Here is a 57671-nt window from a genome sequence, read left to right on the forward strand (position 1 = left end):
GATTGTTAACAGGAATGGAGTTTCCTGCTTTGGATTGACACGCCTGTCGGTTTTATAGAAAACTATTTTTTCAATATTTACGGCTTCTTCATTTAAGCGAGCTCGGTTATATTCATTTAAAACCTTTTCAGGCATATGCTCCATCATGGGACTAGTACCTCGTTAACTTTAAAATTGACATGAACTATACTTCCCTCCAGTAATAAACAGACTTCTCGTTTCCCGGCAAAAGCTCCAGGTACAAATCACCCGTTGGAGCTAAGATGATGACCGTATTGGATTTTGTAGCGGACACATCCGGTAATCTCAGCCATTGATGTTTACCGTTAGCGGAAATGACGTCCAGGCGTCCCTTGCTTTTGATCATGACCTGATTCGTATTGCTGATTTTTGTTTCTGTCTCCGCATACGGAATCTCCCCTTGCCAGACCACGGTTTCCGTCATCGCCGGGCCGGATGGCTGTACTTGATAAACGGTCACCTCCTGAAGAATGTTCCCGCTGATTTTGCCAACATAGATTTTGTCGTCACGACAGCCAAGCAGCGTATCTTCAGGATCAACTGAAATATGATTCTTACGGCCGACCTGATAAACATCAATCGTCTTGTTCATCCCCATTCTGCTCTCTGCATAGATGCTGCCGAATTTATTGGAAACCGCAATGTTTAGAATTTCTTCTCCCTGCTGATTCACCCTGTTCAGGGTCTTCATAATATCCATTGTAATCAGCTGGTGAGTCTGATTGTCATCCTTAAACAAGATAAATAGCTTGTTCGTATACGTCGACATTTCAATTTGCAGCACCTGATCGACCGCAAGACTTAATTCCCTGTCCAGCATCGGTTTAAAGCTGTTCAATTCAGAAGAGCCGGTGCTGAAATCCACTGAATATAAGCTTGTTACGGCGTTCTTGTTCTGCTCCCTTATCAGATAGACCATACCGTTGCGGTCCGGAAGCCAAGCGAAGCCAACAATCTTTGCCGTGTCCTTTTCCGGACTCTCCGCAAAAATTTTCGTGTTGGTCGTCAAGTCAATGACTTCAAGATAACGTCCAGTTTGATAAGCCAAAAACTTTTTATTGTATGACAGCATGAAACTATCAGCCTGACTGAGATCCGTCTTCAAAACATAAACCTGATTAATGTGCAAAGAAGGGTTTAACAGCTGATCTGCTTTCCAGTTCAGAAGCGCATAAACAGCAAGCTGTAAGACCAGGGAAAACATTATCAGCCAGATCATCCATCGTCTTTTCAATTCTGCCCCACCCCACTCTGATTCTTTCCTGGCATGACCACAAAAGCTGTAGGCATATAACGTTCACCGTAGATGTTCCACAGTTGATTGATAATCCGACCTTGATAGAACAATTCCGTTGAAGAACCGCCGTCAAGATTCACTGCATTTTCAGCCCCGTATTCTATAAATACATTCATCAGATCCCGCAGTGTGGCTCCCATACTCCATTCAGGCTGTCTGCCGTCGATCACAACAAAAACAACCGTACCATCAGCTTTTTGCCCGATTCCTGTTCTGGGAGCAAGGCCCTGACCTCCGTCACCTTTGATCTGAGGCTCTCCGTTCAGGATAAGGTTTGGCTCGAAGCTGACAGCCTGCTGAATCTCTAAGTTCCCGATCAGTCCGGACGAGAGTTCCTGGGCAGATACTGTCCGGAGGATCAGCTTGCCTTCCTTATTAAAACCGATCAGATTCGCACTACTTTCTGCGTTCAGGTTTTCATGAATGAGCTGCCCATCCCTGACGGTGATCCCATCCGGATAAGCGCCGTTCCCCTGAGAATTCGGATCATAAAAGCCTCCGCCATTTATACCGGCTACCGCACCCTCCGCAGTGACCAGTTCTGATAAGCGTTGTCCGGCTACGCCAATCTCTTTGGTAGCCGCTACTTCAATCTGAAGAGGATTACGTACGAGCATGACAATGCCTTTAAAATATTTACCTTGAATATTCTCTAGCCTGATCCCGTTTTCTTCATCCACAATTTGATGGTCAATATGCTGGATGACAGGTTCCACGGTAACTGATGTATTTCCATATTTCTGAGTGATCTCAGCAATTTTCTGATCCGCTAAAAAAAAATCCGCGACTTGAGGATGGCGGGACGACAGAATCGTACTGACTGTAACATAAGTCAACGAATGAAAAGGACCGTAAAAAACAATGAAAGGTCCTAAGAGGATGAACAACAACATATTCCCAACGATGAACCGGATCAGAAATTGTTTTTTTGTTATCAAGGTCTCCACGTTCCTTTTACGACTTCGGCAGCGATTGCCCGAATTGTTTTTCTTGAGGTCATCGCTTCTGTTCGAATCGAGGCATAGGCTGTTTCTTCATCCGTCCCGGCTGCAATCAGGATTAAAATTGCCTGATACACCAGTTTTCTTGTTTTAAGTTCATCATTTAATTTATTCATTTCTTTGCGCAGTTCTATTTCTCTGTTAAACCGGTGTTCAGCCTGGGCAATCCCGGAGACGACATCTATCGCTCTGAGCGGAGCCGTCATGATATGGTGGACATTGGTTTTCAGCGCAAAATCCAGGTTCACATAATCCTTTTGATCAAGCACGAAAATAACCGGACAAATATTGGCGTGTACGAGATTCTGAACAAGATCAAGCGGCGAAATCCCATGGATATCCCCTCCGCAAATGATCAGGTCAGGCTCAACCCGCTGCGCCATGCGCAGAGCCTCTATACCGCTGTCGGTCCTTGCAATCGCCTGATAATTGGCTAAAGGCAGGATGGCATTCAATTCATTAATTTGTTTTTCCTGGCTAATCAGTATGGCTCTTTTCATTTAGTCTCTTTACTCCATCAAGAAATCGGTCAACAGTTCTATTATACTATTTGGCAAGGCAAAAAAAAATAAGTGCTTTGTACCAAGAATTTTTTGGATAACAAGGTACCAGGCACTTAATGATACTATATTTATAAGCTTCTAAGCAATGATTTTTCCTTACACTTTGTTTTACTGCGGTTACATGGTTCGATAAAGTCAGGACTTTATTGACGAATCGACATTGAAAACCACCCTGGCTTCCGTATTTTGAGACGCACCGCCTTCAAGATTGGCTTTGATCGCCAGTACCATCTCATGCTGGCCTGCCGTCGCACTCTTACCGGTTGCATCACCTAAGGCATCAATATTTTCAAAGGCAATTTTAGCTGTTGCTCCGGGTTCCAGTGTCGGTATAATCCCTTCCTTGCTGATCTGTTTGTTTTTATCTTCCAGGGACTGAATGGTCAGGATAACCGGCACATTGGTCATCGTGTTCTCGGTCATGTTTTGAATGATCGCAGAGACTTTAAAATGACTTGCCGGTAGGATCTGAACTCCCTTAAACATTTCCTCCCCATAAGTGATGTCCCGGATGACAATTTGAGGATCAAAATCAATACTTACAATTTTAATCTCAGGTTCTGTTTGTTCCGGAGTGGAAACGATCTCCGTATTTCCGATCAAGCTGCCCATAAGGCCAATAAGAGCAACCAATATGACCAGTCCTCCGACAAACAAATACCTTCTTTTAATAATGAAGAATTTAGCCAAGTGTCTGCACCTCCATAAAACCATTTCTAATAGAAAACCTATGCATGCTTTTCATGGACATGCATAGGTTTATACCCGAAAAATCCTTATGGTTTGAGGAAATTCACCTTAAGCAGACAGCTTAGGAAAATATCTTAGCGTTTTTCTGATTGTACTCTTATTTTTTATCCTTTTTTAATCCTTCCCGTTTTAAATAATTCTGCATCCGGATGTCCTGCGGTGCAGACAAGCGGAAAATCCTGCACATCTGAAGAAGCCGGGAGCAGGTCCGTTCTCCCAAATAATGATCGATCTCATCAAAATCAAGATTGGTCGTAATGACAGTCGGCAGCTGCTCGTTCATACGGTAATTCAAGATAGAGTAGATCCGGTTGCGGGACCATTCGGTATAATTATGCGCCCCCAGGTCATCGAGAATCAAAATTGGTACGGTTCTGGCAATATCCAGCAAGTCGTATTCCGTATTTTCACTTTTATTGCTGAATGTAGCGCGCAGTTCATCCAAAAGGTCCGGGACAATCAAAAAGAGCAGCTTGTGATTATTTTCCAGAATCTCATTCGCGATGGAAGCTGCCAAAAACGTTTTGCCACTTCCGACGGAGCCCGTGAAGAGTAGCCCGACTTCATGGGGATTTGCCCGGACATTTTTTACAAATTCCCTGGCGGCCTTCAGTGCTTTTTGGGCATTCAGGTAATCTTCCTGATCCTGCTGTGTGTTTGTGTTCCTATAGTATTCGAGGCTGAATTTTTCAAAACGGCAGTTCATCAGTTCCCTGGACAAACGTGCATATTTAAAGCTGTTTTCAATCCTCTTTTTCTCCATACACGAACAGGGTGCCGCCGTATCTCCATTCAGGACGATTCCCCTGTCTCCGCAGAGCGGGCATACGGCACCAGACTCGGTATTCATTTCAGGCTGAATATTTAACTGAACCTTTGACTCCGTTTTCTGCTGATTGACTGGATTTAGATCCGTTGTAGTCTGGATTCCAGTCCGATCTTCAATGTTCGCGTTTCCCTGATTCGGCAGCACTCTCTCCATGATACGATCCGTTCTTTCCAGATCAAATCCCTCCTCTGACAACAATCTCGTTACCTTTCAATGATCTCTATCTACTTATGTTTCAAATACCATTTTAACATGCTTGTTATTAGTCTGCGTGCCACAGTTCCAGCGTCAAGCGGAGCATGGAGTGCGTAGCGCGGCCTTTTGACGGCCACGGATGGCCTAATGTCGCGATGCCATGGATGGCAAGGAGCGACGCGTCACGGAGGACGCAACGGCCGAAAGCGGAATTGTGGCACGCAGACAAGCCTTAAGAAATTATGTTAGTCTGTGGCCTACAGACTAACCCTAACATAATGGATAATGGACAATATACAAAAGGTTAATTCAATAATTTGTGCATGTAATTTAAGAACACAGTACTAAAGATAAATATTATCATATTTACTTTTCGTTTTTGGTAAGCCTTTCAACGGCTTGACATTTTTCCTGTTTTGTCTGGACTGGAAATTCTGATCCTCAGCCTCGACTTCCAGACGCGTTTTGATCCCCTTCTTCTCCCACTCTCTTAAAATAGAATCGAGATAGCGGAAACTCCGAATCCCGGCGCCAACGCCTCTTCGTAAAGCCTCAATTATCAGTTCTTCGGAATACGAGGCCATCAGCCATTTTTCAATATGTTCACACTCCAGACCGGTTAACGGCCTCCCTAATTCCTGTTCAAACAGTGAAGTCAGCTTAGCCTGAGAAGGGTCCGGCATATTCTCTGTGTTCGTTTTGCCATTACGTTCACTGCCTGAGGACATCTGCTTAAACTCATTGATTCCCCATAATTCCAATAACTGATCGATCAGCCCGCTGAAATCATATTCACGGTTCGTGCCGTTTTTCGCTTTGCGGCTATTGACAGAAAGCAGTCCCCTGGTCTGAAGATTCTGGATCATAATATTGTATTCTTCAAGCGAGAGTCCCATTTTCTTGGTGATCTGTTCCTCAATACGATCACTGTTCGTACTTGACTCAGTCATCATATGAATTATCAGCATCATTTCCTTGTGACCGATTCCAAGTTCCGTATAATGATTAAGAATAAAATCAGGAATTGAAACAGAACCGGAAAATAAAAGAGCTTGACAAAAGCCCCCATATACCTTGTTTTTTGACAATGCTACCACCTCATACCATTCATTGATGTTAGAAAAAAATTATTGGCATTATTGCTACTATTCTATATATTACACTATTACTGTCCTAAAATCCTAAAGATTTTAGGAGGAAAAACAATTTTTTTGACGACATCTTTTCCATGTATTGGAAGGACTTTTGCGTTTTTTTGCCGTAATACTTAACAGAAAGGTGGTGCAGGATATGGATATCTCCAAAGAACTATTTCAAATTATCAACCAATCCGGTGCTCATCCGGCTCTTGGCTGGAAACACTGTCAGCGGGTCTATCATTTATCCAAAGAATTATCTCAGCATCTCAACCTGAATGATGAAGTACTTTATATTTCTGCAATGCTTCACGATACGGGAAAGTACCCGATGTACGCGCTTTCCAACGTCGATCATACCCTCAGATCAAAAGGCGTCGCGATGAACCTGTTGAAGAGCTATCACTTTGAGCAGGAAAAACTGGCAAAAATTCTGGACGCCATTGAATGCCACATGTATTATTCCGAGCCGGGCAACAGTGACGAGGCTATTTATTTAAGGGACGCCAATATCCTTGATAATCTCGGAAACATCGGATTAATGAAACTACTGAGCCTTGTCGGACAGGACGAGCTGATCCCGAGTCCCGATGAGGCTTTAATGCGGGCGCAGACCTTTGCTGAAGCACTGCCCAAAAAAGTGTACTCCAAGACCGGCAGGAGAATCGCTGTCAAACGGCGCGAAGAGATCATGCGTTTTCTGTCAGGGATTAAGCGTCAGACCTCGGAGTATGCCTGGATCTGATTCGTTTTACCGTTTCATTCTTGTTTTTAATAGATCAGAAATGCTCTCAAAGGTATCAATCAGGTTTTCATAGTCTTTGCGCTCATTGCTCCTATCAATGAATAGTTTCAGGTCTTTGCGTAGTTTTGTATAGGCTCTGTTTGCTTCGGAAAGCAGAACTTTTCTCCGGCGTTTGAAGGTTCTTCCCCCTGGTCCTTCTTCTGAAGATCTTTGCTTAACAGATTTGGACGGGTGTGACTGCCATTCCTGAGGCGCAGGATAACCCATCCTATCTTCAATTTCCTTTAGCCAGGGCTTGGAAGGCTTCAGACGCTTGATTTCACCGTCCGCTATCTCCAGGCATTCACCCAGTTCCGGAATGATTGATGCAATCCCGAATTTTTGCTGGACCAGAGATGAAAACGCCTGAATCGCATCATCTTCGCCATGGACCAGGATGAGATGCTCTGCGTTGCCGCCGGCGGCTTTAAGCCAGGCCAGCAATTCATTCTGGTCCGCATGCGCTGAAAAACCTTGGAACGCAACGATTTCGGCGTTGACCGCCACTTTCTCCCCATGGATGGTCACTTCTTTGGCACCGTCAGTTAAAAAGCGGCCAAGTGTCCCTTGAGCCTGATAACCGACAAAGATGACCGTGGCATCGTACCGCCACAGATTATGTTTCAAATGATGTTTGATTCTTCCGGCATCAGCCATCCCGCTAGCCGAAATAATAATCGCGCCGCCCTGTATCGCATTCAGCCGGATCGAATCCTCCGCGGTTTCACTCAAATGAAGATTCTTCATGGCAAACGGGCTTTGTCCTGCCTCCAGCAGCTGCTTTGTTTCCTGATCAAAATTCCGGGGATTCCGCCCAAATATTCTCGTCGCTGCAACAGCCAGCGGACTATCGATGTAAATCGGCATTACCGGAATTTTTTTGTCATCTTGAAGTTTGCGCAGGTAGTACAAAAGGTCCTGTGTCCGATTTATGGCAAAAGCCGGAATGATAATATTGCCGCCTTTTTGGTGGGCATTATTAATGACCCTGGCCAGGTTTTCCATTCGATTGGTTTTATCCGGATGAATCCGGTTGCCGTAGGTTGTTTCCATCACAATCATACAGGCATCTCGTATACCATCAGGATCCTTAAGCATACACGCTTCTTTAATCCCTTCAGGATCTTCGACATAAGGCTGACCGGAAGTCCCGATATCCCCGGAAAATGCAATGGTTTTCATCGTGTTGTTTTCTTTGACGCTGACAATGACATGGGCCGAGCCCAAGATATGCCCGGCATCGGCAAACTGAAAGGACAGCGATTGCGAGATCGCGGTCTTTTGATTATAGGCTACCTCGACAAAGTGCTTTTGAGCATTCACCGCATCTTCAACCGTATAAATCGGTTCGATTAATGGAACATCCGTCCTGCTGTGCTTGCGGTTTTTTCTGGTGACCTCCATTTCCTGGATGTGCCCGCTGTCCGGCAGCATCACAGAACATAGTTCTATGGTTTCCGTCGTCGCATAGATCGGCCCGCTGAAACCTTTTTTGATGAGCTTCGGAATAAGCCCGGAATGGTCAATATGGGCGTGCGTTAAAATCACAGCGTCAAGAAGGTTTGGATCAAACGGAAACACGCCATAATTCAGTTCTTTCATGATCTTAGAACCCTGAAACATTCCACAGTCAATCAGGATTCTGGTATCTGCTGATTCCAGCAAATAACAGGACCCCGTCACAGTCTGACTGGCACCATAAAAACAAAGCTTCATTCGTATTCCCTTCTGCAGCCTTGTGAAGCCACAAAAAAATTTATTCCAGAGTAATAAGTTTCGTCTTCACTGCTTTCAAAGCAGCCTGGGTGCGGTCTTCAACCTCTAGTTTTCTAAAAATACTGGAAAGATGATTTTTGACTGTTTTTTCACTTATAAACAGAGTTAAGCCAATATCTTTGTTTGACGAGCCTTTGACCACATAGGTAAGTATCTCCATTTCCCTGTTGCTTAATCCGAAATGATCTTTTGGACTGTTCGGGTTGGAAAGCTGGCCAAGTAGTTTGCCGGTTACCGACGGGGACAGAATGGGTTCTCCAGCATATACTTTGCGGATGGAATCAACCAGGGCTTTCGGAATAACGTCTTTCAGCAGGTATCCAGCCACCCCGAGCTGTAATACCTGGAACACCTTTTCATCCGAGTCATCAACGGTGAGAATTAAAATCCCAATGTTCGGGAATTCCCTTCTGATGACTTTACAGGCTTCAAGACCATTTACCCCAGGCATATTCAAATCCATCAGCAGAACATCAAACGGCGTCTTCCTCGCCATATTAATTGCCCCTTGACCATCTCCAACTTCGGATACAACCTGAATGCCTTCTTCAAATTCCAGAATTCTTCGTAATCCTTCCCTGAGAAGCGGGTGATCATCGGCAATTACAACCCTTATCATCTTGATCCTTTCCTCCTTTATTCAGAATATGGAATGTTAAACGTAACAACAGTGCCTTTGCCCAGTTCTGATTGAATCGATAATTGTCCGGAGTAAGCCTGAATTCGCTCATTAATTCCAATCAAGCCGAAATGGGAACCGGAATTATCCAAGCCATTGCTTATATCAAATCCTTTACCATCATCAATAATCTGACCGACAATTCTGTCATCCTGAAAATTCAAATGAACCCTGCACTTCGGGGATTCCGCATGTTTGGCCACATTGGTCATCCCTTCTTGAACCAGTCGGAAAAGGGCCACTTCTACGGAAGAATCAAGCTCCCTTTCTTGTCCTTCCACGATAAGTTCACAGGTCAGCCCATACGTTTTTTCAAAATTTTTCATATAATGATTGATGGTATCAACAATTCCCGCTCCATTTAAAGGAATTGGCCTGAGTCCGAAAATGATTCTGCGGATATCCTTCAGATTATCCCTGACCAGCATATTCAGTTCTTTCAATTCTTTTTTCACCTGGCGGTGATCAAGTTCCAGAAGCTTCTCGGCTATTTCCAGACGCAGAACAATGTTGGCCAGACTCTGGGCGGGACCGTCGTGGACTTCACGGGCGACCCTCAGGCGTTCTTCTTCCTGGGCCTTGATGATCTGAAAAGCGGTTTCTTTTCTCTGGTCACTGCTATAGAACTGACTGATCTCACTGATTCCTTCTTTTAAAAGCCGCAGGGCAAGACTGACCTGGCTCATCAGGTCCTCAGCCTTAATCACTGTGATATCCAAATTTTTTAACGTTCTTTCGATTTCATCCCTGCGGGAACGCAGCTGAAGCTCTTTCGCCTGGAGCAGTTGCAGTTCTACCTGTGCATCCTTTGTTTCTGAATACGCTTCGAGCATCTGCTTCTCATTGAACTTATCGAAGTTCTTGTTGACTTCCATCAGCTTCCGACGGAAGCGTTTTTCTTTCATAAACTGGGTATCCACCATTTTGATGGTGTCTTCGATTTCCCTGCGCATAAATTCCAGTTCTTTTTTTAACCGCTGTATTTCGTTGCGGGTCATCTCATAGATGTTAAATATTTCTTCTTTACCGTTCTCGATTGCGTTGAGCGTTGATTCAAAGACAACAGTTAATTTATCCATAGCGTGACTCCTCAATAATCATTTAATGAGTCAATTAATATCTCATTCGACATTTTCTTAATATTTCCTACTTAAGGCGGACAAAAATAAAACTATCCACGGTATTCCGCTAATAACAAGCGAGTACCTCTTGAATCGTACTCGCTTTCAATCACAGAAACTATTATATTGAAATCAACAGCATCATTTTTTCTACCTCGCAGTTTCTAAAAGCTTTACAATTTCCTTAGGTTTTAGAACTTTTCCAAAGGATACCACCTTTTCGTCAATAACCAAGGCTGGCGTGGACATCACACCATAGGCTATGATGTCTTGAATATTGGTAACTTTGATTACTTCGGCAGCAACGCCCGTCTCTTCCAAAGCAACTTTGGTATTTTCAGCAAGGGTAACGCAATTTTTGCAGCCAGATCCTAAAATTTTGATAATCATATTCAATGTCTCCTTTTACTTGAAAATTTAAAGATTATAACCCCTTACATGAGTAAATATCCCAAGGCATTAAATGTATAGCCGATGATAAGAATACCAATGGTTACAATCCCTGCAAATATGACGAGTAGTTTCATTTTTACGACTTTCTTGAGCATGATCAAAGACGGCAGAGAAAGTGCAGTTACAGCCATCATGAAGGATAAAGCAGTTCCCAGACCAACGCCCTTGGCCACCAACGCTTCCGCAATCGGCAGTGTCCCAAAAATATCTGCATACATCGGGACCCCTACCAAAGTAGCCAGCAATACCGAATACCATTTGTCCTGACCCAGAAGTAAGGCAATGATATTTTCAGGAATGAAGTTGTGAATCGCAGCGCCTATACCGACACCTATTAGAATATAGACCCACACTCTTCTCACAATATCACGAACCTGATCTTTAGCCAAATCCAGTCTTTCCCGAGTTGTTAACCGCTCCGGTTCTATTTTCGGCATTTTATTGCTGAATACAAACGGTTCTACATACTTTTCCAGCTTTGCTTTGCTAATCACGGTTCCGCCGATCACTGCCAGAATCAAACCAACGACAACGTAGGCAATGGCAATGGTCCAATTAAAGATACTTGCCAGCAAAAGCACCGAAGCCAAATCCACAAGGGGGGATGATATTAAGAAGGAGAAAGTAACACCAATGGGAAGCCCTGCGCTGGTAAAGCCAATAAAAAGCGGAATGGAAGAACAGGAGCAAAAAGGCGTCACCGTACCGAGTAAAGCGCCTAAAATATTTCCTGAAATACCGTTAAACTTGCCGAGTATTTTTTTGGTTCTTTCCGGCGGGAAAAAGCTTTGGACATAAGAAATGACAAAAATCAGGGCGGCTAGCAAAATAAATATTTTAAGAACGTCATAGATAAAAAAATGGAGACCGCCTCCCCAGCGATCCTGGATACTAAGCCCTAATACATTCTCAACCAAGCGCTTTACCAAATTTGAAAGCCATTCCATCCTGAGCAATTGGTTGTTTAGCCATTCAAATACCATCTAAGTCACCTTCTTGCTGTTTATTTGTTTAATTCAATAGTTATTTTTTTTACTTTTTGTTACATATGATTTTTGTAACCTTATTAAAAAGCCGGCAATGACTTCAAGTTTACTTTCATTGATAGAATACCGCATCCAGATGCCATCCCGCCTGCCATTCACCAGACCGCTTTCACATAAGATCTTCATGTGATAAGAAAGCGTGGATTGGGTTATGTTGAACGCTTCGAGTATCTTACAAGCACATAGTTCCCCATTGCCCAACATGTCAAATATTTTCAATCTTGTTTCATCAGATAATGCTCTCATCGCTAAGGCATAAGCTTGATAATCTTGTTCCAATTCAATTCAACCGCCCCTGTTGTAGGTTTATATATTGATAAACATCAATATGTTTATATATTAGTCAAGACATTGATACTTGTCAATGTCTATGGCATATAAATATCCGGCAAATCGCAGAAAACCTAAGTAAACCTAAAGCACTGGTGAACTGGAAACTTGTAGCGAGTAGATGAAAAGGTCGATTAAGCGATGATCAATAACCAGATAAAAACAAATTAGTCTTAGGCTTTTAGCTGATTAGTTTTTTTCTTCTTTCAGCTTCGGATGGATATGTGCCAGATTGGTGAGCACTGTCGTCAATTTGAAGAAGGTGACCTTACCCCAAACTCAGTGCAAATTCTATTTAGAGGTTAATCCACTTTATGCGACGGAATCTCGTTGGTTTTCAGTTGCTTGAGCAAATTCTCTAGGACTCCTCATTCCGAGGGAGGAATGAGGACGGCGCTCGTTATATTCTTCACGCCAGGCTTCAATCTTTACCCGAGCGTCATTGAGACTGGTGAACCATTGTTCATTGAGACACTCGTCCCGGAACTTTCCGTTAAAGCTTTCAATAAATCCATTTTCCATTGGTTTACCTGGTCGGATAAAGGCTATGTTGACGTTATTGGCCCCAGTCCAGATGCTCATGGCCTTGCTGGTAAATTCACTTCCATTGTCGGTAATGATCGTCTCCGGTAATCCACGCAGCTCTTTTAACATATCCAGGGTTTTAGCAACTCTAGCTCCATTTATGGATGAATCAACGACTATCCTTATGCATTCCCGGGTGTACAGATCAATAATGTTTAAACAGCGGAATCTCCTGCCGCTGGCAAGGGATTCTGAGACAAAGTCCATGGCCCAGATTTGATTGCTTCTGCTGGGCGTAGGAAGAGACAATCTTAGTGCACCGGATAGTTTTTTCCTTTTCTTTATCCTTAAGGATAAACCGGCTTTTCGATATAACCGTTCCGTCTTCTTATGATTGACGACTAATCCTTCCCGGCGTAAAATCTCATGAAGTCTTCGGCAGCCATATCGACGTTTTTTCTGTGCAAGTTCAGTAAGCTTTTCTATTATGGGACCATCATCTGTACGTCTGCTTATATACCTATAGCTTGTCCGGCTTATTCTGCAGAGCTTGCATGAGCGATTTATGGAAAGCCCAAAGCTTTTCCGCATGTCATTCACGATTCTTCTCTTGACCTCGGGCTTTAATACTTTTTTTCAATCACATATTTTAATGCTTGAATATCCAATGCCTGGTCAGCAACAATCCTTTTCAGTTTGTTGTTCTCCTCTTCCAGAGCCCGTAAGCGTTTGAGTTCAGATAATTCAAGATCAGCATACTTCGTTTTCCAGTTGTAATAGGTGGCATCGCTGATCCCATATTTACGACAGGTTTCAGCGACCTTGGCTCCGGCTTCTACTTCTTTCAGAATGGCTATGATTTTTTCTTCCGGATATTTTTTCATTTTCTCATCCCCCATGTGCTTATTTTATTCGATTTCTCTAAATAAAGCTTGCACATTTTTTGGGGGACAGGTCAAAGGTGTCAGCAAGCGTCACATTGTACTTTCATCGTAAGCGCTTAAAAAAGCGCTTACCTTTCATCCTTCACATACTTTATAAATAAAAAACTCTAGAATATTTCTAGAGTTCCATTTTAATCAATTTCTATAGTATTTTTTACTACTTTGACAGCGTGTGTATTTCCCTTTGTTCAACCCTTTTACTCCGTTAGAAGCGGCCTGATATTGTTTCGGATAATTAGTCTTATAACAAGGTTAATTAATTCAATTAAATGTAGACGAAAGCCAATGTTAAACCTACAGCGGCAATTAAAATAAATAACCCCCAATAAAGTTTATTGAATCGGTTCTTTGTGAGTTGGATCATCACCCAAAAGAGTGCGAAACCTCCAATGCTCTTGATTAACAATGGAAGGCTAAAATCAACAAGTGTCCAAACATAGCATCCTGTTAATACTGCGAAGCCAAAGACAACATACATGATTTTACGGAGTTTTGTTTTTAGGTTTTGGTCATCACTAAAAGTAGCGATAAAAAATAAGACCAGGAGCACAGATGCAGCCAGAAAATGCCAGGGAGTATGATTCATTATTTCTATAGGACCTAAAGCTATCAAAAAAAATCCCTCCTAGAATATAATTATGATTTATTATAAGGTGATTAATGTTTCTGAAACTGTTAAGTATTTAACAATTAATAAAAAAAATTTGGAAAGTTGAATTTCCATACCTAAAAATCAGAGAAGTAGCTGCTTGACCCTATTATTTAAATATGTGCGTACTAAGACAAGGGTCATCTTTTAAAATGTAATATCTGTTAGTATGATCGACTATTTTGGCTTCTTTTAACTCATTAAGAGCCTGAATGACCATTACCCGTGAAGAACCAATCATATCAGCTAATTCCTGTTGAGTAATTATTAAATCAATCATTGTCGCGTCTGGCAGCTTTTTCCCATATTGGTTGGCAAGGTTATAAAATAGACGTAATAATCTTTCTTTTACAGTTCGTCTAGTTTCCTTATCTGAATTCATAATGGCATAACGCTTTTGCCCAAGGTAATTAATTATCCTTAAGGCAAAAGAAGGATCTTTCTTAATTAACATTACAAATTGCATTTTACTAAAGCAGCAGATGCAAGCCTCTTCCATGGCTAACGCACTAGAACATTCCTTTTGTTCTTGATATAACGACAACTCACCTAGTACCTCACCGGGACCACAGATATCCAGAATTGTTTCATGTCCATCTTCAGCACTTTGAACAAGTTTAAGTTTTCCTGATTTTACAAGAAATATAGTACCTGTAATATCCCCTTGATAAAAAAGATAGTGTCCTTTGGACAGCCGTTTTTTATTTGTACATTGACACAAGTTTGTAAACTGTTCTTTTTCCAGACCCCGAAACATATCCAATTCTTCTAGGCAAATGAGGCAACGTTTCATGATATTCCCCCTATGTTTATAAAGAAAATATATCAAAATAGATTCAACTTTTCAACAAAGTAAAAATAATCCCGCTTTACTAGCCAGATTATTATTTGGAATTATCATACACAAAACCTGATCAATCTTTTATTGTCCTCGAAAGTGTCCCCTCTTTTAAGAAAAGTTATTGTCAAACAAAGGTTAGCTATCGCTCAATAACAAATATTCAAAGCATTTTATCCTTGACATGAATTCAGCCTTTTGTTATGATTTTATTTGTTCTTCAAAAGAGACATCGGGGCGTGGCGCAGTTTGGTAGCGTGCTTGGTTCGGGACCAAGAGGCCGCAGGTTCGAATCCTGTCGCCCCGACCATTGAAAATCAAAAAGAAACTCCGGGTTTTTACCCGGAGCTTATTTTTTATATTTGATCCACTTTTGAACCTGTTTATTAGTTGTCATATTTAAGCTAAATGTTAAAAACTTACTGAACTAAAATAAACTACCTGTGTATTTAATTCCTATATGCAGATACTACAGATAGATAGATAAATAAATAATAAATAAAAAGGAGGGATATTGAATGGCTAAGTATAAACTGCCGGTTAACAAACAAAGTGTTGCCAGCGAGCTTAATGTTAACCTAGGCCCAGACACCTCCGCAAGACAGAATGGCTCTGTTGGGGGTAGTATGGTTAAGAAAACTTTTGAATATATTAACAGTAGAATCTAGTCATCAAGCCAATAAAAATAATTTACTCCGGGCTTTTACCCGGAGTAAATTTATCTATGACTTAAAACTCTTCCGCAGTACAGACACCATTTTTGATGCTTTCTTTTTTCAGTTCCTGATAGAAATTTGTAAACGTAATTTGCATGTAAGGCATCAGCCAGATATAGCCAAGACAGAACGGGATCGTGGCCAGGATCGCCCAGCCAATGAAGCTGAGGGTAAGCAGGAATAGCTTGCCGCGATAGCCATAGCTGATTTTTTTGCTGAGATCAAAGGCCTTTTTGATACCCATATCAGGATTATCAGCATAAATATAAAAGCTCATCATATAGCCGTACGCTTTAACGATCCCCGGAATAATCAGAAGCAGTGACCATAAAAGTGTCCACAGCACATACCAGAGATACAGCCCGGCGCAATTAATGGCATTTTTAAATCCAGAAAGGACCACTTCAACATTCGGGTCTTCCGCACGACAGAACTTTAAGGCAAAGGTCACCAGACCAATCATGAGCGGGCCCGCAATTAAAATCGTAATAATCGGACCAACACACGGGATCCAAGACAGGATGAACACGATTACAGCATAAATCAGACAGGCCAGGATTGGTCTCAGCCATTGCCCTTTTAACTGGGTGCGGGCCATGGCCCTTAATTCTTTGTTTTCAAGCATTGTAAGCGCTTAAAAAAGCGCTTACCTTTCATCCTTCACATACTTTATAAATAAAAAACTCTAGAATATTTCTAGAGTTCCATTTTAATCAATTTCTATAGTATTTTTTACTACTTTGACAGCGTGTGTATTTCCCTTTGTTCAACCCTTTTACTCCGTTAGAAGCGGCCTGATATTGTTTCGGATAATTAGTCTTATAACAAGGTTAATTAATTCAATTAAATGTAGACGAAAGCCAATGTTAAACCTACAGCGGCAATTAAAATAAATAACCCCCAATAAAGTTTATTGAATCGGTTCTTTGTGAGTTGGATCATCACCCAAAAGAGTGCGAAACCTCCAATGCTCTTGATTAACAATGGAAGGCTAAAATCAACAAGTGTCCAAACATAGCATCCTGTTAATACTGCGAAGCCAAAGACAACATACATGATTTTACGGAGTTTTGTTTTTAGGTTTTGGTCATCACTAAAAGTAGCGATAAAAAATAAGACCAGGAGCACAGATGCAGCCAGAAAATGCCAGGGAGTATGATTCATTATTTCTATAGGACCTAAAGCTATCAAAAAAAATCCCTCCTAGAATATAATTATGATTTATTATAAGGTGATTAATGTTTCTGAAACTGTTAAGTATTTAACAATTAATAAAAAAAATTTGGAAAGTTGAATTTCCATACCTAAAAATCAGAGAAGTAGCTGCTTGACCCTATTATTTAAATATGTGCGTACTAAGACAAGGGTCATCTTTTAAAATGTAATATCTGTTAGTATGATCGACTATTTTGGCTTCTTTTAACTCATTAAGAGCCTGAATGACCATTACCCGTGAAGAACCAATCATATCAGCTAATTCCTGTTGAGTAATTATTAAATCAATCATTGTCGCGTCTGGCAGCTTTTTCCCATATTGGTTGGCAAGGTTATAAAATAGACGTAATAATCTTTCTTTTACAGTTCGTCTAGTTTCCTTATCTGAATTCATAATGGCATAACGCTTTTGCCCAAGGTAATTAATTATCCTTAAGGCAAAAGAAGGATCTTTCTTAATTAACATTACAAATTGCATTTTACTAAAGCAGCAGATGCAAGCCTCTTCCATGGCTAACGCACTAGAACATTCCTTTTGTTCTTGATATAACGACAACTCACCTAGTACCTCACCGGGACCACAGATATCCAGAATTGTTTCATGTCCATCTTCAGCACTTTGAACAAGTTTAAGTTTTCCTGATTTTACAAGAAATATAGTACCTGTAATATCCCCTTGATAAAAAAGATAGTGTCCTTTGGACAGCCGTTTTTTATTTGTACATTGACACAAGTTTGTAAACTGTTCTTTTTCCAGACCCCGAAACATATCCAATTCTTCTAGGCAAATGAGGCAACGTTTCATGATATTCCCCCTATGTTTATAAAGAAAATATATCAAAATAGATTCAACTTTTCAACAAAGTAAAAATAATCCCGCTTTACTAGCCAGATTATTATTTGGAATTATCATACACAAAACCTGATCAATCTTTTATTGTCCTCGAAAGTGTCCCCTCTTTTAAGAAAAGTTATTGTCAAACAAAGGTTAGCTATCGCTCAATAACAAATATTCAAAGCATTTTATCCTTGACATGAATTCAGCCTTTTGTTATGATTTTATTTGTTCTTCAAAAGAGACATCGGGGCGTGGCGCAGTTTGGTAGCGTGCTTGGTTCGGGACCAAGAGGCCGCAGGTTCGAATCCTGTCGCCCCGACCATTGAAAATCAAAAAGAAACTCCGGGTTTTTACCCGGAGCTTATTTTTTATATTTGATCCACTTTTGAACCTGTTTATTAGTTGTCATATTTAAGCTAAATGTTAAAAACTTACTGAACTAAAATAAACTACCTGTGTATTTAATTCCTATATGCAGATACTACAGATAGATAGATAAATAAATAATAAATAAAAAGGAGGGATATTGAATGGCTAAGTATAAACTGCCGGTTAACAAACAAAGTGTTGCCAGCGAGCTTAATGTTAACCTAGGCCCAGACACCTCCGCAAGACAGAATGGCTCTGTTGGGGGTAGTATGGTTAAGAAAACTTTTGAATATATTAACAGTAGAATCTAGTCATCAAGCCAATAAAAATAATTTACTCCGGGCTTTTACCCGGAGTAAATTTATCTATGACTTAAAACTCTTCCGCAGTACAGACACCATTTTTGATGCTTTCTTTTTTCAGTTCCTGATAGAAATTTGTAAACGTAATTTGCATGTAAGGCATCAGCCAGATATAGCCAAGACAGAACGGGATCGTGGCCAGGATCGCCCAGCCAATGAAGCTGAGGGTAAGCAGGAATAGCTTGCCGCGATAGCCATAGCTGATTTTTTTGCTGAGATCAAAGGCCTTTTTGATACCCATATCAGGATTATCAGCATAAATATAAAAGCTCATCATATAGCCGTACGCTTTAACGATCCCCGGAATAATCAGAAGCAGTGACCATAAAAGTGTCCACAGCACATACCAGAGATACAGCCCGGCGCAATTAATGGCATTTTTAAATCCAGAAAGGACCACTTCAACATTCGGGTCTTCCGCACGACAGAACTTTAAGGCAAAGGTCACCAGACCAATCATGAGCGGGCCCGCAATTAAAATCGTAATAATCGGACCAACACACGGGATCCAAGACAGGATGAACACGATTACAGCATAAATCAGACAGGCCAGGATTGGTCTCAGCCATTGCCCTTTTAACTGGGTGCGGGCCATGGCCCTTAATTCTTTGTTTTCAAGCATTGTAAGCGCTTAAAAAAGCGCTTACCTTTCATCCTTCACATACTTTATAAATAAAAAACTCTAGAATATTTCTAGAGTTCCATTTTAATCAATTTCTATAGTATTTTTTACTACTTTGACAGCGTGTGTATTTCCCTTTGTTCAACCCTTTTACTCCGTTAGAAGCGGCCTGATATTGTTTCGGATAATTAGTCTTATAACAAGGTTAATTAATTCAATTAAATGTAGACGAAAGCCAATGTTAAACCTACAGCGGCAATTAAAATAAATAACCCCCAATAAAGTTTATTGAATCGGTTCTTTGTGAGTTGGATCATCACCCAAAAGAGTGCGAAACCTCCAATGCTCTTGATTAACAATGGAAGGCTAAAATCAACAAGTGTCCAAACATAGCATCCTGTTAATACTGCGAAGCCAAAGACAACATACATGATTTTACGGAGTTTTGTTTTTAGGTTTTGGTCATCACTAAAAGTAGCGATAAAAAATAAGACCAGGAGCACAGATGCAGCCAGAAAATGCCAGGGAGTATGATTCATTATTTCTATAGGACCTAAAGCTATCAAAAAAAATCCCTCCTAGAATATAATTATGATTTATTATAAGGTGATTAATGTTTCTGAAACTGTTAAGTATTTAACAATTAATAAAAAAAATTTGGAAAGTTGAATTTCCATACCTAAAAATCAGAGAAGTAGCTGCTTGACCCTATTATTTAAATATGTGCGTACTAAGACAAGGGTCATCTTTTAAAATGTAATATCTGTTAGTATGATCGACTATTTTGGCTTCTTTTAACTCATTAAGAGCCTGAATGACCATTACCCGTGAAGAACCAATCATATCAGCTAATTCCTGTTGAGTAATTATTAAATCAATCATTGTCGCGTCTGGCAGCTTTTTCCCATATTGGTTGGCAAGGTTATAAAATAGACGTAATAATCTTTCTTTTACAGTTCGTCTAGTTTCCTTATCTGAATTCATAATGGCATAACGCTTTTGCCCAAGGTAATTAATTATCCTTAAGGCAAAAGAAGGATCTTTCTTAATTAACATTACAAATTGCATTTTACTAAAGCAGCAGATGCAAGCCTCTTCCATGGCTAACGCACTAGAACATTCCTTTTGTTCTTGATATAACGACAACTCACCTAGTACCTCACCGGGACCACAGATATCCAGAATTGTTTCATGTCCATCTTCAGCACTTTGAACAAGTTTAAGTTTTCCTGATTTTACAAGAAATATAGTACCTGTAATATCCCCTTGATAAAAAAGATAGTGTCCTTTGGACAGCCGTTTTTTATTTGTACATTGACACAAGTTTGTAAACTGTTCTTTTTCCAGACCCCGAAACATATCCAATTCTTCTAGGCAAATGAGGCAACGTTTCATGATATTCCCCCTATGTTTATAAAGAAAATATATCAAAATAGATTCAACTTTTCAACAAAGTAAAAATAATCCCGCTTTACTAGCCAGATTATTATTTGGAATTATCATACACAAAACCTGATCAATCTTTTATTGTCCTCGAAAGTGTCCCCTCTTTTAAGAAAAGTTATTGTCAAACAAAGGTTAGCTATCGCTCAATAACAAATATTCAAAGCATTTTATCCTTGACATGAATTCAGCCTTTTGTTATGATTTTATTTGTTCTTCAAAAGAGACATCGGGGCGTGGCGCAGTTTGGTAGCGTGCTTGGTTCGGGACCAAGAGGCCGCAGGTTCGAATCCTGTCGCCCCGACCATTGAAAATCAAAAAGAAACTCCGGGTTTTTACCCGGAGCTTATTTTTTATATTTGATCCACTTTTGAACCTGTTTATTAGTTGTCATATTTAAGCTAAATGTTAAAAACTTACTGAACTAAAATAAACTACCTGTGTATTTAATTCCTATATGCAGATACTACAGATAGATAGATAAATAAATAATAAATAAAAAGGAGGGATATTGAATGGCTAAGTATAAACTGCCGGTTAACAAACAAAGTGTTGCCAGCGAGCTTAATGTTAACCTAGGCCCAGACACCTCCGCAAGACAGAATGGCTCTGTTGGGGGTAGTATGGTTAAGAAAACTTTTGAATATATTAACAGTAGAATCTAGTCATCAAGCCAATAAAAATAATTTACTCCGGGCTTTTACCCGGAGTAAATTTATCTATGACTTAAAACTCTTCCGCAGTACAGACACCATTTTTGATGCTTTCTTTTTTCAGTTCCTGATAGAAATTTGTAAACGTAATTTGCATGTAAGGCATCAGCCAGATATAGCCAAGACAGAACGGGATCGTGGCCAGGATCGCCCAGCCAATGAAGCTGAGGGTAAGCAGGAATAGCTTGCCGCGATAGCCATAGCTGATTTTTTTGCTGAGATCAAAGGCCTTTTTGATACCCATATCAGGATTATCAGCATAAATATAAAAGCTCATCATATAGCCGTACGCTTTAACGATCCCCGGAATAATCAGAAGCAGTGACCATAAAAGTGTCCACAGCACATACCAGAGATACAGCCCGGCGCAATTAATGGCATTTTTAAATCCAGAAAGGACCACTTCAACATTCGGGTCTTCCGCACGACAGAACTTTAAGGCAAAGGTCACCAGGCCAATCATGAGCGGCCCCGCAATTAAAATCGTAATAATCGGACCAACACACGGGATCCAAGACAGGATGAACACGATTACAGCATAAATCAGACAGGCCAGGATTGGTCTCAGCCATTGCCCTTTTAACTGGGTGCGGGCCATGGCCCTTAATTCTTTGTTTTCAAGCATTTTCTAGTCCCCTTTCAAAATTATTAATGATGACTCCAGATGAATAATTTCATCTTAACGAAAGAAGCAACAAAATTCAAGCATTTTTGCTATATTTTACCTTATTTTGCATTTGCTTCTCCTTCTACTTGATCTTATTTCTCTACATGCTAAACTATGATTACTTAAACGCATTTTTGTTTGGAAGGTGACTGCCATGTTAAACGGCAAATTAACCCGAATACGTCCGCTCGAGATTGATGATCTGGACACCTTGTATGAATGGTATAATGATCACGACTTCTCTTACTGGATCAGCGGCAATTGGCCGCTTGCAACCCTGCTGCGCCGGGAAGATCTGGAGAGCAAACTTTTTGAAGAGGATGCCAACCGCTATGCGATTACGGATTTACAAGGCAGCCTTATCGGTACAATTGGTTTCGATCAGGTCAATATTCCGGCCAGATCGGCCCGCATCTATATCGGAATTGGTCTCCAAGATTACTGGGGAAAGGGTTATGGGACCGATGCGCTGACTGCTTTTATCCGCTACCTGTTTGGCCAGTGGAATTTCCGAAGACTGACCGCCGAAACCTGGGTCAATAACACCCGGGCGCTCTCCTGCTATGAAAAGCTGGGCTTCATTGCCGAAGGCAGGCTGCGTGAAGCCTATTATGTGGAAGGGCAATATTTTGACGCAATCATCTTAGGTTTATTAAAAAAAGATTATGCCGAGGTCGTCCGCCTTTAGACTCTCTTGATCTCTGTGTAAAATAGTTGCATTCTTGACAGGATTGCAGTATGATGATTGCAAGTTTGACTGATCTATACAGCAAAACTGAATACGTTCTTTACTCTGGGGATAGGTGTAATTCCTTACCGGCGGTACAGCCCGCGAGCCTTATGGCAGATTCGTTGAAATTACGAAGCCGACAGTTAAAGTCTGGATGGAAAGAGCAAAACATGGTGTGATCGTGCACGTGCTTATCGTATATGTCGCGTAGCCTCTCACCTGCTTGTTTTGAATGACTGTTGATCTGAATGATGACGCCCGGAGTATTTCCGGGCATTTTTTATTATCTTTCTAGTATTTTTTCTATGATTTATCAATGATTTATATTTTTATTTGCAACTTGTTAATGACTGGAGGGTACATCCATTGCCTGATCGTTTTACCACAGAAGATAAAAACTACATGGAACGCGCGCTGAACCTTGCCGTACTGGCAGTAGGCAGAACCAGTCCAAATCCGCTTGTGGGCTGTGTCATTGTCCGGGATGGGCAGATTGTCGGGGAAGGCTACCATAGGAAAGCCGGTACGCCGCATGCGGAAGTCCATGCCTTAAATGCTGCAGGATCAAGCGCAGAAGGTGCCAATGTCTATGTCACACTGGAACCCTGCTCCCATTACGGCCGTACACCTCCCTGCACCGATGCGCTGATTGCAGCAGGCGTAAAGAAAGTGATTGTCGCGATGACGGACCCGAATCCGCTGGTCAGCGGTCAGGGTGTGAAAAAGTTGCAGGATGCCGGTATTCTTGTCGAAACCGGTCTGCTGGCTGAAAAAGCGCGAAAAATTAATGAGCCTTTTCTGAAAGCGATTATCACAAAAATGCCCTTTGTACTGTATAAAGCTGCAATGACGCTCGATGGCCGAACTGCCGTAGAATCAGGAGACTCCAAATGGATCACTTCGGAAGAGGCCAGACATTTCGTTCATGGGTTAAGAAATACTTTTGACGTCATTATGGTCGGCAGTCAAACAGTCCTTCAGGATAACCCGCTCTTAACCTGCCGCAATATTGAGAATGGCCGGGACCCGGTACGGCTGATCGTCGATGGTTCCCTGTCTGTTCCTTTGAACGCTCAGGTCCTCCGGAACGAATCTGCCAGCCGCTGCATCATCGCGACAACAAAGGCTGCTGACGAGAATAAGCTGCTGCGGTTGCGCGAAACATTTGCTGCCGACAAGGTTGAGATCTGGCAGTATGATACGTCGAGACAGGTTCCCTTGCCGGACCTGCTGAGAGATATCGCGGCCGGAGGCTTAAACAGCATCTTATTGGAAGGTGGCGGCACGCTCGCCGGTAAAATGCTGGAATCCAGGCTGATTGATCAAATCATGTTTATGTTGGCCCCGAAACTGGCCGGATCCGGTTTCTCCCCGCTCTCAGGCCTGCACCTCGCCAGCATGTCCGAGGCAGTAACTGTCAGTCAACTGGCGGTCTGCAAACTGGGAGGAAATTATAGTTTTACCGGGACAGTTGACTATAACCATACCAATAAAATGGGAAGTGACAAATAATGTTTACCGGAATCATTGAAGAACTGGGCACAATAAAAAACATAGACCTGCTGAAAGACTCCGCCAGATTAACCATTGATGCTTCACTTGTGCTGAAGGGATCCCAAATCGGAGACAGCATTGCCGTCAACGGGGTCTGTCTTACAGTGACCGCCATTGGTTCGGGAAGTTTTTCTGTCGATGTTATGTACGAGACCCTGCAGCGAACAAACCTTCAAGAATTAAAGCCGCAGACAAAAGTTAACCTGGAAAGAGCGCTGCAGCTGCAAAGCCGTTTGGGCGGCCATCTGGTGAGCGGCCATGTCGATGGCACCGGAAAAATTACTGCCATCAGTCCGGTCGGCATTGCTCAAATCTATCGAATTCAAACGTCCCCGGAGACAACCTCCTTCCTGCTGCCGAAAGGATCTGTGGCCATCGACGGAATCTCATTAACGGTCATTGATGCCGGGAATGACTTTTTTACCGTCTCCCTGATCCCCCACACCTTTCAGCATACGACATTCGGCTTTAAACGCGTTGGTTCTACGGTGAATCTTGAAACCGATCTCATCGGAAAATATGTAGCAAAATTCTTACAAAAGGACCACAGCCCACCCCAAACCAAAACGGAAATTTCCCTCGCATTTCTAACTGAAAATGGTTTTATCTAACGTTTAGCAAACGTTTTATCTGACGAAAGGAGCTTAAACAGATGACACAACAAGAAAATATTTTTGCAAGCATTCCGGAGGCTATCGAAGATATCCGTCAGGGCAAAATGATTATCGTCGTCGATGATGAAGACAGGGAAAATGAAGGCGATATTATCATGGCTGCTTCCAAGGTGACTCCTGACGCGATCAATTTTATGGCTACCTACGGCCGGGGTTTGATCTGTACTTCTCTGACTGCCGCAAGGCTTAAAGAACTGGATTTGGATCTGATGGTCCGGAACAACACAGATCCCCACGGCACAGCTTTTACGGTCAGCGTTGATGCCGCAACCAGCACCACAGGAATTTCCGCGTTTGAGCGGGCTGCTACGATTCAAGTGCTGATTAATAAAGATAGTAAGGCGGAGGATTTGCGCAGACCGGGTCATATTTTCCCGCTGCAGGCCCGGGAAGGCGGTGTCCTTGTCAGAGCCGGCCATACCGAAGGATCGGTCGATCTGGCCCGGCTGGCCGGTCTTGAACCGGCCGGGGTCCTTTGTGAAATCATGAATGAAGACGGGACAATGGCCAGAGTGAACGACCTGCTGAAATTTAAGGAAAAACACAATCTGAAAATGGTGACGATCAAAGATTTGATCAGTTACCGCCGCCTGAACGAGAGACTTATCGAAAGAGCCGAAAGTATTGATTTCCCAACAGAATTTGGGACATTTAAGGCAGTCGGCTTTAAAAGTAAAATTGACGGCAAGGAACATCTGGCCCTGGTCAAAGGCAATGTCGGCGACGGGGAACCCGTTTTGGTCAGAGTCCACTCCGAATGTCTGACGGGAGATGTTTTTTATTCGCGAAGATGCGACTGCCGGGACCAGTTAACGGCAGCCATTCAGCAAATCGAACGCGAAGGGCGCGGACTGCTTCTCTATATGCGCCAGGAAGGCCGGGGAATCGGACTTCTGAATAAATTGAAGGCGTATAAACTTCAGGAAGAAGGCAAAGACACTGTCGAAGCAAATCTGGCGCTGGGTTTCCCGCCTGATCTGCGTGATTATGGCGTCGGCGCTCAAATATTAGCTGATCTCGGTATCACCAAAGTCCGTCTGATGACGAATAATCCCAAGAAAATCGTAGGTCTGGAAGGCTACGGCATTCAAGTTACCGAACGCGTCCCGATCGAAATGCCCGCGAAACCTGAAAATGAATACTACCTGTCAACTAAAAAAGAAAAAATGGGCCATTTTTTGACCAATATTCGCTGATCGGTAATAACCGGCAATCCTTAATTGACGAATGACAAAGACATTAAGGAGTATAGAGAACTAAAGACCAAATATCATAACCAAATAGCCTAAAAGAAATATGACCGAACAGGCTGCAAAAGAAAGGATGGATATCATTTGAAAACCATTGAAGGAAAACTGTTAGCTGAGAATTTAAAGTTTGCGATTGTTGCCGGAAGATTTAATGAGTTTATTACAAATAAGCTTATTGGCGGCGCTTTGGATGCGCTGAAAAGACATGGCGCTGATGAGGACAATATCGAACTCGTCTGGGTCCCCGGTGCTTTTGAAATTCCGTTGGCCGCCAAAAAGATCGCTGAACAAAAACGCTTTGATGCGGTCATCTGCCTTGGCGCGGTGATCAGAGGGGCTACACCGCATTTTGACTATGTCAGCAGCGAAGTCAGCAAAGGTGTCGCTAATGTCGGTCTGGAAACAGGCGTTCCTGTGATCTTCGGCGTTCTGACCACCGACACGATTGAGCAGGCCATTGAACGGGCAGGCACGAAATCCGGCAATAAAGGTTTTGATGCTGCCGTAACCGCGATTGAAACCGCGAATCTGTTTAAGCAGCTTGCGTAGTTAGATCGATTCTTAAAACAAGGCAAATAAAAGACGGGAAGGATATACCGCTGTATAACCTTACCCGTCTTTTTTACTCATGGATCTCCACTTGCTAACAAATAATCTTAGATCGATCCTCCGGATTTTTCAATAAGTTTCCCAAGACGTTCATAGACTTTGCTTGCTTCATTCGCCAGCTGAAGATAGCGGTGCCGGATTTCATCATTCGAGGCTTTGGTGGCAAATGTCATATACCCGGAAGCCGCTGCCGAGACATCTTTTTCGTAGTCATACATCATATCTAGATCCGAAAAATTACTCATAAACTTAATAATCCCCTTCCTACATGATTTGAGCAAGTTTACTTTTAAGGAATCCGGTTAATCCCTCGAGCGCGCTTGCCTGATCCTTAAAAAATGCTTTTACTTCCCTGTCGTGAGCCATCTCACTGAACATTTCACATTTCCTCATTGATACTTCGCTTTCAACTAAAGATCTTGTTATCATTCCCTGATCGAGAATTTTCTTGATTTCACTTTGACTATGCTGCATGATATCCCACCTTCCAAAATTCTTAAGTATTTTAGAATTAAGTATTTTCAGGATATACAAAAACAGCTGAATTTATGCATTATTCCCTGTCATAATAATAAAAACAACATGGGTTTAACAGATAAAACCCATGTTGTTTTTATTATATTAATGTTTCAGACTCGTTCGATCGTTTTTTTTGTTAAATCTTCTTAAACTGATAGTCCTGGTCATAATCCACGAGTATTTTGGTGCCTTCTGGAAATTCACCCTGCAGAATCTGTTTAGCCAGCAGATTCTGGATCCGCTGCTGAATCACTCTCTTCAGCGGTCTGGCTCCGAATACGGGATCATAGCCTTCTTCTGTAAGCATGTGCAAAGCCTTGTCGGCTAAAGTCAGGGTAAGTCCTCTTTCTTTGAGGCGGTTCCGAAGCAGGTCAAGCTGAATTTCCACGATCCGGATAAGATCTTCTTTCTTTAACGGATCAAAGATGATGATCTCATCAAGTCTGTTGATAAATTCCGGCCGGAAATACTGGCTTAACTCGGCTTCGATCGTTTTGCGGATCAATTCCGGACTGCTGTGGTTTTCATTCATTTCCCGGATCTCCTGTCCGGCAATATTGCTGGTCAGGATCACAACCGTATTCTTGAAATTGACAATCCTGCCCTGGCCGTCTGTGAGTCTGCCGTCATCAAGTAGCTGCAGCAGAACATTAAAGACATCACCATGCGCTTTTTCAACCTCGTCAAGTAAAATGACGGCGTACGGTTTTCTGCGGACTGCTTCCGTCAGTTGTCCGCCTTCATCATAGCCGACATAGCCGGGAGGGGCCCCAATCAGCCGGGCCACGGAATGCTTCTCCATATATTCCGACATGTCAATCCGGATCAGGGCTTGTTCATTATCAAACAGAAATTCTGCCAGGGCTTTGGCCAGCTCTGTCTTCCCTACTCCGGTAGGGCCGAGAAACAGGAATGAACCCAGCGGACGGTTCGGGTCCTGCAAACCGGTACGAGCTCTCCGGACCGCATCAGCTACCGCTTGGACAGCTTTGTCCTGACCGATGACCCGTTGATGCAGGTTTTCCTCCATCGTAATCAGTTTCTCGGCTTCACTTTCCAGAAGCTTGGAGACTGGGATATGCGTCCATTTGGCAACGATCTCAGCAATATCGCTTTCCGAGACTTCCTGCTTCAACAGCGTATTCTCCCGGCCCGATACGAGCTGTTCAAGTTCGGCCAGCTCTTTCTCAAGCTTGGGCAGTACGCCGTACTGAAGTTCGGCAGCCTTATTGTAGTCGTATTTTTGCTGGGCATTTTCAATCTCCACCCTCGTCCGGTCAATATCTTCCTTCAGCTTGTGAATATTGCCCAATTTTTCGCGTTCTTCCTGAAGCTGGGCCTCTAGGGCGCTTCTTTTTTCCTTCAGGTCCCCAAGTTCCTTTTCAATATTGGCCAGTCTTTCCTGACTCGCTTTGTCTTTTTCTTTTTTCAGCGCTTCCCTTTCAATCTCGAGCTGCATGACTCTGCGTTTGATATCGTCGAGTTCCTGCGGCTCACTGGTGATTTCCATCCGCAATCTGGCCGCTGCCTCATCGATCAAGTCAATCGCCTTGTCAGGCAGGAACCGTTCACTGATATAGCGGTCGGAAAGTATACTCGCTGCGATGATCGCACTGTCGGTAATCGTGACGCCATGATGCGTCTCATAACGTTCTTTCAAGCCCCTCAGGATCGAGATCGTATCCTCGACTGTCGGCGGTGCAACGATCACCGTCTGAAAACGTCTTTCCAGCGCCGCATCCTTTTCGATGTGCTTACGGTATTCGTCCAAGGTCGTGGCTCCGACCATCCTGAGCTCCCCGCGGGCCAGCATCGGTTTCAGCATATTGCCGGCGTCCATCGCGCCTTCGGCAGCTCCTGCCCCGACGACAGTGTGCAGTTCATCAATAAATAAAATAATATTTTCGCGGCTTTCAACTTCCTTTAAAACAGCCTTCAGCCGCTCTTCAAACTCCCCGCGGTATTTGGCCCCGGCAATCAGTGCGCCCATATCAAGGGAGATTACTTCTTTATTCTTAATCGCTTCAGGAACATCACCGCGCACGATTCTTTCGGCCAGCCCTTCGACAATGGCCGTCTTTCCTACGCCTGGTTCGCCAATCAGAACCGGGTTGTTTTTTGTCCGGCGGGACAGAATCTGCAGTACTCTGCGGATTTCCTCATCCCTGCCGATAACCGGATCAAGTTTTCCTCTTCTGGCCAGTGTCACGAGGTTTCGGCCGTACTGTTCCAAGGCAGCATAGGTCCCTTCCGGATTTTGACCGGTAACCCGCTGAGATCCGCGGATTTCCTTTAGAACTTTCAGCAGGGCTTCCCGGGTAACTCCGGCTTCTTTCAGGGTCTTTCCGGCCTCTCCGCCGGCCTGATCAACAATGGCCAGCAAAAGATGTTCCGTGCTGACATAATCATCCCCAAACGGTTCCATCTGGTCATGGGCGTTCACCAGTACTGTTCTCATTCTCGGAGAAATGCTCAACTGAGAAGCCGCTCCCATCATTCTGGGCAGTCTCGCGATGCTGGATTTGGTCTTCTCGCTGACGCTAGCTAGCGAAATATTTAATTTATTCAGAATCTGAGGCACAACGCCTTCATTTTGTTCCAATAAGGCCAGTAGCAGATGTTCGGGTTCCACCTGACTGTTATGGTTACTTTCTGCGTTGTTTTGCGCAGCGATGATTGCCTCCTGGGATTTCTGGGTAAAACGGTTGGTATCAAAAGCCATGCGTATCACTCCTTTGAGTTAACATACCGGTATTTGTGGTAGGTCAACGGAATATATAAATAGGTAAGCATATTTGGGTCTGGTCTGCATGCCACAATACCGCTTTCGGCAGATTGCGCCCTCCATGCTCCGCTTGACGCCGGTAATTGCGGCATGCAGACCTAACTCTGGAGTAATCAGGTGTTTCTTTCCTGGCTTAATTCCTGAAGCGTACTCATTTCTTTCTCAGACATCTCTTCGGGCAGGACAAGCGTAATCTTTGCGTAAAAATCGCCGAAATGGCCCGGTTTGTTGAGAATAGGCATTCCTTTCCCTCTCAGACGGAAACTTTTTCCGGTTTGGGTGCGCGGAGGAATCTTGATGGATATATCTTCGCCTAAGGTTTTGACTCGGGCTTCTCCGCCAAGTACGGCCTTGAAGAAATCGATTTCGATGTTGGCGGACAAATCATCTCCGTCCCGGGTATAGACAGGATGTGGAATGATTTTTACCGTTAACAGAAGGTCTCCTTTGTTTCCGTTTTTCGCTCCTGCTTGTCCCTGTCCGCTGAGCCTAATTTTATTGTTATGCTTAATACCTTTCGGAACAGTGGCTTCAATTCTCCGGCCGCCGACTTCAATCATCCGTTTGGTTCCATGATAGGCTTCTTCAAGCGTAATACTGATTTCACCTTCAATGTCCCTGCCGGCCTGCGGTCTTCTGATCCTATCCGAATAATAATCATCGGAATCATCAGCATAGCCTGCTCCCATGCCAAAGATCGAGGAAAAGAAATCAGAAAATCCCCCCATGCCCCTGCCGGCATCAGAGCCAAAACCTCTGTCCCCAAATGTTTCCGCGAACTCTTCCGGCGTCATTGTACGGGTATAGCGGTTGCTCCCCGGTGATTCCTGCCAGGCCGACCAGTCAAAAGAATTCCCTCTGCCGCCGTGCGACTGCCATTGCTGGTAGTTTGCCCTTAAATCATCATATTTTTGTCTTTTGGCAGGATCGGATATCGCCTGATAGGCTTCATTAATTTCCTTAAATTTCTCTTCTGAGGCTTTATCACCCTGGTTTAAATCAGGATGATACTTTTTGGCCAGTGCCTGGTATGCTTTTTTGATGGCCTTATTGTCTGCATCCGGAGAAACGCCTAAGATTTGATAATAATCTTTAAAATCCACTGTCTTCACCACCTCAAAACTGCTTTCCTTACCCATTAATTGTATTATATGCAAAATTCCTTTAAAGGTCAATATTGGTCAGACATATATTTGTCTTTAGCTGACCTTGCAGAATCTTCGTCTATATGCGTATTCATCCGTATGGTTTTAATGTTAACGGAAACTTATACCCATAGTTTCAAACACTTAGGGATTACCCGGTATGCCTTCGGACATACCCCCGGGATCTCCCCGTCGGTTTCAAAAAGTATGGAATCCGGCATATGCAGTGCAATTTCCTTACAGCGGAACACTTGGACTTCAGGAAGATGGATATGTTGACCTTTATAAAGCAGCGGAAAGCGTGAAAAGAGCCTAGACAGCTTCATTTCTTTTATCACAACCAGATCGAACAAACCATCATCCAGGCGGGCATCAGGCGCAATACGCATTCCGCCGCCAATATATTGACCGTTGCAGACCATAAGCCCCCAGATATTCCCTTCCCAGAATGTATCCTGGTCCATTTTCAGAGAAACGCAGACGCTCTTGTACGATAGAACAGCTTCTAAAGTACTGGTCAGATAAGAGAGCTTGCTGCCCATCGCTTTACTCCGGCAATTGGTCCTGTGGACCGCTTCCGCGCCGACTCCGACATTGGATGCATTCAGAAAATAACGTGTCCGTTCTTCCCCTTCAAAATTCAGAAAGTCAACTCGGCCAAGATCAGAAAGAATGATATTGGGCTCCTTCAGCATCCTGATCAAGGCTTTCAGACCTTTTTCTTTGCCTGTTTTTATTGTCCTTACAAAATCGCCGCCTGTTCCCTGTTCAAAAACAGCCAGTTCGATATCGTCCGCAACAAGCCGGTCCTTCTCAATAAGACCATTAAGCACCTCATTGACAGTTCCGTCTCCGCCGACCGCAATTATCCTCCGATACCCTTCGTCTAGAGCCATACGTGTTATTTCTGTTCCTCCCCCGGAGCGGGAGGTCAGTGCATAATCCACCTGTATTCCTGCCTGACGAAGCCGCTGATAATACCCTGGCCAAAGTCCTTGCGTTCTTCCATTTGCTGACCGGGGATTCACAACAGCAAACCATGATTTTTGCTGGCTCATTTTCATCTTCCTATCATCTTAGTCTTTCTCGGTCTTTTTCTCGATCATTTTTCTCTGTTCATCTGCTGACGTGATTTAGTTTTCAAACATATTGTTTCGCTAATACCGAGAAATTCCCTTTATGCGCAAGAAATTATTTTTCTAACAATTCAGAATCAAAATCCTGAATTTTCTTTGGCTTTCCTTCAGTCACTATCCTTGCCAAAAAACTGCAGCATATTCATACATTCCATTTCCTTCCCCGGATCTGCGGCTATTCATAAATCAGGCCCAAATGGTACAAAATATTGATTACAATGGTTTCATCAAATAAAATAGAATCTCAAAACCAGGCATTCATTTTTTTAATGCCATAGGAAGAATCTAGAAAATATAATAAGGAGGTAACTAAAAAATGATGCGAGGCTGGTATGGACCAGATGGAGGCTGGATGATGGGAGGAAATTATTCCTGGATGGGATTTGTTGCCATGATCATCCAATTGCTTTTCTGGCTAGGAATTATTTATCTTGCAGTTAGGCTTATTAGAAGTTATTTGGACAGAAAGAACACCTCCGGTAAACCGGAAGACCGCGCTATGACCATCTTACGAGAACGATATGCCAAAGGGGAAATCGATCTGGAAGAATACAATACCCGAAAAGGTGAGTTAGAGAAATAAAAGCACATCATAATTATAAAATATCAAGGGAAAATCCTTGATATTTTACATTACCTTTGCGCATTTTTAATTATCGAAGCCTAAAAATATAACGATTAATTCGGGGTAATTTTAGATGTTAATAATTATGAATAGATTTAATACGTTAGTTCCTCATCCGCAATAAGGTTACATAATTTATTAAGATCGTAAATCTTTATGACTTTTTTATTCTTTTTTATGATGCCTTCTCTACTAAGATAAGTAAACAATTTACAAACGGTCACAGGATGGGTACCTGTTATTTTGGCAATCATTTTTTGTGATATATTCTCAACCGCCAACTCATAATGGTCATTCACCCGTTTTCCTTTTGTGAGACATAGATCATATAGAAAAGAGAATACCCTAGACGAAGAACGGCATTGATATAAGTCCCTTGCTTGATGCTCGAAGTAATGAACTTTTTGTACGATATTCAAGATGAATTTTTTTAATAAATTAGCATCCTGCGACAATATTTCAACCATCATATCTAAAGTAAAAAAATACACAATGCAATCTTTTACTGCAGTAATTTGAAATTCATGATCATCATTTGGGTTTATGGCCACCCCAATACAGTTCTTACAAATTTCAAAAAGATACTTCTCCTCACCAGTCCGCGATACTATACTCGCTTCAAGTTGTCCTGAAATCAGATAAATGATACTATAAAAAGGTATACCGGGCGAGATGATCTTGCTTCCCTTTATAAAAGTATGCAGGCTTCCAAGGGAAGTATACATATTTAGCTCTTCAATGGGATCAAATACTGGAATAATAGGTATCTTTATTTTATTATCTGGTATTTTCCTGTTTTCCAAAGTATTCCCACCTTTTTAAGAGAAAATATAAACTATTAGGCTTAATACTGATTATTTTTTAAATACCGCTTCAAATAGTTATGCCAGATTATAGAAGTTTATCAAAGTGCATATTATCAATGGTAGCCACAGGCTACCCTCAGCGTCAGGATGAGAATGCAGTAATCTAATCTGATATAATACTTGTCATAGCAAACCTCCAAAGTACTAGTTATTGGGTTTGTAATTTATTTTCATTATACCAGTTATGGTAATTTTCTTGTTGTTTTAAGCCTAGTTTTCTAATATTTAATTATAATAGGTTGTGCGTAGTCTATTTGCTGAAAACAAAAAAGTCATTATAAAAAGAAGGAGGATTTTCTCAAATGACGCTTGGATCTCCATAATATTTTTAATGTAATGAACATCTGTTTTCATATATCTTTAAGCGGCAAGATGAAGCTCCAGCCGCTTAAAGATATACCTAATAAGGAAACTGAACTTATTATTGCTTAGCAGCTAATACCTCTCGGGCCATTCCAGCCACCATTTGAATTTCTCAATTTGTTCCGTTCCATAGCCAAACATATCATCAATCTGTTTGAGTAATCTGGATGAGGTCTCACCTTTACTGCCGATCCATGTACCTGCATCATGGAACCAGGAGTTTTCTTTAGAGTCCCAGGGGCATACCTTCATACACATGCCGCAGGAAGAGCCTTCTTTATTCGTTGACCGGAATTCTGTACATTTTTTCCAGTCACTGTTCCAACGCAGGTAACCATTATGCTCAACTGGATCTTTATCAAAAGTGATTGCACCTCCAGGGCAATTTTCGGCACATTTGCCACATACCCGGCAAAAGTCTAGCAAGCCAAAATCAATAGGGTTATCAGGAACGAGCGGCAAATCCGTGGTTACAGCTCCGCCCTTATGGCGAAATCCCAGCCGGGGATGAATCGTACAGTCACCTGTTCTGGATAGTTCACCCAATCCCGATGCTATGAGGCAGGGGCCCAAGACTAATTCGAAGTTGCCAGCATGCTGTGCTCTGGCATTATAACCCAGGTTACGAATATAACTCGCTAAGATGACAGCAATAACAGCAGATGCATGGTATGAGCGAAAGGATTGGCCAGCACTGATACCATCATATCCAGTCGAACCTAACATCGTTTCCAAATGCTGGTCAACTACAAAAGTAATCACATAGGGTAGACTCTCCGTGACGGGAATTGACTTAGATAAATCATCCTTAAACAAATCATCCTGACTAGGGTTCCTATAACTATAATACGCATAAGGGGGCATCTTACCGATCCCAACTTCGTCAGCCCGCAAAAAATACGCACAATCCTTAATGTGTTGGGACATTTGTGCAGGATCAGGAATCGACAGCTTTTCAGGAGACGGCTTACCGCTAACCAGTGTGTCTGGACTGATAGCACCCAGAAAACCCACAATTGCGGCATTGAAAGGATGCTTAGTAACGAAATGAAAACCACTGGATTCTATACGAGCCTGGGGTGAAAGTTTGCCGCGCATCGCATAACTGAATCCTGTGTCCGCTTCATGGGTCTTTTTAATAGGTCCAACGATCTTTGAAGTTCCGAGCCATTGATCGTTATTCTCAACAAATCGGACACTAGCGCCACCATAATCTACATTGGGGTGCAGCTTGGATTTGGCTCCGTTTTGAGAACCTGTCTGGCTTGCCATAGCTTCTACCGGCAAAACTCCGATTGCGCCAACAATCCCTGCCGCCAGTGCAGAAGCAGCCCCTGCCTTCAAAAATTTACGTCGGTTCATTTGGGATCCTTGTTCCTGCTGTTTTTTTTCTTGTTCCAAAGATTTTAACATTACTTTTCACCTCTTAACTCGTCAAATTTGGACTTTTCTGTTTCTTACCTTGACCTATCAATCCCACTAATCTTGCTAATACGATTCCGATGATGACAGATAACCCAAAGAAGAGAAAGATTCCGGTACTTGTAGCTTTGACATGACCAATCCGAGCATTAAGGACAATGAAAGATAACCCGATACAAGTAATTAGAAACCATATCAAATACAGAGACCAATTAAGCACAGTTTTCTTTTTGTCCGCCTTATTTGCGTAAGGTCTCAAGGCTAAAATACCTGCTAAAAAAAGCATTCCAACAATAAAAATGAGAACTACATTCAACACTTTAACACCCCCTTTCCATACTTTTTCACATCGAGTCTATAAAACAATCTCGAATCACTAGTATTATATCTCTGTAATACATGATTTCTCTTAGTGGCCACTAATTGCTGATTATTTTTCAAATACAGGAACTTTTTTTTAAAATAAATAAAGCTAGGATGTAGCGTCATACAGCGACATCCTAGCTTTCCCATCGATCGTTAAGTTCAAATATAAGTCATGGCAACTCATAATTGATGCTTATGGGAAATAAAAACTGATAGATATCTAAATTACTGATATTTTATATTACCCCTGCCCAACAGAATTAATATGTTAATTCCTCATTTGCAATAAGGTTACATAATTTATTGAGATCGTAAACCTTTATGACTTTTCTATTCTTTTTTATAATGCCTTCTTTACTAAGATAAGTAAATAATTTACAAACGGTCACAGGATGGGTTCCTGTTATTTTGGCAATCGTCTTTTGTGACACATTCTCAACCGCTAACTCATAATAGTCATTCACCCGATTTCCTTTTGTCAGACAGAGGTTATATAGAAAAGAGAATACCCTAGCGGAAGGACGGCTTTGATAGAAGTCCCTTGATTGATACATAAAGTATTGCGTTTTTTGTATAAGATTCAAGATAAAATTTTTTAATAAACGCGTATTCTGCGATAATATTGCAACCATCATGTCCAAAGGAAAAAAACAGACAGTGCAATCTTTTACTGCAGTAATTTGAAATTCATGATCATCATTTTGGTTTAAAGCCACCGCTATGCCGTTCTTAAAAACTTCAAGCAGATACTTCTCCTCACCATTCCGCGATACCATGCTCACGTCAAGTTGTCCTGAAATCAAGAAAATAACATTACTAAAAGGTATGCCGGGCGAAACGATCTTGCTTCCTCTTGCAAATGTATGCAGGCTTCCAAGAGAAGTATACATGTTTAGCTCTTCAATGGGATCAAATGTTGGAATAATAGGCATCTTTATTATACAATCCGGTAGTTTCCCGTTTTCCAAAGTTATCCCCACCTTTAAAAGAAAATATCCTATGGTTACTCTCATTATACCCGTTATGGTGGTTTTCTTGTTGTTTTAAGCCTAGTCTTCTAAAATTTAATAGGTATTAGTCCCTTGAAAGGGATGGGAAAGTTGAGGTACATTACGATGGGTTGAGCGAAGGCTATTTGCTGAAACCAAAAAAGTCATTAGAAAAAAGAAGGATGATTCTTTTCAAATGACGATTAAATCTCTGCAATATTTTTTGATGAAGACCCATTGCAAGTAATAAACATCTGTTTTCGTATATCTTTAAGCGGCAAGATAAAGCCCCGGCCGCTTAAAGATATACCTAATGAGAAAACTGAACCGATTATTGTTTGGCGGCTAATACCTCTCGGGCCATTCCAGCCACCATTTGTATTTTTCGATCTGTTCCGTACCATAGCCGAACATATCATCGATTGTCTTAAGCAATCTGGATGAGTTCTCACCTTTACTGCCGATCCAAGTACCTGCTTCATGGAACCAGGATTGTTCCTTTGAATCCCAAGGGCATACTTTCATACACCTGCCGCAGGAAGAGCCTTCTTTGTTTGTTGACCGGAATATGGTGCATTTTTGAGCGTCAGAGTTCCATCGCAAGTATCCATTGTGCTCGACTGGATCATCATCAAATGTAATAGCGCCGCCTGGACAGTTGTCAGCACATTTTTTACACACCCGACAAAAATCCTGCAAGCCAAAATCAATGGGATTATCGGGAACGAGCGGCAAATCCGTGGTTACAGCTGCACACTTATGGCGGAATCCCAGACGGGGATGAGCTACGCAGTCTCCTGTTCTGGATAGCTCGCCCAATCCCGACGCTATCAGGCAGGGACCCATGACTGCTTCATAGTTGGAAATATGATTTGCCCTGGCATTATAACCCAGGTTACGAATATAACTCGCTAAGATGACAGCAATAACACCGGACGCATGATATGAACGGAAGGATTGACCGGCACTGATACCATCATATCCAGTCGAACCCAACATCGTTTCCAAATGCTGGTCAACCATAAACGTAATGACATAAGGCATCCTCTCTGTGACCGGAATTGACTTAGACAAATCATCCCCATTCTTAAACAAATTATCCTGCGAAGGGGACCTGTAACTATAATAAGCATAAGCGGGCATCTTGCCGATTCCAACTTCGTCAGCCCGTAAAAAATACGCGCAATCCTTAATGTGTTGGGACATTTGTGCAGGATCAGGAATCGGCAGTTTTTCAGGAGCCGGTTTCCCGCCGCACAGTGCGTCTGGACCGATAACACCGACGAATCCCATAAGAGCAGCATTAAGAGGATGTTTACCAACAAAGTGATAGTGGAAGGATTCTTTTTGAGCTTCGGGGGTTAGTTTACCACGAATAGCATAATTGAATCCTGCGTCTGCTGCATGAGTTTTTTTAATAGAACCGACGATCTTTGAAGTTCCGAGCCATTGATCATTATTCTCAACGAACCGGACAGTGGCACCACCATAATCTGCATTGGGATGCAGCTTGGATTTGGCTCCGTTTTGAGAACCTGTCTGGCTTGCCATAGCTTCTGACGGCAAAACTCCGATTGCGCCAACAACCCCTACTGCCAGTGCCGAAGCAGCCCCTGCTTTCAAAAATTTACGTCGATTCATCTGGAATCCTTGTTCCTGCTGTTTTTCTTCTAGAAATTTTGACATTACTTCTCACCTCTTAACTCGTCAAATTAGAACTTTTTTGTTTCTTACCTAGACCTATCAATCCCACTAATCTTGCTAATACGATTCCGATAACGATGGATAGCCCAAAAAAGAGAAAGATTCCGGTACTCGTAGCTTTGACATGACCAATCTGAGCATTAAGCACAATGAAAGATAACCCGATACAAGTAATCAGAAACCAGACCAAATACAGAAACCAATTAAGCACAGTTTTCTTTTTGTCCGCCTTGTTTGCGTAAGGTCTCAGGGCTAAAATACCTGCTAAAAAGAGCATTCCAACAACAAAAATGAGAACTACATTCAACACGTTAACACCCCCTTTCCATACTTTTTCACATCGAGTCTATAAAATAAACTCAAGTCACTCGCATTATATCTCTGTAATACGTAATATCTCTTAGTAGCTACTAATTAGTGATTATTTTTCTAATTCCAGGAATTTCTCTGTTTTTTTATTTAAAATAAATCTATAAAAAATAAGCTAGGATGTAGCGTCGTACAACGACATCCTAGCTTTATCATCGATCTTTTCGTTATAAATATAAGGTTTTATTTTTCATCTTCCTTATTTCGTCTAAAGCTCTTCTCCGAAAGCATCCTGCGTTTTCTAATGATCCGGCAGACCAGCCAGATCAGCAGCAGAACCGCCAATACCGGCAGCGCATAGCCGATGAAGACCAACACATAGTTGAGCGCATTCCAGAGGAAGCTTACAGTCTTGATCAGAGCATTCTTCACGGCAATCAAGGTATTCTTCAGCGATATCGGCTGCCAGGGATTATTGACCGTCAGGTCGTTCCGGGCCTGCTCAATATTGATGGTGACCTGGGAGTATTCCACCCGGTTATCATAGTATTTAAGCTGCCCTTTCAGGCTTTCAATCTCTTGTCGGACAACAGCCAGGGAGTTTTCAATTTTTAGAATGTCTTCGACAGAATTCGCTTTTTGGAGAATTTCCAAATACCGTTTTTCCTGAGCCTCCCAAGATCTTAAACGGGTCTCTGTATCAAAATAAGCCATCGATACATCTTCGGTATTCTGGTGTTCATTGACGACGATGCCGAACTGAGAAATACTGTTTTTAAACGTCTCAAATTGTTCTGAAGGTATTCTTAAAGAAAGAAAAGCCGTCACACTGTCGTCATAATTGGTCCGGGTCGATTCGGCGACGTACCCGCCGAGAGTCTTAGCTTTCTCCTCGAGTGCCTTTGACGCAACTTTGACATCATCTGCCTTCAGGGAAATATTGAGCATATAAATGGTTTTCTGCCGGGAAAAATCATATTCTGCAGATCCATTTGGAACTGAATTCTCCAAACTTTTTTTCTGAGCATCAGATCCAGTAAACGAAGGAGAAACCGAATTAGCGGAGTCAGTTGCTACCCCTCCGGTAGATTCAGTCGCAACACCGGCATCAGGAGGGCTCACTGCAGATCCATTCGCCATATCATCCGTGGCACGATCTGTTGTCGTTTGCAGTGAACTGACCTGTTTCTGCAAACCATCCCCCATCAGGATTCCATTTACGCCAAGACCAACGGCCAGCACTACGACAGCGGCACAGCCGATCAATGCAAATGCTTTTTTATTTCCATATAAAAGTTTGTTTTTTAGCCGTGCTGCGAGCGCAGATAATCTGTTCTTCTTTTGCCGTGTTTGCAAGAAAGGAATGCTGGTATTGGCTTCAGCAGCTACGAAGGTCATGTTTTCCAGCGGCTGATTTTTAACAGAATCCAAAATTTTTCCCCGGGTTTTATCTTTGATCCGCTCCTTAAGACCGTCGTCCTGATAGACATAACCAAAAAATTTCTTAAGACGCATGAGATCACCATCTTCTTCCCACATGGCTTTTATTTTATCTTCAGACATCAGCATTCACCTCCAGCCACTTCCGCCTGATAGGCTGTCCGGAAACTTTTTTTGGCCCGGTAGAGCAGGCTGTCTACCGCCTGTTGCGTGGTACCGAGAATTGTCGCCGTTTCGGATGCGCTGAATCCATCGATCAGCCGTAATTGGATCACAGCTACTTGATGTTCTGTCAACTGAGAAAGGGTATTACTTACAGAAAGGACAGTACCCAGGTCCTCCCCATAATCCCTGCTGTTATTTGCATCCTGGATCTCTTCTGTAATCGGAATCAGATTAACCTGTTTCCTGCCCCGGTAAAAATCCGCGATATAATTCGAAGCAATTTTTAACGCCCAGCACTTCAAAGAGCTTCTTCCCTCAAAGCCGGCCAGTGATCTCCAGACCTTAGCCATGACTTCGGAAGTAACATCTTCAATTTCTGATGAAGGAATCCTCAGACAGACAAACCTGTAAACAGACGGGAATAGTTCCTCATAGATTTCATCAAATGAGACCTCTGTTTGATTCATACCCAGACCCACCCCCTTAAACCGAAACATTGAATTCTACCCGGGCAACAGTATAGACGGAAAGATCAGTGTATTTCTGATTCAAAATTTTTTTTAAAAATGAATATCCCCAGAATCATGGAAATGACAACCAGAAATGCCGGATTTAATCCAGGCCAAATCAGCATAATGGCAAAAGCTGTAATCCCCAGGACCCAGGTCACTTTATCCTTAAAAGCACTCTGACCCATCTGCAGCGCCGACTGAGCCAAAAGCACTACAACGACAGGTCTGACCCCTTTCAGCATAGCCTGCAGTGCAGGTGAGTCAGCATAGTTGATCAGCAGGTGACCCAAGAATATCATAATAAGCGCCGTCGGCAGAACAGCGCCAATGATTGCAGCCAGCGCCCCGCTCCAACCCTTGACTCTATGTCCGATCATTCCTGCCAGTTTCGTCGCGATCGGTGCCGGCAAAGAATTGGATATGGCCACAACGTTTGTAAAATCTTCATTGGTAAGCCATTGATATTTGTGCACCGTTTCCTTCTGGATGATCGGAATCATGGCCGGCCCGCCGCCGAAACTAAAGTTACTGGCTCTGAAAAAAGCAATAAATAAGTCCCAAAGCACTTTCATGTCATACTCCCAAAATCTGAATTTGAAATGTTCAAACCGAGCAAATCAATAGATCAGGTAACCGATGACCATGGAAAGGACAATCAGCAATACCGGATGAATTTTAAAATAATACAGCGCTGCTGCAGACCCGACCGCGATCAATACAGTGGTATAATCCAGAGGCACTTGAATCTGAAAAGCATCAACAGCCATTTCATAAGCTACGATGATCAGCAAAGCAGTCACAACGGGTCTCACACCGCTCAACGCGGCCTTCAAATTACTGGAATTCGCATATTTTTTTAAGATACCGCCTAAGACAATCAATACAAGTACTGTAGGCAGGATCGTTGCCAGCAAGGCGACAATCGCTCCCGGCCAGGAAGCAACCTGATAGCCTAGATAGGCCGCTACTTTGGTTCCAAGCGGCCCGGGAAGCGCATTTGCCATGGCAATAGCATCAGCAAACTGCGCATTGGTCAGCCAGTGATGATTATCAACGGTCTCTGCCTGAATCAACGGAATCATCGCCGGCCCGCCGCCAAAGGACAAGTTGCTCGCCCGAAAAAAAGCGATAAACAAATTCCACAAATCGGTTGCCATTTGTTCTCCTTCTATTCCTGTTCCTATCTTGTCATGATGCTTTAACCCAATTCAATTATAGCAAACGTTTTTGGTCTTTCAAATCAATTCAAAAGTGCCCTTTTTCATCCAATAAGCTGTTGTCATGTTGACGATGAAATGACATAACACGGGAACCCAGAGTGTTAAAGAAACGGCATAGGCAACTCCGAGAAGGATCCCCATCAAGAAGACTTCCACAAGGATAAACACCTGGCGCCAATATCTGTAGTGAATCAGCGTAAAGACAACAGCCGTCAACCATAACCCTAAAATTGGCTGAATCATGCCTCTGAACAGGAATTCCTCACTGAAAGCACCGAGGAAAAATATTGGAAATAGCTCTGTCAGTGAGAATTTGTCCATCAGGATAAGGTTAATCTCATCAAACAGCCTTTCCTTCGGCAGATATTTCAAGAAGAAAAATTGAAACGCAATCAGAACGGCACAGCCGACGGCCAACGTAATCAAGGCTTTACTTAAACTACCGATCGTGAACATTTCTGCCAGCACGATTTCTCTGTCCAATGATTTCAGCATGACCCAGAGGCCCAGGGCAATAACAATCAGGATCACCTGCGATAACAGGATATTCAAACCTAGCATCTTTTTAGATATTTCCATCGCCGTTACATCCTTTCCAGCAGTCCGAGCGCAGAGCATGCCAGAACCCGGGTTCCTATGCTAAGCGCCTCTTCATCAATATTAAAGCACGGATGATGGTGCGGATGGCTGATCCCTTTCCTCTTATTCCCCGCTCCGATGAATATCAGCATGCCGGGTAAGCGATGAAGATAAGCGGAAAAGTCTTCACCCCACATCACCGGATTGGCTTTAACCAATGCTTTTGCTCCGAATTCTTCTTTTAGTATTTCCGTTACTTTGCCGACAACGGAACTGCTGTTAACAACAGGATCATAACCGAGCTCATAATCGAAGGTGTATTTTGCGCCATAAGCAATACAGATTCCTTTAATGATATTTTCCATTCGTTTCGGAACTTCCAAACGGGTGTCCCTGTCAAATGTCCTGACGGTTCCTTTCAGGTCTACCCGCTCAGGTATGATATTAAAGGCCGAGCCCCCTTGAATATTCGTAATAGACAAGACTACGGATTTCAGAGCGCTGGTCTGACGGGATACGATATTTTGCAGAGCGGTAACGATCTGTGCACTGATCAATACCGGGTCGATGGTATCCTCCGGCATCGCGGCATGACCTCCTTTACCCCATATCGATATTGTAAAGTTGTCCGGGGCAGCCATTAAAGGGCCCGAGGCTAAGCCGATCTTGCCAGCAGGCAAAGACGTAAAGAGATGAAGGGCAAGAATCGCATCGACCCCGTTCAGGAGACCAAGTTTGACAAGATCTTTGGCTCCACCGGGATGTTTTTCTTCAGCATGCTGAAAGATGCAGCGGATTTCTCCTTTCATGTCGGATCTTAGTTCCGCAAGAACTTTTGCAGCCCCGACCAGCATGGCCGCATGTCCGTCATGACCGCAGGCATGCATGGTTCCAATATTTTGGGACCGGTAAGGCAGATCGTTTTCTTCCTGGATCGGCAGTGCGTCAATATCACTCCTGAGCGCTACCATTTTCCCCGGCATACTTCCTTTAATGGCAGCCAGAACACTGGTCTCTGTCGGTCTCGACACCTCAATGCCCGGAACTTCATGCAATCTGTCGAAGATCATATCTGCCGTATGATACTCCTGAAAAGATAATTCAGGATAGCGATGAAAGGTCCTCCTCAGATCGATGATTTCTTCGTTCCTTTCGGCAACAAGTCCGCTAATGGCTGTGATTCGTTCGTTTTCCGGCATATCGTCAACTCCTGTATCGGATAAGTATCACCCATTAATTCTCCAAAAATGTGCATAATCCTTGAAACGCCGGACTTTAATTGGCCGATCGGCAATGAATACAAAATTCTTTGGTTAAATTTCTTGCATTATGCCGGCATTCTGCTACGATAGATTCAGATAAATAGTAAACACGGACAACGATGTCCTCGGGATTTAATCCCGGGGACTATTTTTTTTTGCAAATACTGTTTATCAAAAATAATTGATCAAAGAGGTGGATAAAATGAAAAAAATTGAGTGTATTATTCGTCCAGCCAAATTGGAAAATGTGAAAGAAGCCCTCGGAAAATTTGGTATCAAAGGAATGACGGTCACCAACGTAATCGGCTGCGGACTGCAGCAGGGAAAAACAGAAGTATACCGTGGAAATGCCTATACCATCAATCTATTGCCCAAATACAAAATCGAAATTATTGTCCCGGACGAATCTGTGGATAAAGTTATCGAAATCATTACCGAGACTGCCAGAACGGGAGAAATCGGTGACGGAAAAATCTTCGTCTATGATGTGCTGAATGCCGTACGGATCAGAACAGGAGAATCGGGAGAAAAAGCCGTCTAAAAGATATAAATATAAAAAAAATATATAATGAGCTTTTCCAGATATGTTACTTCCTAAAATATAAGCAAACAATTACCGGGTTTAAGAAAATCAAATTCACAAATAATAAGAACGACTCCCAAACAAAAAAAACTTATATTTTAAGGAGGAAAATGACATGGCTGGTGAAAGAAATTCAAACACGCCTGCCGTCCAGGGTGTAGGAAAAGGATTGGATCAACTGAAATACGAGATCGCTAATGAAATGAACGTTACGCTGGGTGCAGACCGCACTTCCCGTGAAAACGGAACTGTCGGCGGTAATATGACCAAACGCATGATACAATTTGCTGAGCAGCAGTTGAAAAACGGACAGAGAATCTAACTTCTATTTGTTCACTTTTAGAAGCAACGTACAAGAAGCATTCCTTAATCGGAATGCTTCTTTACTTTCATAAAAACAAGAAATTCTCACCATGTTTCCAAGATTATTTCCAAGATTATTTATTCATCTTTGCCCAGCTGTCCCGCAGTCCGACGATCTGGTTAAAGACCGGATGATCACTGGAATGGTCTTTCAAGTCCGCACAGAAATAACCCTGTCTCAAAAATTGATATTTGCTGCCGGGATCAGCTTCTTTCAAACCCGGTTCAATTTTGCATCTTTTTAGAATCTGCAGGGAGTCCGGATTAATTCTGGCAAGGAAGTCGTCGCTCTCTGCAGAATCATCCTCCGTATACTGATCATCCCTGATCAGATAATCATACAAACGTATCTCGGCATCTTCGGCATGGGCCGCCGAAACCCAGTGAAGCGTCCCTTTTACTTTTCTCGAGCTTGCCGATCCGCCGCTTTTGGTGTCCGGATCATACGTACAATGGATTTCTATAATCTGGCCATCTTCATCTTTCAGGACTCTTTCACATTGAATAATATAGGCATGTTTTAGCCGGACTTCATTACCGGGGGAAAGACGGAAGAATTTTTTGGGCGGCTCCTCCATAAAGTCCTCGCGTTCAATATAAATGGTTCGCGAAAACGGGATCAATCTGATTCCTGCCTCCGGATGCTCCGGACTGTTCTCTGCTTCCAGGAATTCATCCTGGTCTTCCGGATAATTGATCAGGACAACCTTGATTGGATCCAAAACAGCCATGACCCTCTTGGCTTTGGAATTCAGATCTTCACGCAGGCAATGTTCCAGTAAAGCAACATCGACAATGCTGTTGGCTTTAGCTACCCCGATACGATCGCAGAAATCTCTGATCGCTTCCGGCGTATAGCCTCTGCGCCTTAAACCGGAGATCGTCGGCATCCGGGGATCATCCCATCCCTGAACATAGCCGCCTTCAACCAGCTGACGAAGCTTTCTTTTGCTCATGACTGTATTCGTCAGATCCAGACGTGCAAACTCATATTGCCGGGGCCTGTCCTCTTCAATCAGCTGTTCTGTCAGCCAGTCATAGAGCGGCCGGTGGTCTTCAAACTCCATCGTGCAGATCGAATGGGTAATATGTTCAAGCGCATCCGATAAAGGATGAGCAAAGTCATACATCGGGTAAATACACCAGGTGTCTCCGGTCCGATGATGCGACGCATGCATGATGCGGTAAATCACTGGATCGCGCATATTTAAATTCGGAGAACTCATATCAATTTTTGCTCTGAGCACTTTCGTGCCGTTCGGGAATTCTCCGGCTCTCATTCTTTGGAACAGGTCAAGACTTTCTTCGGCGGAACGGCCCCGGTAAGGGCTGTCCGTTCCAGGCTGGGTCAGCGTCCCACGGTATTCCCGTATTTCCTCTGCCGACAAATCACAGACAAAAGCCTTGCCTTTTTCAATCAGCTCTACGGCAAACGCGTATAGCTTTTCAAAGTAATCGGAAGCATAGTACATCCTGTCCTGCCAGGAAAACCCCAGCCATTGGACATCTTCCTGAATCGACTCGACAAACTCAGTTTCCTCTTTGCTCGGGTTGGTGTCGTCAAACCTAAGATTGCAGCATCCGTTAAATTCCAGCGCGGTGCCAAAATTCAAACAGATGGATTTGGCGTGTCCGATATGAAGATAGCCGTTAGGTTCAGGCGGAAAACGTGTATGTACCCTGCCGTTGTTTTTATTCAGCTTTAAATCTTCCCGGATAATATTTTGAATAAAATTGGATGATGAATAAGAAGAATTTGATGTATTTGATGTATTAATAGCAGTAACCCCCTACGAAAACACTTATATTATCTTAGTATAGTAGATTTCTAAAAAATTTCAAATACCTATTTTCGGCCCCCTGTCAATAGCAAGCAGCCTGTCCGTCAGCGCTAGGAGTTCATCTCTTCGCGAGAGCTTCTCCAGCCACCTGGAAGGTATGTTCTCTATGCCATAGCAGGCTCCGGCCATCCCGCCGGTTACTGCGCCGATCGTATCCGCGTCTCCTCCGAGGTTTACGGCCATCACCAGCGCTTCTTCCAGCGAATTGGTCTGAAAGACACAGTTTAAAGCAGTTTCCAATGTATGGACAACGTAACCGCTTGTTTTCATTTGATCAGCACTTAAGTTCATTTGCAGGGCAAACGGAGCATCCGCCTGGGCCTTTTCCAGCACGATGCGGAGTTCTCCGCCTAAAAGCAATTCCCTGACAATTTTACAGTAAAAAACCACACATGCTCCAGCCAGTGGATCATAATGGGTCAGAGCCGATAATCTTGCCGCCAGATCCGTCATTTTCGCCAGGTTATTGTGATAGGCAATGACCACCGGGACCGTTCTCATCAGCGAACCATTGCCGCCGCTTCTCCCGCCGCTGAGTCGATGGGCATTCTCAGCGATTTGCAGCCATTCCTGTTCGTTATCCGCTTCTGTCCGGATTCCTTCCTGCAGAACCATCCGGCAGATATTTCCGATGCATTTGGGCTCTTGCCGGGACCATTCCCGAAAATGACGGGCGACGTGCTTTACCGGGTCTGCAGGGTCTTTAAGAATCCCGTTGGCCGCCGCAAGGGTCATTTCTGTATCATCGGTAATTTCTCCGGGTGCCAATTTCCAGAATCCCCCGCCGGTCATATCCCGGTGTCGGCCATAGGTATGAACAATTTCTTCGCGGTTCATAAATTCAAGGGTTGCCCCAAGCGCATCCCCAGCTGCCACCCCGAGCATTGCTCCCCTTGCTCTGGAAATGAGATCTTCCATTTTGTTTTCCCCTTATACATCATCGCGTAGTTTCTTGGTTTGAACCATTAATGGCTATACCGTTATCATACACTTTTATTCTAAAAACAACTATCAGATTTTAAGATGACTTCGCATCCAAATAATTTGCATTTGTACTTTTTACAAATTGATTTTGTTTTGCTTAAAATACTGAATAATCTGTTCCTTCTCGGCTTCTTCCGCATGGTTGGTTGTGAGGATTTCCCCACCCTTCATACCATTCCATTTGATATACAGCGTTTGTTCAAAGCTTTCATTGATGATCGGGTCTTCATATTTCAAAACAATTACGAAGAAATACGGAAGCACATCTTTTAATGTCTTTTGTTTGTTGATGCCTTCAAGACTAATCAGTAAGGTGGCCGAAGCATTTTTGGGAATATCATTGACGAGCGCATATTCGTCAATTGTGACCGGTTTTTCCTTTAAGCCGGCCTGAAAAACTATAGACTTGCTCCAAAGACTAACAGCCGGATGCTCGCCGACATTGGTAAAAACCATCTCAAATTCAGGTGATTCTCTCAATACCACTTCGGGAGAATCCTTGAACGTAAAGTACGGACGGTTGGCTTCTCTCTCCTCGTTCCAGGCAGATACGGTGATATAGACGGTGATCAATGCCGTCACAGCAAGTATGGCTGTCCCAACAGTGGCAATCATATTGGAATAACTGATTAGTTTGTTTTTTTTCTTTGACAATTTGCACACTCCCAGCTATCGTTAAACAAAATCATTATTTGCAAGTTCACAGAAATCTAAACGAAATGCAGAATGCAATTTTTTCATTTTAATATATTATTGTCTTTTCGTTGATATGTTTTATTTTACACAGGCCGGTACCATGTCAACCCTATATCTTTATAATTTTAGGATCAACTAGGTACTAGCTTCGCTCTGTTTAAGAATATATATAAAAAAAAATGGAAAAACTAGGTTTACAAAAGCCACTGTTAAAAAGTAAAATTATAAATGTATAGCTACCTTCAATGATCTTTGGACAATAATAGGTTGCTGGAAAGGGGAAGTTATGATGCGGATACTTTTTCTTCCGTTCCTTCAAATCCCTACGGGTCATCATACCGTAGCCGATGCAATGATTCGTTCCTTAGAAAACCGAATCAGTAATCTTAAATGCTCAAAGATAGATTTCTTCAGTTATGCCGACAAACGGCTGGAGAAAGCATTTCGGTTAACTTACCTGACCTGGATCGACCATTCTCCCCAAACCTTCGTCTGGATTTACCGAAACTTTGTGTACCCTACCAAATCAACCAAGCACTTTAACTGGTATGAATATAAATTTCTTGACAAAATGAATAGCCTACTGCAAGAGGAACAGCCTGATTTGATCGTATGTACCCAGGCTTTCCCTTCCTTCTTAATCGACAGGCTTAAAAATTCCGGTATCGCAACTGCGCCCGTAATCAATGTTTACACTGATTTCTTTGTTAATAAGCTTTGGGGAACAGAATACATAGACTACCATTTTGTCCCTGATCAAAATATTAAGGCGCAATTAACCTCCCAGAATAATATTGATCCGTCTAAAATATTTGTGACGGGTATTCCTGTTGATGAGTGCTTCCTGCCTCGGACAGCCTCCGAGTCAACGCTTCCTTACCATATTCTGATTTCCGGCGGAAGCGGCGGTCTCGGTGATATCGAGCATTTGCTTTACAGCCTGCCGGGTAAAAAAGAAAAATCCTACACTTTTTCCCTGCTATGCGGCAAAAACAAGAAATTGTATAAAGATATTCGCTCCCTGAAACTTCCTAACTTAAAGCCCCTATCCTATATTTCATCCAGGGAAACCCTCAACTCACTGTATGACGAGGCCGATGCCATTATTACCAAACCCGGTGGCGTAACCATCAGTGAGACCCTTCATAAAAAATTGCCGATTTTTGTCCATTCCGCACTTCCGGGACAGGAACAAATCAATAAGAATTATCTCAGCGAGAAAAAGTTAATCTATGATTTAGATTTGAATTATCCGGTCGCCAAACAGTTAGACGCCTTTTTTAAAGATCAAAACGAACAAATACTTTGGCAAAACCGCGTTGACAGCTACTTATCGAAAATAGAGTGCCATGCCTGGGAAAAGATTTTGGAACTAGCCCTAGGTCAATCCGTAAAGCCCCCGATCTACAAAGAAACGGTCAATATTTCCCAAGTCCCGAGCTGATTTCGCGGACCTCAAGGATTCGGATAAAACTTAAAGTCAACTTAAGGAAGTGAATCTGCAGTGCCCACAACCTTGCTGTATACCTTCATCGTCGCAATTTCAGTCTTTGCGGTCTATACCCTTATTCCCGAATTGTTTGTGCATTTTTTCGGTATTGGTTCCTGGAAACGTCATTATTCTCCAGGTGTCACCTTAACATTTGATGACGGACCCGACCCCAGATACACTCCAAGATTCCTGACAGTTTTAGCTGAGCAAAACGTTCGGGCCTGTTTTTTTCTGGTTGCTGAAAAGGCTGAAAAACAGCCGGAACTTGTCAAGAGCATCCTAGACCACGGTCATACCGTCGGCAGTCACGGCTACCGTCACCGGCACGCTTGGCTGATGCCCCCGCTAAAGACCTGGGACTTGTGGAATAAAGCGATGGAGGAAATGCGCCGTCTGACCGGTCAGGAGCCCGTCTATGTCAGAGCTCCCTGGGGAGGGGTTAACCTTTCCTTTTTATTGTGGTGCCATTTCAAAGGCAAAAAGCTGATTAGTTGGAGTGCCGACGGCAGGGACTGGCGCATTGAAAGAACTCCGAATCACATTATGCAAAGAATAACCGGCCGAACCAAAGAAGGAACGATTGTCCTGCTTCATGACAGCGGCGGCGATGAGGGCGCTCCTGAAAATACCTTAGCTGCCCTGAAACCACTGATCATGAAAATACAAAAAGAACTCAAGCTTCCGCTCGTTCCGCTTCAGCTTCCCGGCTGGTCACTGCCGAAAAGGATTGGTTTCCGCGTTTGGGAGAAATGGGAGCATTTTTACGGGCAGCGTAAACAAATTACCAGAATTGATGAACGCAATATTTTTCGCCTGGGTCTTACCCGCTACCATGGCCCTGAACTGTTTAATGAAAACGGTGAATTAATCGCCTCAGCAGGTGATATGATCGGGGAAATACACTTAGACAATACCCGCTTCCAGAGCTTTGGTGCCAATATCCAAAAAATCGGCTATAATGCTTTAAAACAAGCCCGGCTCTCCCTGCCTGCTCTGGCAAGCTATATCTCTTTGAATCCGGGTTATAAAGATATCAAGGTTTTCCTGGGTGTTACACTCATCAACCGTGGTGTCAAAGGCCTTGGGTTTAACGTTACTGAATATACGAATGGTAATGCCGGATTCATTGGTTTTATGCAAAAAATTGTTTACCGAGTCTATAACCCGTCCGCGAAAAAAGATACAGAAAAACTTGGAACGAAGCCCAAAGTCGTCTGGATCAGTAAAGACGCTCTGCTTGAGAAATACCTGACAAAAAAGTCATCCACGCAAGGATGACTTTTTTCATTGAACAATTCTGTTCACTTCACTCTCCAGTTATTTAATCGTCAGTAGCTCCGCCATCTCCAAATACCGGTATTACATCCCCTAAATAGGTCGGCTTGGGCTTAATCATTTTAGCCCATAGGAAGTCTTTATTTCGGGCTAAAAGTTCCCTGAGCTGATAGTAGGCCATTGCCTGTCCGTAATCATGCCGGTCTGAGGCAACGCCATAAGCTTCAAGCCCTAAAGACCTGGCGACAAAGACTGCCCGTTTTAAATGATATTCCTGAGTCACGATGATGACTCTTTTGACAAGGAATATATCTCTCGCTCGATATAAACTTTCATATGTGCTAAAGCCCGCGTGATCCATAAAAATATTCTGACCCGGGACCCCTTTCTCCTTCAGGAAACGCTTCATGGCATTGACTTCATCATAATCTGTCCGTCCATGATCACCGCTCACAAGAATTTTGGGGGCCTTGCCTTCCTGGTAAAGCTCATAACCGACGGTCAAGCGGTCGGCAAGCATGGATGAAGCGGTTCCATCCGGGAATACATAGGCACCTAACACCAGGATCGCGTCAGCCTCAGGTACATGATCCATATCGCCGATGTATTTCGTACCAATCCGCTCCACATAGTTATTAATCAGCAGCATAGAACCAAAGAGAATCACTGTAATCGCCAGCAGGCAACCAATCAGATACTTTATCCGAATTCGCAAACGTTTCTTCATTTCATATCCCTACCTAAGCTTTTATATTTACCTAGCGTTTCTATGTTTAAGTAAGCTTTACTGCCTTAAGCTTATACTTCTTGCTATCTCCTGTAGCTAATTATATAATAAATTTAGTTTTTGGGGGTGAGAAAATGCAATTTGACGCCGGCATACTGCTTATTCTAATCATTAACCTGACTTTGATCTTAGCCGTTTCCTGGGCCAGTATCAAACTTGTGCATTCTTCTTCCATCTGTATCAGATTTGCTGATACTTATCTTTCGAGTTGTCCAATCAGCTCCTCATCTCCCCAAAATATTAAGGTAAAAAAGCATTTGATATTTAGAAGAAAGATCAAAACTGACCAGGATGATGACTCACCTTATTCAAACCTCCTTGTTTTATAAGAATTAAAACTTTGGAGGATGTTTCAATGAATATGATTAGCACCGTCCTTTCCCAGTTATTAGCATTCCTTGTCAGTACTACGGGCGATTGGTTCATTGCGGTTGCTCTGATTACATTAGGGATAAAACTCTTGTTATTTCCTTTGTCAATAAAACAGCAAAAAGTACAATTATTAACCGCAAATCTGACCAAAGCCAGAACAATTTTATCTGGAAAATTTCACAATCAAATTAAAAAAGTTAATTCTGAATCAATGAAAATAGCATCTAAATATAAAATCAATCCACTGTTTACGTTTGCAACACTTATTATCCAGGCCCCGGTTTTTTTCTCCTTGTACGTTGCTATTACGCATCTGAGTATACCAGTTGGCAGTATTCTTATTCCGTGGGTATCTGATCTCCATATGGCAGATCATCTTCATATTTTGCCGGTTATTGCCGGTCTGCTTCAGACGCTGAGTGTATTTACAGCAGAAAACAAAAATTTACTGATGTTCATATTCCCGGTTGCTATTGGCGTCGTTTTTCTGTGGAAAGCACCTGTTGCCCTGAGCGCTTACTGGATTGCCAACTCGGTCCTTCGGTTTGTAGAAGTCCAGATCTTTCATCTAGGCCCTATCCAGCGAAAATATTTGAATATCCCTTCTCCGGAAGAGATGGTACAAAGACTTTAAGCAAAGGGGACGTAACGAAACTTAGTTTCGCGGCGTCCCTTTATCTATCTAACCCAATTTTATTAGAACTTTTTATCCAGTTACTACATCTTAAATTCTCTATATTTCTTCTGATTACTTCAAATATTGTAGTCTTGCACAATATGCGAAAACGTACGAGCAAAGTATTTGTGCAAGTCTGCACATTAAGCACGGACACGGTTAATAAACCTTTTCATTTTATCCGGGTCTTTTCGTCCTTCCGTCTCGACACTGCTGCTGACGTCCAGGCAATAGGGATGTAATAAGGTTATTGCGGACGCAACATTCTCTTCATTCAAACCTCCGGCCAAAATCATTGGAATATCCCCAACTTTGTTTTTTTCAATTTGGCCGCTCTGATTTCTTTGCAGAAGATTCCAGTCAAAACTTTCTCCGGTACCGCCATAAGCCTCAGGATCATATTTATCATAAACAAAACCGTCAACCAGGCCCTGAAATGCACTGGCATCGAACACTATCGGATTCGCTGCCGGACCTACCCTGACAACTTTCCAGATCATTACTTGACGATGATCCTGGTATTTTTCCAGGATTTTATTCTTTAATTGACGCATATATTCCAAAGGCTCATCACCGTGAATCTGAAGTATTTGCAGACCTGCTTCCACGAGGCGCAGTAAGAGATCCGGGTCCTGATTGACGAAAACCCCAACTGGGATGATCTTTTTGTCCAAGGAAGCAATCAATATTTTCAGTTCGCTGAGCGAGACCTGTCTTTTGCTCGGAGCTAGCACAAAGCCGGCAAAATCCGGTTTCAGCTCATTGATGATCCTGACATCCTCCAGGGTACGAATCCCACAAATCTTAACTTTTGGCGTCTGCCCAGCATAGATGCCTTTTACGTTCTCTTCCATCCTTGCCATATCAACTCCTAAATCACGCGTTATCTGTATTCGATTGTCAGTATGTCCCTATACCTTGTCAATCCTAAAATATCAATATCTCCTGGCCTGATACAACGATGCCATGGAAGGATGGAACTGCCAGACAACGTCGTATTAAACGAAATCTGCCGCTAGGATATATTTGATTTAGGGTCTGGATGGTACCTGAAGGAGCTCAGCAAATTTTCGTTCAAGACTGTCTACCTTCATGAAAGCCTCTCCGACCAAAACAGCATCAAATCCCCACGCTTGCACCGTCAGGATATCCTCGCCCGTATGAATCCCGCTTTCTGAGACCTTGATCAGATGATCCGGGATCATCGCGCCGATTCTGCGGCTGTGGTTCAAATCCACCTCAAACGTTTCAAGGTTCCGGTTATTGATTCCGATGATGCCGGCTCCTGCTGCCATGGCCCTTTCAGCTTCTGCTTCGTCATGCACTTCCACAAGACAATCCAGACCGATCTGTTCAGCTATCCCCAGGAATTCTTTCAACTGCTTATCATCCAATATTTTTACGATGAGCAGAATAGCATCCGCCCCCAAAATCTTTGCTTCGTAAATCTGGTAGGGGTCAATCATAAAATCCTTTCGCAGCAGCGGAATCTTGACGGATTCTCTAATCTCCCTCAGATAATCCGGACTCCCGAGAAAGTAATCCTGCTCTGTTAAGACGGAGATTGCCGCAGCCCCCAGCTGTTCATACATGCTGGCTATTTGCAGATAATCGAAGTTCTGAGCTAGAATTCCTTTGGATGGAGAAGCCTTCTTGACTTCCGCAATTATGGAAATCCCTGCTTTGTCTTTGTTCCGGCGTCCCGCAGTCAGGGCTGAGGCAAACACGCCTGCAGGCCGCTCCACGTTAACATCTTGCTTAAGATTATCACGATCATCATTGATTTTTAGTTTTTTTGTTAGCTTTTCTATGAGCTCTTCACCGGAAATTTTTTTCTTCTGATCGGAAAGCCGCTTTATTTTGGCCTCTACAATTTTATCGAGGATCATTTTTATCCCCCTTCTTCAAACTCTCCACGGGTACAAGCCCCTTTATGGCACTAAACTGAGACCTGTACTTAAACTCAGACTTAAAGCCTTTTTCTACCGAATGCTAATGCTGTCTAGTCACAGCGATAAACTCGTTAAGGACCGGCAGCGCTTTCTTTTCCCGGACTGTTGCCCTGGCCATCTCGATCCCCTCCTGCAAGCTTCCGGCTTTACCTCCGACATAAATTGCCGCTCCGGCATTTAGGATGACGGTGTCTGCTTTGGGGCCCTGACCTCCTGCAAGAATATCCAGGGTGATCCGCGCGTTTTCCTGTGGCGTTCCGCCTACGAGATCCTGCGGCGTACAAAGGGAGAAACCATAATCTTCCGGATGAATGACAAACTCGGTTACCTCTCCATCCTTGAGTTCCGCTGCGTAAGTCGGCCCTGTCAGGGTGATTTCGTCGAGACCGTCACTACCATGGACAATAAGTGCGTGGTCAGCCTGATGTCTGTTCAGTACTTCCGCAGCCACGGGCACAAGGTTCCTATCGTAAACGCCGATCAGCTGCCTTGGGGCCGCGGCCGGATTGGCTAATGGGCCGAGGACATTAAAGATGGTTTTGAAGCCAAGCGCTTTGCGCACCGGCATTGCATATTTCATTGAAGCATGGAAATTCGGAGCGAACATAAAACCAAGCCCAACCTGGTCGATACACTCCCCAATTGCTTCCGGTGTCAGCGCAATCTCGATCCCTAACGCTTCGAGGACATCGGCAGCCCCGCTCTTGCTGGTAATGCTCCGGTTGCCATGCTTGGCAATTTTTACACCACAGCTGACGGCAACGAACATTGCCGTTGTGGAAATATTGAACGTATGAGCACCATCCCCGCCTGTTCCGCAGGTGTCCACTAAATTTTCGGATGCGCACGCCACTTTAAGGGCTTTTTCCCGCATCACCTTACTTGCACCATAAATCTCTTCAACGGTCTCTCCTTTCAGGCGAAGCGCCGTTAAAAAAGCTGCTATGGAGATTTCACTGGCTTCGCCGCTCATAATCTCCGTCATGGAATCATAGGCCAGCTGAGCACTGAGATCCTCTCTATTGGAAAGTTTTTTTAAAGCTATCTCCATTCCCATCATTCATTCCTCCTTATTCACACGCGCCATACCGCGCAAGAACCGATCCAGACCGGACAGCCCTTCAGTCTCCAGAACCTGCTGGATCTTACTGCCGATGATTGCAATATCAGCTGTTCCAATTAAACGGGCGACATCTTCCGGGCCTTGAATCCCAAAACCTACGGCGATTGTTTTGCCGGTTTCTTTCTTTGCTTTTTGGATTCCGTCCAGAATATCAGAGCCAAAATTTGTTTTACTGCCTGTTACTCCTTTGCGGGGAACGTAATAGATGAATCCGCTTCCGATATCGGCAATTTCCTGCAATCGTTTCGAATCGGAATAAGGTGTCGCTATACTTACTGCAGCCAATCCCTGTTGGCGGGAATAATCGTAGTAGGCTCTGGCCTCATCGAGCGGAGCATCCGGCACGATGGTTCCCTGGACGCCAATCTCTTTGCACCGGTCAATAAATGCTTCGACGCCGTATTGGTACAGAATATTGTAGTAGGTCATGACCAAAAACGAGATCGGGTATTTGCTGGCCATTCTCTCAATAAACTTCAGGCAGTCGCTGACTTTGATCCCCTTCTCTAATACGGCCTGGTTGGACTTGGTGAATACCGGTCCGTCGGCAATCGGATCAGAAAAAGGTATTTGCAGTTCAATCAGATCGACCCCGTTGTTATAAAAGCATTCAATCACTTTTTCATTGGCGGCAAAATCAGGATAGCCAATAATTTGGTGGGTCATCAGCAGTATTTTCTTCTCTTTTCTCATAGCTTCGATTTGTTTTTCAATCCGCATATGCCTTACCTCTTTCCGTGACAAATGTTTTCCAGCCCTGATCCTGCAATGCTTCCCCAATATTGAAGATATCTTTGTCGCCCCGCCCGGACATATTAACAACGATGACATCTTCCGGTTTGGTGTCAGCAATTTCTCTGAAAAGTCCGGCGAAAGCATGTGTGGATTCAAGTGCCGGTATCAGCCCTTCCTTGCTGATGATCAGTTTAAAGGCCTCAATGACTTCGGCATCTGTGGCGGCTAAAACCCGGACCCTCTTGGTTTCCGCCAGATGAGCCAGGATTGGTGATACGCCGACATAATCAAGTCCGGCGGAAATGCTCCAGGTATCCAGCATCTGTCCGTCATCATCCTGGAGAAACAACGTCTTGTAGCCCTGAGAGACGCCGGTTTTGGCTTTGGTATAAGCGATCCGCGAAGCATGCTTTCCGGAAGCTTCGCCTTTTCCGCCTGCTTCGACCGCAATGAGTTCTACACCGGGCTCCTGCAGAAATTCCACAAAAGCGCCCATCGCATTGGAACCACCGCCCAGACAGGCATAGATCCGGTCCGGATTCTTGCCGCAAATCTCATTAATTTGTTTTTTCATCTCTTTACTGATTACGGACTGAAAGAAAGTGACCATCTCCGGGAATGGCCTTGGTCCGCACGCCGTGCCAAGTGCATAATGCGTGTTGTCAAAATTTCCTGCCCAGTCGCGA

At 43.1% G+C, this 57671-nt stretch carries 64 protein-coding genes, 3 tRNA genes and 1 riboswitch (2 of these 68 running past the window's edge); of the genes, 18 read left to right on the forward strand and 49 right to left on the reverse strand.

Features of this window, described 5'->3' with window-relative positions:
- The 7 genes from AB3489_RS07950 to AB3489_RS07980 all read right to left on the reverse strand — a co-directional run.
- On the reverse strand, positions 1 to 147 hold the beginning of the coding sequence (locus tag AB3489_RS07950) for a hypothetical protein (protein ID WP_368292475.1). 552 nt of this gene lie to the left of the window's left edge; the window shows 147 of its 699 coding nt (coding positions 1–147); its start codon is at positions 145 to 147; its stop codon lies beyond the left edge, outside the window.
- Between the two features lie 37 nt (positions 148 to 184).
- The gene (locus tag AB3489_RS07955) at positions 185 to 1255 is read right to left on the reverse strand and encodes a hypothetical protein (RefSeq protein ID WP_368292477.1); all 1071 of its coding nucleotides are present in this window, start codon (positions 1253 to 1255) and stop codon (positions 185 to 187) included.
- Positions 1252 to 2256, reverse strand: coding sequence for a phosphodiester glycosidase family protein (locus AB3489_RS07960; protein ID WP_368292478.1), 1005 nt, complete (start codon positions 2254 to 2256; stop codon positions 1252 to 1254). The genes AB3489_RS07955 and AB3489_RS07960 overlap by 4 nt, the downstream gene beginning before the upstream one ends.
- The gene (locus tag AB3489_RS07965) at positions 2253 to 2819 is read right to left on the reverse strand and encodes an ANTAR domain-containing response regulator (protein ID WP_025205623.1); all 567 of its coding nucleotides are present in this window, start codon (positions 2817 to 2819) and stop codon (positions 2253 to 2255) included. The genes AB3489_RS07960 and AB3489_RS07965 overlap by 4 nt, the downstream gene beginning before the upstream one ends.
- A gap of 198 nt (positions 2820 to 3017) precedes the next feature.
- Positions 3018 to 3572, reverse strand: coding sequence for a hypothetical protein (locus tag AB3489_RS07970; RefSeq protein WP_368292481.1), 555 nt, complete (start codon positions 3570 to 3572; stop codon positions 3018 to 3020).
- Between the two features lie 157 nt (positions 3573 to 3729).
- Positions 3730 to 4659 (reverse strand): ATP-binding protein, encoded by a 930-nt coding sequence (locus AB3489_RS07975; protein WP_368292483.1) that lies wholly within the window; start codon positions 4657 to 4659, stop codon positions 3730 to 3732.
- A gap of 341 nt (positions 4660 to 5000) precedes the next feature.
- Entirely contained in the window at positions 5001 to 5744 is a 744-nt protein-coding gene (locus AB3489_RS07980; protein WP_368292485.1) for a DnaD domain-containing protein, read from the reverse strand.
- Positions 5745 to 5946: 202 nt separating this feature from the next.
- On the opposite strand from AB3489_RS07980, the gene AB3489_RS07985 reads away from it, so the two are divergent.
- A complete protein-coding gene (locus AB3489_RS07985) occupies positions 5947 to 6537 on the forward strand; it encodes an HD domain-containing protein (protein ID WP_368292487.1) in 591 nt (196 codons plus the stop codon).
- A 6-nt stretch (positions 6538 to 6543) separates the two neighbouring features.
- Here AB3489_RS07985 and AB3489_RS07990 read toward each other — a convergent pair whose 3' ends face one another.
- The 9 genes from AB3489_RS07990 to AB3489_RS08030 form a co-directional block, all read right to left on the reverse strand.
- Positions 6544 to 8292 carry an MBL fold metallo-hydrolase RNA specificity domain-containing protein gene (locus AB3489_RS07990; RefSeq protein WP_368292488.1) on the reverse strand — a complete coding sequence of 583 codons (1749 nt, stop codon included), beginning with the start codon at positions 8290 to 8292 and terminating at the stop codon, positions 6544 to 6546.
- Between the two features lie 40 nt (positions 8293 to 8332).
- On the reverse strand, positions 8333 to 8971 hold the full coding sequence (locus AB3489_RS07995) for a response regulator transcription factor (RefSeq protein WP_015042641.1): 639 nt from the start codon (positions 8969 to 8971) through the stop codon (positions 8333 to 8335).
- A gap of 17 nt (positions 8972 to 8988) precedes the next feature.
- The gene (locus tag AB3489_RS08000; RefSeq protein ID WP_368292491.1) at positions 8989 to 10110 is read right to left on the reverse strand and encodes a sensor histidine kinase; all 1122 of its coding nucleotides are present in this window, start codon (positions 10108 to 10110) and stop codon (positions 8989 to 8991) included.
- A gap of 192 nt (positions 10111 to 10302) precedes the next feature.
- Positions 10303 to 10542, reverse strand: coding sequence for a thioredoxin family protein (locus tag AB3489_RS08005; RefSeq protein ID WP_368292493.1), 240 nt, complete (start codon positions 10540 to 10542; stop codon positions 10303 to 10305).
- 44 nt (positions 10543 to 10586) lie between these two features.
- Positions 10587 to 11588, reverse strand: a complete 1002-nt coding sequence (locus AB3489_RS08010) for a permease (RefSeq protein ID WP_019225334.1) — start codon at positions 11586 to 11588, stop codon at positions 10587 to 10589.
- Positions 11589 to 11621: 33 nt separating this feature from the next.
- Positions 11622 to 11897, reverse strand: a complete 276-nt coding sequence (locus AB3489_RS08015; RefSeq protein ID WP_141690642.1) for a helix-turn-helix transcriptional regulator — start codon at positions 11895 to 11897, stop codon at positions 11622 to 11624.
- 396 nt (positions 11898 to 12293) lie between these two features.
- A protein-coding gene (locus tag AB3489_RS08020; protein WP_141690638.1) for an IS3 family transposase occupies positions 12294 to 13390 on the reverse strand; the annotation gives its coding sequence in 2 pieces (ribosomal slippage) (positions 12294 to 13144 and positions 13144 to 13390; 1098 coding nt in all).
- A 325-nt stretch (positions 13391 to 13715) separates the two neighbouring features.
- Entirely contained in the window at positions 13716 to 14063 is a 348-nt protein-coding gene (locus AB3489_RS08025; protein WP_019226898.1) for a hypothetical protein, read from the reverse strand.
- 145 nt (positions 14064 to 14208) lie between these two features.
- Complete coding sequence (locus AB3489_RS08030) at positions 14209 to 14892, reverse strand: Crp/Fnr family transcriptional regulator (protein WP_019226899.1); 684 nt, start codon at positions 14890 to 14892, stop codon at positions 14209 to 14211.
- A 278-nt stretch (positions 14893 to 15170) separates the two neighbouring features.
- Between AB3489_RS08030 and AB3489_RS08035 the strand changes: the two genes are divergently transcribed.
- Together AB3489_RS08035 and AB3489_RS08040 are read left to right on the forward strand one after the other, a co-directional pair.
- Positions 15171 to 15247, forward strand: a tRNA-Pro gene (locus AB3489_RS08035).
- A 208-nt stretch (positions 15248 to 15455) separates the two neighbouring features.
- Complete coding sequence (locus AB3489_RS08040; RefSeq protein WP_019226900.1) at positions 15456 to 15605, forward strand: small, acid-soluble spore protein, alpha/beta type; 150 nt, start codon at positions 15456 to 15458, stop codon at positions 15603 to 15605.
- 61 nt (positions 15606 to 15666) lie between these two features.
- Here the strand turns inward: AB3489_RS08040 and AB3489_RS08045 are convergent, their stop codons facing one another.
- The 3 genes from AB3489_RS08045 to AB3489_RS08055 form a co-directional block, all read right to left on the reverse strand.
- Entirely contained in the window at positions 15667 to 16278 is a 612-nt protein-coding gene (locus tag AB3489_RS08045; RefSeq protein ID WP_019226901.1) for a DUF975 family protein, read from the reverse strand.
- Between the two features lie 218 nt (positions 16279 to 16496).
- A complete protein-coding gene (locus tag AB3489_RS08050) occupies positions 16497 to 16844 on the reverse strand; it encodes a hypothetical protein (protein WP_019226898.1) in 348 nt (115 codons plus the stop codon).
- 145 nt (positions 16845 to 16989) lie between these two features.
- Positions 16990 to 17673, reverse strand: coding sequence for a Crp/Fnr family transcriptional regulator (locus AB3489_RS08055; protein WP_019226899.1), 684 nt, complete (start codon positions 17671 to 17673; stop codon positions 16990 to 16992).
- A 278-nt stretch (positions 17674 to 17951) separates the two neighbouring features.
- Between AB3489_RS08055 and AB3489_RS08060 the strand changes: the two genes are divergently transcribed.
- Both AB3489_RS08060 and AB3489_RS08065 read left to right on the forward strand, forming a co-directional pair.
- A tRNA-Pro gene (locus AB3489_RS08060) sits at positions 17952 to 18028 on the forward strand.
- Between the two features lie 208 nt (positions 18029 to 18236).
- Complete coding sequence (locus AB3489_RS08065; RefSeq protein WP_019226900.1) at positions 18237 to 18386, forward strand: small, acid-soluble spore protein, alpha/beta type; 150 nt, start codon at positions 18237 to 18239, stop codon at positions 18384 to 18386.
- Positions 18387 to 18447: 61 nt separating this feature from the next.
- Here the strand turns inward: AB3489_RS08065 and AB3489_RS08070 are convergent, their stop codons facing one another.
- From AB3489_RS08070 to AB3489_RS08080, 3 genes are all read right to left on the reverse strand, one after another.
- A complete protein-coding gene (locus AB3489_RS08070; protein ID WP_019226901.1) occupies positions 18448 to 19059 on the reverse strand; it encodes a DUF975 family protein in 612 nt (203 codons plus the stop codon).
- Between the two features lie 218 nt (positions 19060 to 19277).
- Positions 19278 to 19625: a hypothetical protein gene (locus AB3489_RS08075; protein WP_019226898.1), complete on the reverse strand. Its 348-nt coding sequence runs from the start codon at positions 19623 to 19625 to the stop codon at positions 19278 to 19280.
- Positions 19626 to 19770: 145 nt separating this feature from the next.
- A complete protein-coding gene (locus AB3489_RS08080) occupies positions 19771 to 20454 on the reverse strand; it encodes a Crp/Fnr family transcriptional regulator (RefSeq protein WP_019226899.1) in 684 nt (227 codons plus the stop codon).
- A gap of 278 nt (positions 20455 to 20732) precedes the next feature.
- On the opposite strand from AB3489_RS08080, the gene AB3489_RS08085 reads away from it, so the two are divergent.
- Positions 20733 to 20809, forward strand: a tRNA-Pro gene (locus tag AB3489_RS08085).
- Between the two features lie 208 nt (positions 20810 to 21017).
- Entirely contained in the window at positions 21018 to 21167 is a 150-nt protein-coding gene (locus AB3489_RS08090) for a small, acid-soluble spore protein, alpha/beta type (RefSeq protein ID WP_019226900.1), read from the forward strand.
- A gap of 61 nt (positions 21168 to 21228) precedes the next feature.
- Here AB3489_RS08090 and AB3489_RS08095 read toward each other — a convergent pair whose 3' ends face one another.
- On the reverse strand, positions 21229 to 21840 hold the full coding sequence (locus tag AB3489_RS08095) for a DUF975 family protein (protein ID WP_019226901.1): 612 nt from the start codon (positions 21838 to 21840) through the stop codon (positions 21229 to 21231).
- A 196-nt stretch (positions 21841 to 22036) separates the two neighbouring features.
- Here AB3489_RS08095 and AB3489_RS08100 point away from each other — a divergent pair, with 196 nt between their 5' ends.
- The 5 genes from AB3489_RS08100 (at position 22037) to ribE (ending at position 26639) form a co-directional block, all read left to right on the forward strand.
- Positions 22037 to 22570: a GNAT family N-acetyltransferase gene (locus tag AB3489_RS08100; protein ID WP_019226902.1), complete on the forward strand. Its 534-nt coding sequence runs from the start codon at positions 22037 to 22039 to the stop codon at positions 22568 to 22570.
- A 97-nt stretch (positions 22571 to 22667) separates the two neighbouring features.
- Positions 22668 to 22782: riboswitch (FMN riboswitch) on the forward strand.
- Positions 22783 to 22978: 196 nt separating this feature from the next.
- A complete protein-coding gene (gene ribD / locus AB3489_RS08105) occupies positions 22979 to 24124 on the forward strand; it encodes a bifunctional diaminohydroxyphosphoribosylaminopyrimidine deaminase/5-amino-6-(5-phosphoribosylamino)uracil reductase RibD (protein WP_019226903.1) in 1146 nt (381 codons plus the stop codon).
- Positions 24124 to 24777: a riboflavin synthase gene (locus AB3489_RS08110; protein ID WP_019226904.1), complete on the forward strand. Its 654-nt coding sequence runs from the start codon at positions 24124 to 24126 to the stop codon at positions 24775 to 24777. Before ribD ends, AB3489_RS08110 begins: the two co-directional genes overlap by 1 nt.
- A gap of 41 nt (positions 24778 to 24818) precedes the next feature.
- Positions 24819 to 26036 carry a bifunctional 3,4-dihydroxy-2-butanone-4-phosphate synthase/GTP cyclohydrolase II gene (locus tag AB3489_RS08115; RefSeq protein WP_019226905.1) on the forward strand — a complete coding sequence of 406 codons (1218 nt, stop codon included), beginning with the start codon at positions 24819 to 24821 and terminating at the stop codon, positions 26034 to 26036.
- A gap of 138 nt (positions 26037 to 26174) precedes the next feature.
- Positions 26175 to 26639, forward strand: coding sequence for a 6,7-dimethyl-8-ribityllumazine synthase (gene ribE / locus AB3489_RS08120; RefSeq protein ID WP_015042627.1), 465 nt, complete (start codon positions 26175 to 26177; stop codon positions 26637 to 26639).
- A 107-nt stretch (positions 26640 to 26746) separates the two neighbouring features.
- On the opposite strand, the gene AB3489_RS08125 is transcribed toward ribE, so the two are convergent.
- The 5 genes from AB3489_RS08125 to AB3489_RS08145 all read right to left on the reverse strand — a co-directional run bounded on the left by AB3489_RS08125 (position 26747) and on the right by AB3489_RS08145 (position 32206).
- Complete coding sequence (locus AB3489_RS08125) at positions 26747 to 26944, reverse strand: spore coat protein (RefSeq protein WP_015042626.1); 198 nt, start codon at positions 26942 to 26944, stop codon at positions 26747 to 26749.
- A 19-nt stretch (positions 26945 to 26963) separates the two neighbouring features.
- Positions 26964 to 27173, reverse strand: coding sequence for a hypothetical protein (locus AB3489_RS08130; RefSeq protein WP_019226906.1), 210 nt, complete (start codon positions 27171 to 27173; stop codon positions 26964 to 26966).
- A gap of 181 nt (positions 27174 to 27354) precedes the next feature.
- The gene (clpB, locus tag AB3489_RS08135; protein ID WP_368292499.1) at positions 27355 to 29940 is read right to left on the reverse strand and encodes an ATP-dependent chaperone ClpB; all 2586 of its coding nucleotides are present in this window, start codon (positions 29938 to 29940) and stop codon (positions 27355 to 27357) included.
- A gap of 176 nt (positions 29941 to 30116) precedes the next feature.
- Positions 30117 to 31106 (reverse strand): DnaJ C-terminal domain-containing protein, encoded by a 990-nt coding sequence (locus tag AB3489_RS08140; RefSeq protein WP_368292501.1) that lies wholly within the window; start codon positions 31104 to 31106, stop codon positions 30117 to 30119.
- Between the two features lie 164 nt (positions 31107 to 31270).
- Positions 31271 to 32206 carry a diacylglycerol kinase family protein gene (locus tag AB3489_RS08145; RefSeq protein WP_368292503.1) on the reverse strand — a complete coding sequence of 312 codons (936 nt, stop codon included), beginning with the start codon at positions 32204 to 32206 and terminating at the stop codon, positions 31271 to 31273.
- A gap of 394 nt (positions 32207 to 32600) precedes the next feature.
- Between AB3489_RS08145 and AB3489_RS08150 the strand changes: the two genes are divergently transcribed.
- Complete coding sequence (locus AB3489_RS08150; RefSeq protein WP_368292505.1) at positions 32601 to 32867, forward strand: SHOCT domain-containing protein; 267 nt, start codon at positions 32601 to 32603, stop codon at positions 32865 to 32867.
- Positions 32868 to 33004: 137 nt separating this feature from the next.
- On the opposite strand, the gene AB3489_RS08155 is transcribed toward AB3489_RS08150, so the two are convergent.
- From AB3489_RS08155 to AB3489_RS08210, 12 genes are all read right to left on the reverse strand, one after another.
- Complete coding sequence (locus AB3489_RS08155) at positions 33005 to 33712, reverse strand: Crp/Fnr family transcriptional regulator (RefSeq protein ID WP_368292507.1); 708 nt, start codon at positions 33710 to 33712, stop codon at positions 33005 to 33007.
- 498 nt (positions 33713 to 34210) lie between these two features.
- Entirely contained in the window at positions 34211 to 35551 is a 1341-nt protein-coding gene (locus AB3489_RS08160) for a reductive dehalogenase (protein WP_368292509.1), read from the reverse strand.
- 13 nt (positions 35552 to 35564) lie between these two features.
- Complete coding sequence (locus AB3489_RS08165; protein WP_368292510.1) at positions 35565 to 35879, reverse strand: dehalogenase; 315 nt, start codon at positions 35877 to 35879, stop codon at positions 35565 to 35567.
- A gap of 307 nt (positions 35880 to 36186) precedes the next feature.
- Positions 36187 to 36894: a Crp/Fnr family transcriptional regulator gene (locus AB3489_RS08170; protein WP_368292512.1), complete on the reverse strand. Its 708-nt coding sequence runs from the start codon at positions 36892 to 36894 to the stop codon at positions 36187 to 36189.
- Positions 36895 to 37260: 366 nt separating this feature from the next.
- Entirely contained in the window at positions 37261 to 38601 is a 1341-nt protein-coding gene (locus AB3489_RS08175) for a reductive dehalogenase (protein WP_368292514.1), read from the reverse strand.
- Positions 38602 to 38614: 13 nt separating this feature from the next.
- The gene (locus AB3489_RS08180; RefSeq protein ID WP_019225509.1) at positions 38615 to 38929 is read right to left on the reverse strand and encodes a hypothetical protein; all 315 of its coding nucleotides are present in this window, start codon (positions 38927 to 38929) and stop codon (positions 38615 to 38617) included.
- A gap of 242 nt (positions 38930 to 39171) precedes the next feature.
- On the reverse strand, positions 39172 to 40491 hold the full coding sequence (locus AB3489_RS08185) for a DUF4349 domain-containing protein (protein ID WP_368292515.1): 1320 nt from the start codon (positions 40489 to 40491) through the stop codon (positions 39172 to 39174).
- The gene (locus tag AB3489_RS08190; RefSeq protein ID WP_368292517.1) at positions 40491 to 41000 is read right to left on the reverse strand and encodes an RNA polymerase sigma factor; all 510 of its coding nucleotides are present in this window, start codon (positions 40998 to 41000) and stop codon (positions 40491 to 40493) included. Before AB3489_RS08190 ends, AB3489_RS08185 begins: the two co-directional genes overlap by 1 nt.
- Before the next feature lie 65 nt (positions 41001 to 41065).
- Positions 41066 to 41617, reverse strand: coding sequence for a chromate transporter (locus AB3489_RS08195; RefSeq protein WP_368292518.1), 552 nt, complete (start codon positions 41615 to 41617; stop codon positions 41066 to 41068).
- A 45-nt stretch (positions 41618 to 41662) separates the two neighbouring features.
- A complete protein-coding gene (locus AB3489_RS08200; protein ID WP_368292519.1) occupies positions 41663 to 42202 on the reverse strand; it encodes a chromate transporter in 540 nt (179 codons plus the stop codon).
- A 78-nt stretch (positions 42203 to 42280) separates the two neighbouring features.
- Entirely contained in the window at positions 42281 to 42844 is a 564-nt protein-coding gene (locus tag AB3489_RS08205) for a CPBP family intramembrane glutamic endopeptidase (protein WP_015042611.1), read from the reverse strand.
- A 5-nt stretch (positions 42845 to 42849) separates the two neighbouring features.
- A complete protein-coding gene (locus AB3489_RS08210; RefSeq protein ID WP_368292520.1) occupies positions 42850 to 44043 on the reverse strand; it encodes an amidohydrolase in 1194 nt (397 codons plus the stop codon).
- Between the two features lie 265 nt (positions 44044 to 44308).
- On the opposite strand from AB3489_RS08210, the gene AB3489_RS08215 reads away from it, so the two are divergent.
- Together AB3489_RS08215 and AB3489_RS08220 are read left to right on the forward strand one after the other, a co-directional pair.
- Positions 44309 to 44647, forward strand: coding sequence for a P-II family nitrogen regulator (locus AB3489_RS08215; RefSeq protein ID WP_025205581.1), 339 nt, complete (start codon positions 44309 to 44311; stop codon positions 44645 to 44647).
- Between the two features lie 157 nt (positions 44648 to 44804).
- A complete protein-coding gene (locus AB3489_RS08220; protein WP_019225516.1) occupies positions 44805 to 45011 on the forward strand; it encodes an alpha/beta-type small acid-soluble spore protein in 207 nt (68 codons plus the stop codon).
- A gap of 115 nt (positions 45012 to 45126) precedes the next feature.
- On the opposite strand, the gene AB3489_RS08225 is transcribed toward AB3489_RS08220, so the two are convergent.
- The 3 genes from AB3489_RS08225 to AB3489_RS08235 all read right to left on the reverse strand — a co-directional run bounded on the left by AB3489_RS08225 (position 45127) and on the right by AB3489_RS08235 (position 48531).
- Positions 45127 to 46830 (reverse strand): glutamine--tRNA ligase/YqeY domain fusion protein, encoded by a 1704-nt coding sequence (locus AB3489_RS08225; protein ID WP_368294609.1) that lies wholly within the window; start codon positions 46828 to 46830, stop codon positions 45127 to 45129.
- 60 nt (positions 46831 to 46890) lie between these two features.
- A complete protein-coding gene (locus tag AB3489_RS08230) occupies positions 46891 to 47811 on the reverse strand; it encodes an ADP-ribosylglycohydrolase family protein (protein WP_368292523.1) in 921 nt (306 codons plus the stop codon).
- A 141-nt stretch (positions 47812 to 47952) separates the two neighbouring features.
- Positions 47953 to 48531, reverse strand: a complete 579-nt coding sequence (locus AB3489_RS08235) for a hypothetical protein (RefSeq protein ID WP_019225519.1) — start codon at positions 48529 to 48531, stop codon at positions 47953 to 47955.
- Positions 48532 to 48862: 331 nt separating this feature from the next.
- Here AB3489_RS08235 and AB3489_RS08240 point away from each other — a divergent pair, with 331 nt between their 5' ends.
- The gene (locus AB3489_RS08240; RefSeq protein ID WP_368292525.1) at positions 48863 to 50017 is read left to right on the forward strand and encodes a glycosyltransferase; all 1155 of its coding nucleotides are present in this window, start codon (positions 48863 to 48865) and stop codon (positions 50015 to 50017) included.
- A 60-nt stretch (positions 50018 to 50077) separates the two neighbouring features.
- Positions 50078 to 51343 carry a polysaccharide deacetylase family protein gene (locus tag AB3489_RS08245; RefSeq protein WP_019225521.1) on the forward strand — a complete coding sequence of 422 codons (1266 nt, stop codon included), beginning with the start codon at positions 50078 to 50080 and terminating at the stop codon, positions 51341 to 51343.
- Positions 51344 to 51386: 43 nt separating this feature from the next.
- Here AB3489_RS08245 and AB3489_RS08250 read toward each other — a convergent pair whose 3' ends face one another.
- Positions 51387 to 52067 carry an ElyC/SanA/YdcF family protein gene (locus tag AB3489_RS08250; RefSeq protein WP_019225522.1) on the reverse strand — a complete coding sequence of 227 codons (681 nt, stop codon included), beginning with the start codon at positions 52065 to 52067 and terminating at the stop codon, positions 51387 to 51389.
- 415 nt (positions 52068 to 52482) lie between these two features.
- On the opposite strand from AB3489_RS08250, the gene AB3489_RS08255 reads away from it, so the two are divergent.
- Positions 52483 to 53133, forward strand: coding sequence for a YidC/Oxa1 family membrane protein insertase (locus tag AB3489_RS08255; protein ID WP_019225524.1), 651 nt, complete (start codon positions 52483 to 52485; stop codon positions 53131 to 53133).
- A 185-nt stretch (positions 53134 to 53318) separates the two neighbouring features.
- On the opposite strand, the gene AB3489_RS08260 is transcribed toward AB3489_RS08255, so the two are convergent.
- The 5 genes from AB3489_RS08260 to trpB all read right to left on the reverse strand — a co-directional run.
- Entirely contained in the window at positions 53319 to 54038 is a 720-nt protein-coding gene (locus AB3489_RS08260) for a phosphoribosylanthranilate isomerase (protein ID WP_368292527.1), read from the reverse strand.
- Positions 54039 to 54206: 168 nt separating this feature from the next.
- Positions 54207 to 55064, reverse strand: coding sequence for an indole-3-glycerol phosphate synthase TrpC (gene trpC, locus AB3489_RS08265; protein ID WP_019225526.1), 858 nt, complete (start codon positions 55062 to 55064; stop codon positions 54207 to 54209).
- Between the two features lie 103 nt (positions 55065 to 55167).
- Positions 55168 to 56187: an anthranilate phosphoribosyltransferase gene (gene trpD, locus AB3489_RS08270; protein ID WP_368292529.1), complete on the reverse strand. Its 1020-nt coding sequence runs from the start codon at positions 56185 to 56187 to the stop codon at positions 55168 to 55170.
- Positions 56188 to 56970, reverse strand: coding sequence for a tryptophan synthase subunit alpha (gene trpA / locus AB3489_RS08275; RefSeq protein ID WP_368292531.1), 783 nt, complete (start codon positions 56968 to 56970; stop codon positions 56188 to 56190).
- On the reverse strand, positions 56960 to 57671 hold the 3' portion of the coding sequence (trpB, locus tag AB3489_RS08280; protein WP_368292533.1) for a tryptophan synthase subunit beta. Its footprint extends 542 nt past the window's final position; the window shows 712 of its 1254 coding nt (coding positions 543–1254); its start codon lies beyond the right edge, outside the window; its stop codon occupies positions 56960 to 56962. The genes trpA and trpB overlap by 11 nt, the downstream gene beginning before the upstream one ends.

The organism is Dehalobacter sp. TBBPA1 (genome assembly GCF_040931655.1).
In the GTDB taxonomy this organism is placed as follows: Bacteria; Bacillota; Desulfitobacteriia; order Desulfitobacteriales; family Syntrophobotulaceae; genus Dehalobacter; species Dehalobacter restrictus.

Coding starts and splice junctions, on each gene's coding strand:
- AB3489_RS07965 (WP_025205623.1), bottom strand. CDS start 2,819: ATGAAAAGAGCCATACTGATTAGCCAGGAAAAACAAATTAATGAATTG.
- AB3489_RS07985 (WP_368292487.1), top strand. CDS start 5,947: ATGGATATCTCCAAAGAACTATTTCAAATTATCAACCAATCCGGTGCT.
- AB3489_RS07990 (WP_368292488.1), bottom strand. CDS start 8,292: ATGAAGCTTTGTTTTTATGGTGCCAGTCAGACTGTGACGGGGTCCTGT.
- AB3489_RS07995 (WP_015042641.1), bottom strand. CDS start 8,971: ATGATAAGGGTTGTAATTGCCGATGATCACCCGCTTCTCAGGGAAGGA.
- AB3489_RS08000 (WP_368292491.1), bottom strand. CDS start 10,110: ATGGATAAATTAACTGTTGTCTTTGAATCAACGCTCAACGCAATCGAG.
- AB3489_RS08005 (WP_368292493.1), bottom strand. CDS start 10,542: ATGATTATCAAAATTTTAGGATCTGGCTGCAAAAATTGCGTTACCCTT.
- AB3489_RS08010 (WP_019225334.1), bottom strand. CDS start 11,588: ATGGTATTTGAATGGCTAAACAACCAATTGCTCAGGATGGAATGGCTT.
- AB3489_RS08015 (WP_141690642.1), bottom strand. CDS start 11,897: ATGAGAGCATTATCTGATGAAACAAGATTGAAAATATTTGACATGTTG.
- AB3489_RS08030 (WP_019226899.1), bottom strand. CDS start 14,892: ATGAAACGTTGCCTCATTTGCCTAGAAGAATTGGATATGTTTCGGGGT.
- AB3489_RS08040 (WP_019226900.1), top strand. CDS start 15,456: ATGGCTAAGTATAAACTGCCGGTTAACAAACAAAGTGTTGCCAGCGAG.
- AB3489_RS08045 (WP_019226901.1), bottom strand. CDS start 16,278: ATGCTTGAAAACAAAGAATTAAGGGCCATGGCCCGCACCCAGTTAAAA.
- AB3489_RS08055 (WP_019226899.1), bottom strand. CDS start 17,673: ATGAAACGTTGCCTCATTTGCCTAGAAGAATTGGATATGTTTCGGGGT.
- AB3489_RS08065 (WP_019226900.1), top strand. CDS start 18,237: ATGGCTAAGTATAAACTGCCGGTTAACAAACAAAGTGTTGCCAGCGAG.
- AB3489_RS08070 (WP_019226901.1), bottom strand. CDS start 19,059: ATGCTTGAAAACAAAGAATTAAGGGCCATGGCCCGCACCCAGTTAAAA.
- AB3489_RS08080 (WP_019226899.1), bottom strand. CDS start 20,454: ATGAAACGTTGCCTCATTTGCCTAGAAGAATTGGATATGTTTCGGGGT.
- AB3489_RS08090 (WP_019226900.1), top strand. CDS start 21,018: ATGGCTAAGTATAAACTGCCGGTTAACAAACAAAGTGTTGCCAGCGAG.
- AB3489_RS08095 (WP_019226901.1), bottom strand. CDS start 21,840: ATGCTTGAAAACAAAGAATTAAGGGCCATGGCCCGCACCCAGTTAAAA.
- AB3489_RS08100 (WP_019226902.1), top strand. CDS start 22,037: ATGTTAAACGGCAAATTAACCCGAATACGTCCGCTCGAGATTGATGAT.
- AB3489_RS08110 (WP_019226904.1), top strand. CDS start 24,124: ATGTTTACCGGAATCATTGAAGAACTGGGCACAATAAAAAACATAGAC.
- AB3489_RS08115 (WP_019226905.1), top strand. CDS start 24,819: ATGACACAACAAGAAAATATTTTTGCAAGCATTCCGGAGGCTATCGAA.
- AB3489_RS08125 (WP_015042626.1), bottom strand. CDS start 26,944: ATGAGTAATTTTTCGGATCTAGATATGATGTATGACTACGAAAAAGAT.
- AB3489_RS08130 (WP_019226906.1), bottom strand. CDS start 27,173: ATGCAGCATAGTCAAAGTGAAATCAAGAAAATTCTCGATCAGGGAATG.
- clpB (WP_368292499.1), bottom strand. CDS start 29,940: ATGGCTTTTGATACCAACCGTTTTACCCAGAAATCCCAGGAGGCAATC.
- AB3489_RS08145 (WP_368292503.1), bottom strand. CDS start 32,206: ATGAGCCAGCAAAAATCATGGTTTGCTGTTGTGAATCCCCGGTCAGCA.
- AB3489_RS08150 (WP_368292505.1), top strand. CDS start 32,601: ATGATGCGAGGCTGGTATGGACCAGATGGAGGCTGGATGATGGGAGGA.
- AB3489_RS08160 (WP_368292509.1), bottom strand. CDS start 35,551: ATGTTAAAATCTTTGGAACAAGAAAAAAAACAGCAGGAACAAGGATCC.
- AB3489_RS08175 (WP_368292514.1), bottom strand. CDS start 38,601: ATGTCAAAATTTCTAGAAGAAAAACAGCAGGAACAAGGATTCCAGATG.
- AB3489_RS08185 (WP_368292515.1), bottom strand. CDS start 40,491: ATGTCTGAAGATAAAATAAAAGCCATGTGGGAAGAAGATGGTGATCTC.
- AB3489_RS08190 (WP_368292517.1), bottom strand. CDS start 41,000: ATGAATCAAACAGAGGTCTCATTTGATGAAATCTATGAGGAACTATTC.
- AB3489_RS08195 (WP_368292518.1), bottom strand. CDS start 41,617: ATGAAAGTGCTTTGGGACTTATTTATTGCTTTTTTCAGAGCCAGTAAC.
- AB3489_RS08200 (WP_368292519.1), bottom strand. CDS start 42,202: ATGGCAACCGATTTGTGGAATTTGTTTATCGCTTTTTTTCGGGCGAGC.
- AB3489_RS08205 (WP_015042611.1), bottom strand. CDS start 42,844: ATGGAAATATCTAAAAAGATGCTAGGTTTGAATATCCTGTTATCGCAG.
- AB3489_RS08210 (WP_368292520.1), bottom strand. CDS start 44,043: ATGCCGGAAAACGAACGAATCACAGCCATTAGCGGACTTGTTGCCGAA.
- AB3489_RS08215 (WP_025205581.1), top strand. CDS start 44,309: ATGAAAAAAATTGAGTGTATTATTCGTCCAGCCAAATTGGAAAATGTG.
- AB3489_RS08220 (WP_019225516.1), top strand. CDS start 44,805: ATGGCTGGTGAAAGAAATTCAAACACGCCTGCCGTCCAGGGTGTAGGA.
- AB3489_RS08230 (WP_368292523.1), bottom strand. CDS start 47,811: ATGGAAGATCTCATTTCCAGAGCAAGGGGAGCAATGCTCGGGGTGGCA.
- AB3489_RS08240 (WP_368292525.1), top strand. CDS start 48,863: ATGCGGATACTTTTTCTTCCGTTCCTTCAAATCCCTACGGGTCATCAT.
- AB3489_RS08250 (WP_019225522.1), bottom strand. CDS start 52,067: ATGAAGAAACGTTTGCGAATTCGGATAAAGTATCTGATTGGTTGCCTG.
- AB3489_RS08255 (WP_019225524.1), top strand. CDS start 52,483: ATGAATATGATTAGCACCGTCCTTTCCCAGTTATTAGCATTCCTTGTC.
- AB3489_RS08260 (WP_368292527.1), bottom strand. CDS start 54,038: ATGGCAAGGATGGAAGAGAACGTAAAAGGCATCTATGCTGGGCAGACG.
- trpC (WP_019225526.1), bottom strand. CDS start 55,064: ATGATCCTCGATAAAATTGTAGAGGCCAAAATAAAGCGGCTTTCCGAT.
- trpD (WP_368292529.1), bottom strand. CDS start 56,187: ATGATGGGAATGGAGATAGCTTTAAAAAAACTTTCCAATAGAGAGGAT.
- trpA (WP_368292531.1), bottom strand. CDS start 56,970: ATGCGGATTGAAAAACAAATCGAAGCTATGAGAAAAGAGAAGAAAATA.